This is a genomic window from Acidovorax sp. GW821-FHT10E03, assembly GCF_059415205.1.
This window is the reverse complement of sequence record NZ_JBWKMU010000014.1, coordinates 1-56,511: the sequence shown is the minus strand read 5'-3', so window position 1 is coordinate 56,511 and position 56,511 is coordinate 1. Positions and strand designations below refer to the sequence as shown.

At 68.6% G+C, this 56,511-nt stretch carries 47 protein-coding genes and 1 tRNA gene; 29 read left to right on the top strand and 19 right to left on the bottom strand.

Features of this window, described 5'->3' with window-relative positions; genetic code table 11:
- Window positions 1-15: 15 nt before the first annotated feature.
- The 3 genes from AC07OD_RS22960 to AC07OD_RS22950 all read right to left on the bottom strand — a co-directional run bounded on the left by AC07OD_RS22960 (window position 16) and on the right by AC07OD_RS22950 (window position 2,700).
- A complete protein-coding gene (locus tag AC07OD_RS22960) occupies window positions 16-855 on the bottom strand; it encodes a DUF2189 domain-containing protein (protein ID WP_494598128.1) in 840 nt (279 codons plus the stop codon).
- Window positions 856-928: 73 nt separating this feature from the next.
- Entirely contained in the window at window positions 929-2,167 is a 1,239-nt protein-coding gene (locus AC07OD_RS22955; RefSeq protein ID WP_494598127.1) for a PLP-dependent transferase, read from the bottom strand.
- Between the two features lie 74 nt (window positions 2,168-2,241).
- Window positions 2,242-2,700 (bottom strand): BON domain-containing protein, encoded by a 459-nt coding sequence (locus AC07OD_RS22950; protein ID WP_218295153.1) that lies wholly within the window; start codon window positions 2,698-2,700, stop codon window positions 2,242-2,244.
- A gap of 152 nt (window positions 2,701-2,852) precedes the next feature.
- Between AC07OD_RS22950 and AC07OD_RS22945 the strand changes: the two genes are divergently transcribed.
- From AC07OD_RS22945 to AC07OD_RS22930, 4 genes are all read left to right on the top strand, one after another.
- Window positions 2,853-4,565, top strand: coding sequence for a SulP family inorganic anion transporter (locus tag AC07OD_RS22945; RefSeq protein ID WP_218295154.1), 1,713 nt, complete (start codon window positions 2,853-2,855; stop codon window positions 4,563-4,565).
- 84 nt (window positions 4,566-4,649) lie between these two features.
- The gene (locus tag AC07OD_RS22940; protein ID WP_218295155.1) at window positions 4,650-5,417 is read left to right on the top strand and encodes a GGDEF domain-containing protein; all 768 of its coding nucleotides are present in this window, start codon (window positions 4,650-4,652) and stop codon (window positions 5,415-5,417) included.
- 10 nt (window positions 5,418-5,427) lie between these two features.
- On the top strand, window positions 5,428-6,285 hold the full coding sequence (locus tag AC07OD_RS22935; RefSeq protein WP_218295156.1) for a MinD/ParA family protein: 858 nt from the start codon (window positions 5,428-5,430) through the stop codon (window positions 6,283-6,285).
- A 98-nt stretch (window positions 6,286-6,383) separates the two neighbouring features.
- Complete coding sequence (locus tag AC07OD_RS22930) at window positions 6,384-7,130, top strand: sulfurtransferase (protein WP_494598126.1); 747 nt, start codon at window positions 6,384-6,386, stop codon at window positions 7,128-7,130.
- Window positions 7,131-7,247: 117 nt separating this feature from the next.
- On the opposite strand, the gene AC07OD_RS22925 is transcribed toward AC07OD_RS22930, so the two are convergent.
- The 5 genes from AC07OD_RS22925 to AC07OD_RS22905 all read right to left on the bottom strand — a co-directional run bounded on the left by AC07OD_RS22925 (window position 7,248) and on the right by AC07OD_RS22905 (window position 10,448).
- Window positions 7,248-8,138, bottom strand: a complete 891-nt coding sequence (locus AC07OD_RS22925; protein ID WP_494598125.1) for a pirin family protein — start codon at window positions 8,136-8,138, stop codon at window positions 7,248-7,250.
- Window positions 8,135-8,542 carry an OsmC family protein gene (locus AC07OD_RS22920; RefSeq protein ID WP_369642375.1) on the bottom strand — a complete coding sequence of 136 codons (408 nt, stop codon included), beginning with the start codon at window positions 8,540-8,542 and terminating at the stop codon, window positions 8,135-8,137. The genes AC07OD_RS22925 and AC07OD_RS22920 overlap by 4 nt, the downstream gene beginning before the upstream one ends.
- 51 nt (window positions 8,543-8,593) lie before the next feature.
- Entirely contained in the window at window positions 8,594-9,148 is a 555-nt protein-coding gene (locus AC07OD_RS22915) for a flavodoxin family protein (protein WP_218295160.1), read from the bottom strand.
- A 138-nt stretch (window positions 9,149-9,286) separates the two neighbouring features.
- Window positions 9,287-9,700, bottom strand: coding sequence for a DoxX family protein (locus tag AC07OD_RS22910; RefSeq protein ID WP_218295161.1), 414 nt, complete (start codon window positions 9,698-9,700; stop codon window positions 9,287-9,289).
- Between the two features lie 46 nt (window positions 9,701-9,746).
- Window positions 9,747-10,448 carry a pirin family protein gene (locus AC07OD_RS22905; RefSeq protein ID WP_218338685.1) on the bottom strand — a complete coding sequence of 234 codons (702 nt, stop codon included), beginning with the start codon at window positions 10,446-10,448 and terminating at the stop codon, window positions 9,747-9,749.
- Between the two features lie 105 nt (window positions 10,449-10,553).
- Here AC07OD_RS22905 and AC07OD_RS22900 point away from each other — a divergent pair, with 105 nt between their 5' ends.
- The 5 genes from AC07OD_RS22900 to AC07OD_RS22880 all read left to right on the top strand — a co-directional run bounded on the left by AC07OD_RS22900 (window position 10,554) and on the right by AC07OD_RS22880 (window position 15,584).
- Window positions 10,554-11,492, top strand: a complete 939-nt coding sequence (locus AC07OD_RS22900; protein WP_218295163.1) for a LysR family transcriptional regulator — start codon at window positions 10,554-10,556, stop codon at window positions 11,490-11,492.
- Window positions 11,493-11,610: 118 nt separating this feature from the next.
- Window positions 11,611-12,759 (top strand): NAD(P)/FAD-dependent oxidoreductase, encoded by a 1,149-nt coding sequence (locus AC07OD_RS22895; RefSeq protein WP_255590813.1) that lies wholly within the window; start codon window positions 11,611-11,613, stop codon window positions 12,757-12,759.
- Window positions 12,756-13,733, top strand: coding sequence for a tRNA glutamyl-Q(34) synthetase GluQRS (gene gluQRS / locus AC07OD_RS22890; protein ID WP_494598124.1), 978 nt, complete (start codon window positions 12,756-12,758; stop codon window positions 13,731-13,733). The genes AC07OD_RS22895 and gluQRS overlap by 4 nt, the downstream gene beginning before the upstream one ends.
- The gene (trmB, locus tag AC07OD_RS22885) at window positions 13,730-14,497 is read left to right on the top strand and encodes a tRNA (guanosine(46)-N7)-methyltransferase TrmB (RefSeq protein WP_494598123.1); all 768 of its coding nucleotides are present in this window, start codon (window positions 13,730-13,732) and stop codon (window positions 14,495-14,497) included. Before gluQRS ends, trmB begins: the two co-directional genes overlap by 4 nt.
- Window positions 14,498-14,531: 34 nt before the next feature.
- Entirely contained in the window at window positions 14,532-15,584 is a 1,053-nt protein-coding gene (locus AC07OD_RS22880) for a GGDEF domain-containing protein (RefSeq protein WP_218295166.1), read from the top strand.
- A gap of 93 nt (window positions 15,585-15,677) precedes the next feature.
- Here the strand turns inward: AC07OD_RS22880 and AC07OD_RS22875 are convergent, their stop codons facing one another.
- Together AC07OD_RS22875 and alaS are read right to left on the bottom strand one after the other, a co-directional pair.
- A complete protein-coding gene (locus tag AC07OD_RS22875) occupies window positions 15,678-18,656 on the bottom strand; it encodes an HD domain-containing phosphohydrolase (protein WP_494598122.1) in 2,979 nt (992 codons plus the stop codon).
- A 98-nt stretch (window positions 18,657-18,754) separates the two neighbouring features.
- Window positions 18,755-21,388 (bottom strand): alanine--tRNA ligase, encoded by a 2,634-nt coding sequence (gene alaS / locus AC07OD_RS22870; RefSeq protein WP_218338689.1) that lies wholly within the window; start codon window positions 21,386-21,388, stop codon window positions 18,755-18,757.
- A 475-nt stretch (window positions 21,389-21,863) separates the two neighbouring features.
- Between alaS and AC07OD_RS22865 the strand changes: the two genes are divergently transcribed.
- From AC07OD_RS22865 to AC07OD_RS22815, 11 genes are all read left to right on the top strand, one after another.
- Window positions 21,864-22,778 carry a dihydrodipicolinate synthase family protein gene (locus AC07OD_RS22865; RefSeq protein WP_218338690.1) on the top strand — a complete coding sequence of 305 codons (915 nt, stop codon included), beginning with the start codon at window positions 21,864-21,866 and terminating at the stop codon, window positions 22,776-22,778.
- 83 nt (window positions 22,779-22,861) lie between these two features.
- Entirely contained in the window at window positions 22,862-24,004 is a 1,143-nt protein-coding gene (locus AC07OD_RS22860) for a branched-chain amino acid ABC transporter substrate-binding protein (protein ID WP_492245320.1), read from the top strand.
- 85 nt (window positions 24,005-24,089) lie between these two features.
- Window positions 24,090-25,028, top strand: a complete 939-nt coding sequence (locus AC07OD_RS22855; protein ID WP_494598203.1) for a 4-hydroxyproline epimerase — start codon at window positions 24,090-24,092, stop codon at window positions 25,026-25,028.
- A 36-nt stretch (window positions 25,029-25,064) separates the two neighbouring features.
- Window positions 25,065-26,186 carry an NAD(P)/FAD-dependent oxidoreductase gene (locus tag AC07OD_RS22850; protein ID WP_494598121.1) on the top strand — a complete coding sequence of 374 codons (1,122 nt, stop codon included), beginning with the start codon at window positions 25,065-25,067 and terminating at the stop codon, window positions 26,184-26,186.
- Entirely contained in the window at window positions 26,183-26,458 is a 276-nt protein-coding gene (locus tag AC07OD_RS22845; RefSeq protein WP_492245322.1) for a 2Fe-2S iron-sulfur cluster-binding protein, read from the top strand. Before AC07OD_RS22850 ends, AC07OD_RS22845 begins: the two co-directional genes overlap by 4 nt.
- On the top strand, window positions 26,455-27,756 hold the full coding sequence (locus AC07OD_RS22840; protein ID WP_494598120.1) for an FAD-dependent oxidoreductase: 1,302 nt from the start codon (window positions 26,455-26,457) through the stop codon (window positions 27,754-27,756). The genes AC07OD_RS22845 and AC07OD_RS22840 overlap by 4 nt, the downstream gene beginning before the upstream one ends.
- Window positions 27,753-28,799 carry an Ldh family oxidoreductase gene (locus AC07OD_RS22835; protein ID WP_492255302.1) on the top strand — a complete coding sequence of 349 codons (1,047 nt, stop codon included), beginning with the start codon at window positions 27,753-27,755 and terminating at the stop codon, window positions 28,797-28,799. Before AC07OD_RS22840 ends, AC07OD_RS22835 begins: the two co-directional genes overlap by 4 nt.
- A gap of 128 nt (window positions 28,800-28,927) precedes the next feature.
- Window positions 28,928-29,566 (top strand): TRAP transporter small permease, encoded by a 639-nt coding sequence (locus tag AC07OD_RS22830; RefSeq protein WP_492805335.1) that lies wholly within the window; start codon window positions 28,928-28,930, stop codon window positions 29,564-29,566.
- 16 nt (window positions 29,567-29,582) lie between these two features.
- Window positions 29,583-30,848: a TRAP transporter large permease gene (locus tag AC07OD_RS22825; protein WP_218295176.1), complete on the top strand. Its 1,266-nt coding sequence runs from the start codon at window positions 29,583-29,585 to the stop codon at window positions 30,846-30,848.
- Between the two features lie 57 nt (window positions 30,849-30,905).
- Complete coding sequence (locus AC07OD_RS22820; RefSeq protein ID WP_494598119.1) at window positions 30,906-31,907, top strand: TRAP transporter substrate-binding protein; 1,002 nt, start codon at window positions 30,906-30,908, stop codon at window positions 31,905-31,907.
- Window positions 31,908-32,011: 104 nt separating this feature from the next.
- Window positions 32,012-32,686 carry a GntR family transcriptional regulator gene (locus tag AC07OD_RS22815; protein ID WP_494598118.1) on the top strand — a complete coding sequence of 225 codons (675 nt, stop codon included), beginning with the start codon at window positions 32,012-32,014 and terminating at the stop codon, window positions 32,684-32,686.
- A gap of 105 nt (window positions 32,687-32,791) precedes the next feature.
- On the opposite strand, the gene AC07OD_RS22810 is transcribed toward AC07OD_RS22815, so the two are convergent.
- Window positions 32,792-34,210: an aminotransferase-like domain-containing protein gene (locus tag AC07OD_RS22810; RefSeq protein WP_494598117.1), complete on the bottom strand. Its 1,419-nt coding sequence runs from the start codon at window positions 34,208-34,210 to the stop codon at window positions 32,792-32,794.
- A gap of 188 nt (window positions 34,211-34,398) precedes the next feature.
- Between AC07OD_RS22810 and gabT the strand changes: the two genes are divergently transcribed.
- The 6 genes from gabT (at window position 34,399) to AC07OD_RS22780 (ending at window position 41,763) form a co-directional block, all read left to right on the top strand.
- A complete protein-coding gene (gabT, locus tag AC07OD_RS22805) occupies window positions 34,399-35,691 on the top strand; it encodes a 4-aminobutyrate--2-oxoglutarate transaminase (RefSeq protein WP_494598116.1) in 1,293 nt (430 codons plus the stop codon).
- A 43-nt stretch (window positions 35,692-35,734) separates the two neighbouring features.
- Complete coding sequence (locus AC07OD_RS22800) at window positions 35,735-36,835, top strand: ABC transporter ATP-binding protein (protein ID WP_494598115.1); 1,101 nt, start codon at window positions 35,735-35,737, stop codon at window positions 36,833-36,835.
- A 79-nt stretch (window positions 36,836-36,914) separates the two neighbouring features.
- The gene (locus AC07OD_RS22795) at window positions 36,915-37,946 is read left to right on the top strand and encodes an ABC transporter substrate-binding protein (RefSeq protein ID WP_218295182.1); all 1,032 of its coding nucleotides are present in this window, start codon (window positions 36,915-36,917) and stop codon (window positions 37,944-37,946) included.
- Window positions 37,947-37,980: 34 nt separating this feature from the next.
- Complete coding sequence (locus AC07OD_RS22790) at window positions 37,981-39,246, top strand: ABC transporter permease (RefSeq protein WP_218295183.1); 1,266 nt, start codon at window positions 37,981-37,983, stop codon at window positions 39,244-39,246.
- 21 nt (window positions 39,247-39,267) lie between these two features.
- Window positions 39,268-40,089, top strand: a complete 822-nt coding sequence (locus AC07OD_RS22785; RefSeq protein WP_218338699.1) for an ABC transporter permease — start codon at window positions 39,268-39,270, stop codon at window positions 40,087-40,089.
- A gap of 183 nt (window positions 40,090-40,272) precedes the next feature.
- A complete protein-coding gene (locus tag AC07OD_RS22780; RefSeq protein ID WP_304505114.1) occupies window positions 40,273-41,763 on the top strand; it encodes an NAD-dependent succinate-semialdehyde dehydrogenase in 1,491 nt (496 codons plus the stop codon).
- Window positions 41,764-41,846: 83 nt separating this feature from the next.
- Here AC07OD_RS22780 and AC07OD_RS22775 read toward each other — a convergent pair whose 3' ends face one another.
- Both AC07OD_RS22775 and AC07OD_RS22770 read right to left on the bottom strand, forming a co-directional pair.
- Entirely contained in the window at window positions 41,847-43,073 is a 1,227-nt protein-coding gene (locus AC07OD_RS22775) for a YeeE/YedE family protein (RefSeq protein WP_492805346.1), read from the bottom strand.
- A 173-nt stretch (window positions 43,074-43,246) separates the two neighbouring features.
- A complete protein-coding gene (locus tag AC07OD_RS22770) occupies window positions 43,247-44,212 on the bottom strand; it encodes a sulfurtransferase (protein WP_494598114.1) in 966 nt (321 codons plus the stop codon).
- A gap of 166 nt (window positions 44,213-44,378) precedes the next feature.
- Here AC07OD_RS22770 and AC07OD_RS22765 point away from each other — a divergent pair.
- Window positions 44,379-44,452: transfer RNA gene (locus tag AC07OD_RS22765), tRNA-Gly, on the top strand.
- Window positions 44,453-44,553: 101 nt separating this feature from the next.
- On the opposite strand, the gene AC07OD_RS22760 is transcribed toward AC07OD_RS22765, so the two are convergent.
- On the bottom strand, window positions 44,554-45,468 hold the full coding sequence (locus tag AC07OD_RS22760; RefSeq protein WP_218295187.1) for a pseudouridine synthase: 915 nt from the start codon (window positions 45,466-45,468) through the stop codon (window positions 44,554-44,556).
- A 334-nt stretch (window positions 45,469-45,802) separates the two neighbouring features.
- Here AC07OD_RS22760 and AC07OD_RS22755 point away from each other — a divergent pair, with 334 nt between their 5' ends.
- Window positions 45,803-48,175, top strand: coding sequence for an AsmA family protein (locus AC07OD_RS22755; RefSeq protein ID WP_494598113.1), 2,373 nt, complete (start codon window positions 45,803-45,805; stop codon window positions 48,173-48,175).
- A gap of 53 nt (window positions 48,176-48,228) precedes the next feature.
- On the opposite strand, the gene AC07OD_RS22750 is transcribed toward AC07OD_RS22755, so the two are convergent.
- The 3 genes from AC07OD_RS22750 to imuA are packed head-to-tail and all read right to left on the bottom strand — an operon-like array spanning window position 48,229 to window position 53,913.
- Window positions 48,229-51,528: an error-prone DNA polymerase gene (locus AC07OD_RS22750; RefSeq protein WP_494598112.1), complete on the bottom strand. Its 3,300-nt coding sequence runs from the start codon at window positions 51,526-51,528 to the stop codon at window positions 48,229-48,231.
- Between the two features lie 20 nt (window positions 51,529-51,548).
- Window positions 51,549-53,072, bottom strand: coding sequence for a DNA polymerase Y subunit UmuC family protein (locus tag AC07OD_RS22745; protein ID WP_494598111.1), 1,524 nt, complete (start codon window positions 53,070-53,072; stop codon window positions 51,549-51,551).
- On the bottom strand, window positions 53,035-53,913 hold the full coding sequence (gene imuA, locus AC07OD_RS22740; protein ID WP_492245923.1) for a translesion DNA synthesis-associated protein ImuA: 879 nt from the start codon (window positions 53,911-53,913) through the stop codon (window positions 53,035-53,037). The genes AC07OD_RS22745 and imuA overlap by 38 nt, the downstream gene beginning before the upstream one ends.
- Before the next feature lie 167 nt (window positions 53,914-54,080).
- Between imuA and AC07OD_RS22735 the strand changes: the two genes are divergently transcribed.
- Window positions 54,081-54,701 (top strand): IPTL-CTERM sorting domain-containing protein, encoded by a 621-nt coding sequence (locus AC07OD_RS22735; protein WP_494598110.1) that lies wholly within the window; start codon window positions 54,081-54,083, stop codon window positions 54,699-54,701.
- A gap of 66 nt (window positions 54,702-54,767) precedes the next feature.
- Here AC07OD_RS22735 and AC07OD_RS22730 read toward each other — a convergent pair whose 3' ends face one another.
- Together AC07OD_RS22730 and AC07OD_RS22725 are read right to left on the bottom strand one after the other, a co-directional pair.
- Window positions 54,768-56,078: an HD-GYP domain-containing protein gene (locus AC07OD_RS22730; RefSeq protein WP_218295190.1), complete on the bottom strand. Its 1,311-nt coding sequence runs from the start codon at window positions 56,076-56,078 to the stop codon at window positions 54,768-54,770.
- 216 nt (window positions 56,079-56,294) lie between these two features.
- Window positions 56,295-56,511, bottom strand: a 217-nt coding sequence (locus AC07OD_RS22725; RefSeq protein WP_494598109.1) for a hypothetical protein, incomplete at its 5' end; no start/stop codon positions are given.

Below are 56,511 nucleotides of genomic sequence, written 5' to 3'. Positions count from 1 at the left end.
CAGCATGGTCTTTTTTCAGGCACATGCCGCAGCGGGCCGCAGTGGGGTTACTGATGCACGGTACGCATGCCAGCTGGCATGGCCCAGGACAGGGCCCGCCAGAAGCAGCCCAATGCCCCAGAACCAGAGCGAAACGGCCACCGCGGCGGTAATGATCGCCCCCCAGAGCAGCATCACGGCAGTGTTTTCCACCACCACGCGCATGCTCGTGATGCCGGCCGTGAGGGCGTCGGTGTCGCGGTCGAGGATCATGGGGATGGACACGACGGATGTGGAGAACACCAGTGCCGCGAACACGCCCCCGACCACGGCATAGACCGCGACGAAGCTCCAGTTCTGCGGGTTGAAGACCGCCTGCAGCACGCCCGTGGTCGATGGCATGCCGGTGTTGAAGAACACGGCGAACACCACCAGCGAGGCACGGCCCCACAGCAGCTCGAGCACCACGAGGACCAGCACCAGCATGCCCATGCTGCCCATGTGGCTGTCCCAGCAGGTGAGCGACTCGCTCAATGCCGGCGCCAGCCCCGCCTCGCGCCGCCGGCTGGTGTCATACAGCCCCATGGCCAGGAAAGGGCCCAGCAGCAGGCAGCCGCTGGCCAGGGACATCGTGTACTCCGGCCGGGTGCGAAAGACCCAGCCCAGCACCAGCGCCATGGCCCAGAAGCACGTGCCGTAGAACACGGCGATGCCGGGCGCGGCGCGCACGTCCCGCAGGCCCCTGGCGAGCCAGCGCAACGGGTCGGCCAGGCGAAGGCGCTGCAGGGTGACCTGCTGCGCGGCGCCGGTTTCGGCGGCCGTGGAGCCGGCGGGGCCTGCCGCGTCGGGGGCGGGCTTGGAAGAGGTGGCAGTCATGCCGCCACACTAAGCCCCCCGGCACCTGCACGCCACTGCGGAAACTACCACCCCCTGGCCCGTCCGGCGGGGGTCAGGCCCCCGGGAAGGCCCGCTCCAGGGCCTGCTGCAGGTCCTGCCGAAGATCCTCCTCCGCTTCCAGCCCGATGGAAAACCGCACGAGCGTGCCGGGCTGGAGATGCGCCGTGGGACGGCTGCGCATGCTGGCAAGGTGGTAAGGCACCACCAGGCTCATCGGCCCGCCCCAGCTGTAGCCGAGCTTGAACAGGCGGAGGCTGTCGCAGAACACGTCCACCTGCTGCTGGGTGTGGCGCGCGTGGATCATCACGCTGAACAACCCGGCGGCCGTGCCCTCGCCGCCGTCGGCCGCACCACACAGCGCCTTCCAGTGGCCGTGGCCAGGCGCCCCCGCCAGCGCCGGGTGCAGGACCTGGGCCACGGCAGGCTGCTGCTGCATCCACTGCGCCAGGCCGCGGGCCGCCCTGTCATGGGCGCGGTAGCGCAAGCCAATGCTGGGCAAGGCACGCAGCACGGCCTCGGCATCGTTGCCGCCCACTCCCAGGCCCAGCCGCATGTGGGTCAGCTTGATCTTCATGTGCAGGCCCGGGTCGCGCGTGATCACGCTGCCCATGAGCACGTCACCGCCGCCACTGGGGTATTTGGTGAGGGCATGGGCCGAGATGTCCACACCCAGGCCGCCGTCTCCGCTGAGATCGAAGGGCGCAAACGCCAGGCCCGCCCCCCAGGTGTTGTCCAGGGCGGTGATCACGCCACGGGCACGGCAGATGCGCACCTGCTCGCAGAGATCCGGAAACTCCATGGTGACCGAGCCCGGGGCCTCCAGCCAGACCAGCCGCGTGGCCGGCGTGATGCGGGCCGCCAGGTCGGCGGGGTCCAGCGGGTCGTACAGCCCATGGGAAACGCCGAAACGCGCGAGTTCGCCGTGGGCGAAATCCTTGCCGGGACCGTAGGCGTTGTCGGGTATCAGCACCTCATCGCCCGGTTTGAGCAAGGCCAGCCCCACGTTGGCGATGGCCGCCAGGCCGCTGGGCACCAGCACGCACTGCAGGCCCCCTTCCAGCGTGCACAGGCGCTCTTCGAGGATGAAGGTGGTGGGCGTGCCGTGCAGGCCGTAGGTATAGCCGCTCTTGTCCTTCCACTCGCGCGAGCGCATGGCCGCCACGTTGGGAAAAATGACGGTGGAGGCCTTGTAGACCCCCGGCTGCGGGGCCGCGAACCCGCTGGGTGGCACGTAGCCGTGGTGGACGATGCGGGTGGCGGGATCGGTGTCGTGCTCTTTCATGCCAGCCATGGTAGCGCGCCGCCAGGGATACCCCTGGCGGCGCGTATGGCGTGCGGCGCGGCTACGGCGCGCTGGCAGGCGAATCAGCTGGCGGTCACGACCAGCTGGTTGTTGACCTCCGTGACGCCCGTAACGCCCTTGGCAATCGTTTCAGCACGGTCGCGGGCGACGGTGGAAGGTGCGGGGCCGTTCAAAGTCACCTTACCGTTCACCGTATCTACATTGATTTTCACCGCGCTCAAATCAGGGTCCTTGGCCAAGCTTGCGTTGACTTGGGCAGTGATAGTGGCGTCATCGATCGCGCCCGCAGCCGAATTGGTAGCCTTCTTGGCAGAAGATTCCGCATTTTGCATGGCGCTTTCAGCTTTCATGCGGGCATCCGCGGCAGCCTGTTCAGTCTTCTCGACCGCGGAGTCCAAGCGTTGGCCCACGGTAGGCTCGTCCTTCTTGCCGCATGCCGACAGGCCCAAGGCCAGGGCGCTCACAGCCAGGATACTGGCAATACGGTGTGCGGGACGCTGGGAAATCATCTGGGTATTCATGCGAAAACTCCTTGCGGTTGAAACATGGGCTCGACTCTAGGCAACCTTGCGCTGGCCCCGGGTCGGACGCCACCGAAGCGACTGTAGGACGGTGCCGCCAGGCGGCCGCGCAGATGCCAGGGCCACCTCAGGACAGGGGCGACAATGTATGCATGCTTGCTTTCCCCTCCTCGCTGACCCGCTGGCTTCCCTTTCTCTCCTGGCCCCGGCCCGACCGCGCCCTGCTCAAGGGGGAGTTCTGGGCCGGCATGACGGTGGGCCTGATGCTGGTGCCGCAGGGGGTCGCCTATGCGGCCCTGGCCGGCATGCCGCTCGTGACGGGCATCTATGCCTCGCTGATTCCCGCCCTGGTGGCGGTGCTGTTCAGTGCGTCCACCCGTCTGGGCGTGGGTCCCACGGCGCTCACCAGCCTGCTGATCGGCGCTTCGCTCACGGGCCTGGCCGAGCCGGGCAGCGCGCAATGGGTGGCCATGGCGGCATGGATCGCCCTGATGTCCGGACTGCTGCAGCTGGTGATGGGCATCGCGCGTTTTGGCTGGCTTCTGAACCTGGTGACATCCCCCGTGCTCAGTGGCTTCACGCAGGCGGCGGCCCTGTTGATCCTGGGCTCTCAGCTCGCGGCGCTCACGGGCCTGCGGTCGGACTGGGGCGCGCTGCTGTCCACGCCCTCGCCCGGCCTGTTTGACCTCGCCGCGGCCGCTTTTGGCCTGGGAAGCCTGGCATTGCTGACCCTCGCACGCCGCTGGCGGCCCAATTTCCCCGCCGCCATCGTCGTCGTGGGCGCTGCGGGCGCGCTGAGCTGGGCGCTGGGCTATGCGGACGCTGGTGGCGCCGTGGTGGGGGCGCTGCCTTCGGGGCTGCCCGCCCCCTACTGGCCCGGCGCCCTCCCCTGGTCGGGATTCGCCGCCCTGGTGATGCCGGTGCTGGTGGTCACGCTGGTGAGCTTTCTCGAAACCGCGTCCAGCGCCAAGGTGGAAAGCCAGCGCTCGGGCGAGCGCTGGAACGAAAACCAGGATCTGATTGGCCAGGGCCTGGCCAAGATCAGCAGCGGGCTGTGCGGCAGCTTTGCCACCAGCGCCTCGTTCTCGCGGTCGGCCATCAACCTGTACGCGGGCGCAAAAAGCGGCTGGGCCACCGTTTTTGCGATCGCGCTGGTGCTGGTGGTGCTGCTCTGGCTCACGCCGGCGCTCTACCACGTGCCGCAATCGGTGCTCGCGGCCGTGGTGGTGACCGCGGTGACCAGCCTCATCAAGCCTGGCACGCTGCTGCGGCTGTGGCGGGTATCGCGGGTGGAGGCGGTGATCGGCGGCGTCACCTTCGCACTGACGCTCGCCACGGCACCCAGGATGTACTGGGGAGTGCTGGTGGGATTGCTGATGAACCTGAGCCACTTCCTGTACCAGCGGCTGCATCCCCGCATCATCGAGGTGGGCCTGCACCCTGACGGCAGCCTGCGCGACCGGCACTTGTGGCATCTTCCCGCGCTCGCCCCCCGGCTGCTGGCGCTGCGCATGGATGCGGAACTCGATTTCGCCTCCGCCAGCGCGCTGGAGCGCCGCGTCACCGAACACCTGGCAGCCCACCCGGAGGTGGTGCACCTGTGCCTGCTGGCCCAGCCCATCAACCGCATCGACGTGACGGGCGTGGAGACCTTCGCCCACCTGCTGGCCTTGCTGCGGTCCCGCGGCGGCACGCTGCACCTGAGCGGCCTCAAGCTGCCCGTGGAGCGGGTGCTGCGCCAGGCGGGCCTGCTGGACGCCGGCGCCGGCCTGGCGATGTACCGCACCGATGCCGACGCCTTGATGGCGCTGCAGCTGCTGCCACCCTCGCCATTGCCCCCTTCTACGGCCCCCGCCCAGGGATAGCTTTGCGGGTTTCACCTAGACACAGGGCTGGCCCTCTTTTTGCTGACGCACTGGTACACTTCATAAACTCTCTTTGCTCCATTTGTGTCTGACTCTGCGGCCTCTTACCTTGTAGATCTGCGCGACCTTCGCCTGGATACTGCACACGCGCTGGTGGCTCAGGCCAGCGGCAGCGAAGCTGCATTGCACCGCGAGGTGCCTTCGCGCTACCTGCAGGGCCTGATCGACGGCCTGTGCGAGCTGTCCCTCAAGGACCCGCTCACCGGCCTGGCCAATCGCCGGCATTTCCGGGCGGTGCTCGAGCGCGAAATCGACCGCGTCACGCGCTCCGGCGAGGCCGCGCTGCTGCTCATGCTCGATATCGACCACTTCAAGAAAGTGAACGACACGCATGGCCATCTGGCCGGCGACATCGTGCTGCAGTCGGTGGCCCGCACGCTCAATGCCTGTGTGCGCCCCATGGACACGCTGGCACGCTATGGCGGCGAAGAGTTCGCGGTGGTGCTGCCCGCATGCCAGGCAGGGTTTGGCCGCGTGGTGGCCGAGCGCATCCGGCGCGCAGTGGCCAACACGCCCATCCGGGTTTCCAGCACGGTGGAGCTCAACGTGTCGGTGAGCATAGGCGGCGCCTTCGCCATGCAGTGGATCCGTTCGACCACGCTGCTGTGGACGGACCGTGCCGACCACCAGCTCTACCAGGCCAAGGCCGAAGGCCGCAACCGCGTCAGCATCGAGGAGCAGCCCGACAGCACGGTCAGTGCCGAAGAGAAAAGCCTGTTGTTCGGACCGCTCTACACCCCCTCGGGCTGGGGCGATCTGCCCCCGCTGGACCCAACAGGCAGCGCCTACTGAAAGTTAGAAGATGAGCGACGCGCTGTCCCCCTCCCCACCCACATCGCCAGCAGTTCCTGCCGGCCCGGCCACGCCCCACGCTCCCGCCCCCGGGGGCGCCCGCATCATTGCGGTCACGAGCGGCAAGGGCGGGGTGGGCAAGACCTTTGTTTCTGCCAACCTGGCCGCCGCCCTGACCCGCCGCGGCCAGCGTGTGCTGGTGCTCGATGCCGACCTGGGTCTGGCCAACCTCGACGTGGTGCTGAACCTGCACCCGAAAATCACGCTGCACGATGTCTTCACCGGCAAGGCCACGCTGGACGAAGCCGTGATCCAGGCGCCCGGCGGCTTCAACGTTCTGCTGGCGGGATCGGGGATGGTCGAGTATTCGCGCCTGACGCCCGAGGTGCGCAACCAGTTCCTGAGCGTAATCCAGGCGCTCACGCCCCAGTACGACGTGGTGCTGCTCGACACCGGCGCCGGGATCTCCGACGTGGTGCTGTTCTCCATTTCGCTCGCCTCCGAGGTGCTGATCGTGGCAACGCCCGAACCCACCTCGCTGACCGACGCCTATGCGGCCATCAAGGTGCTGGCCATGCAGCAAAAGCGCCAGCACGTGCGCATGGTCATCAACCAGGCCGCGCGCCCGGGCGATGGCCGTGCCATCACCAGCCAGCTGCAACAGGTGCTGGACCGCTTTGTGAGCACCGAGTCGGGCCGCCCTATGCGCCTCATCCACATGGGCGACATCCCGGCCGACCCTTCCGTGCGCGACGCCGTGATGCGCCGCCAGCTGCTGTTGCTGCAGACCCCGGGTTGCCCCGCGGCCCTGGCCATTGCCCAGCTGGCCAACAAGATCGAAACCACGCTGCTGACGCCCGCCCCCTGAGCAGCCCGCGGGCTGCTGCGGGCCCCGGGCTGCACGGCGGCGGCCCGCGCGGAAGGCGAAGCGCAGCGGCCCCATTGCGCTGCCTTGCCGTGAATCCCATGGACAACATCCTCAATATCTCCTGCTACAAGTTCGTGCCCCTGCCCGACGCGGCGGCGCTGCGCGACCTGCTGCAAGCGCGCGCCACCGCGGCGGACCTCAAGGGCACCATCCTGCTGGCAGGCGAAGGCATCAACTTCTTCCTGGCGGGACCCGCGGACGCGGTGCGCGGGTTCGTGGATGCGCTGCGCACCGATGCGCGCTTCGCCGACCTCGACCCCAAGGAAAGCTGGTCGGCCACGGTGCCGTTTCGCAAGATGCTGGTGAAGGTCAAGCGCGAGATCATCCGCATGGACCATCCCGCCATCCAGCCCGCGGAGGGTCGCGCGCCCTCCGTGGCCCCGGCCACGCTGCGCCGCTGGCTGGAGCAGGGACACGACGACGAGGGCCGCGAAGTGGTCACGCTCGACACGCGCAATGCCTTCGAGGTGGACCACGGCACCTTCGACAACGCGATTGACTGGCGCATCGGCAAGTTCACCGAATTCCCCCCCGCCCTGCGCGCGCACAAGGATGCGCTGCAGGACAAGACCGTGGTGAGCTTCTGCACGGGCGGCATCCGCTGCGAGAAGGCAGCCATCCTCATGCGCGAGGAAGGCCTCTCCCATGTCTATCAGCTCGAAGGCGGCATCCTCAAGTATTTCGAGTTGACCGATGGCGCCCACTACCGCGGTGGCTGCTTTGTGTTCGACGAACGCGCGGTGCTGGCCAGCGACCTATCGGCGGCCGAAGAATTAAAAAAGTGAGCAACCAGCGCTTGCTGGACAAGCGCTGGCACCTTGTTTGGCTTGAAAATTCAGCAAGCAGCCATGCGGGGCCACCGCCTCGCATGAACGGGCAGGGGCCTTCGCCAAGGTGGCTGCCTACTTGGTGAAGCGGCGCTCGGGCAGCGGTATCCACTCCACCTCGCCGGGCACCTGGCCCAGGGCCTGCGCATCCCAGTCGTCCGCCGCCTGCACGATGCGCTCCTTGCGGCTGGAGACGAAGTTCCACCACATGTGGCGCGGCGCATCGAGGGCATCGCCGCCGATCACCATGAGGCGCGCAGCGGCCTCGCCGGGCACGGACAGGCGCATGCCCTGGCCCGGCTCCACCACGGCGAGCAGTTGCGCACCCAGGGCTTCGCCATCGAGCTGCACGGGGTTGTCCACCGTGTACACCGCCATCTCCTGGGCCAGCGCCGGGATTTCCAGCGTGGCGCCCCCGGGCAGCTGCACGTCGAGATACAGCGTGGGGGAATAGGTCGCCACCGGGGAGGTCTGCCCAAACGCGGTGCCGATGAGCACGCGCACCGTCGCGTCCCCCACGCGCACCTCGGGGATGGTGGCCGCCGGCGTGTGCACGAACGACGGCTCCGCCTCCTCGTGCGCCGTGGGCAGGGCCGCCCACAGCTGGATGCCGTGGTTCACGTAGGCCGTGTCCGCCAGGCTTTCCGGGCGCCGCTCGGAATGCACGATGCCCCGGCCGGCCGTCATCCAGTTGATGGCGCCAGGCTCGATCTGCTGCACGTATCCCAGGCTGTCGCGGTGCATGATGGCGCCGGAAAACAGATAGGTCACGGTGGCCAGCCCGATGTGCGGATGGGGACGCACGTCGTGGCTGTCTCCCGGCACCACGGTCACGGGGCCGAAGTGGTCGAAGAACAGGAACGGCCCGACCGCCTGGCGCTGCACGGCGGGCAGCAGGCGGCGCACGGTGAAGCCGCCGCCCAGGTCCTTGGCGTGGCCCTTGAGTTGCAGGATCGGCCCGCTCATGGCATGCGCTCCGCCGAGGTGCTGATCTCCGTCGTCACGGTGGTCATGAGCTTGTGCACCGGGCATTTCTGCGCAACGGTTTCCAGCTCGCTGATCTGTGCGTCGGTCAGGTCGCCGCTGATCTGCAGCCGTGCCGAAAGGCGGTAGGTGCCGGCACGCTCGGCCGAGGCGTCGCGTTCGATCACGGTGTGCACGTCCTGCACGGGCAAGCCCTTGCGGCGCGCGTACCACAGCACGGTGAGCGCCTTGCAGGCGCCCAGCGCCGCGTCGTACAGGTCATGCGGGTTCGGGCCGCTGTCGGCGCCGCCCTCCTGCACGGTGCCGTCGGCCACGAATTCGTGGCCGCGGATGTGCACGGCCTGGGCCATCGGCGCACCGGGGATGCGCCGCAGTTCGATGGTCATGGGAGCTTCTCCTTTGTTCTCGTGCGGGCCACTGTAGCGTGAAGCGCGTGCTCAGCGGGCCCAGCGCAGGGCCGCGGCCGCCACGCGTTCGCCGAACTGGCGGCCGGTCGCCAGGTCGCCCGGGAACATCTCGGCGGCCGAGGCGTCCGATGGCGACTGCGCCATGGCGCCGCTGAAGGAGCCGATCCAGTTCACGTCCTGGCGCGTGGCGGCCTTGGAGTTGGCAGGCATCATGCCGTTGCCCACCCAAAGGCCCCCATGCTGCATGGCCAGGTGGAACAGGTAGTCCAGCGTGACCTGCTTGTCGCCGTTGGTGCTGGCGCTGTTGGTGAAGCCGGCGAAGAGCTTGTCCTTCCACGCCTGGCTGAACCAGGGCTTGGACGAGGCATCGGCGAATTTCTTGAACTGCCAGCTCGGCCCCGCCATGTAGGTGGGCGACCCGAAAATGATGGCGCTGGCGCCAGCCAGCGTGTCCCAGCCTCCCTCGGGCAGGTTGCCGTCCGCATCGATCGCGACAAGCTCGGCGCCCGCGCCTTCGGCCACGGCCTGGGCCAGGCGCTGGGTGTGGCCGTAGCCCGAATGGTAAACAACGGCGATGTGTGCCATGAAGAAACTCCTGATGGGGAAGCAAGCAGTGAATGAAAACAGGTGGAAGTCAGAAAAGCAGGCGCGGCGCAAGGGCGTGCATGGGCTGCGCTGCCCGCGCACGCCGCCGCCGTAGCGGCCCGGCCCCGTCAGCGCAGTTCAGCGCGCACCGCGCCGGGCGTCCAGGCTCCAGCCGCCCGCGCCAAACGCGACGAGGGCCAGCAGGCCGCCGCTGATGGCGACGTTCTTGAAGAACATGAGCTGCTGCATCATCTGCTTGTCGGCGGGCAGGCTCCAGTACGCGTGGAAGAAAAAGCTGGCCACCAGCGTGAAGAGCGCCAGCGCGAGGGCCGCAAAGCGCGTGCCAAGGCCGAAGATGAGCGCCAGGCTGCCCAGCACCTCGACGGCCGCGGCCACGGCGGCAGCGACGGTCGGCATGGGCAGCCCCACCGAACCGATGTAGCCCACGGTACCGGCAAAGCCGGTGATCTTGCCGATGCCCGCGGGCAGGAACAGGGCCGCCAGCAGCAGGCGGGACGCCAGGGCCAGGGGATTTTGCAGGGATGTGAACATGGTGAACTCCTGGAGAAGTGGTTGCGAAAAGAACGTCAGGTAACTATCAGGCGGCCAGATCAAACACCAGCACCTCGGCATCGTGGCCATGGGTCAACGACAAGGCGGTTTCGTTCTCGATCAGCGCGGCGTCGCCGCCCGACAGAGCATTTCCATTCACCGTGAGCCCGCCACGCACAAGGTGCACGTAGGCCTTGCGCGCCGGGTTCAGGGCCAGTGTGACGGCCTCGCCGGCATTGAGCAAGCCGGCGTACAGGGACGCGTCGGCGTGGATCGTGACCGAGCCGTGCGCGCCGTCGGGCGAGGCCACCAGGCACAGCGCGCCCCGCTTGCTCGCCTCGGCAAAGGTCTTTTGCTCATAGCTTGGCGGGATGCCGCGCACGTTCGGCTCGATCCATATCTGCAGGAAGTGCGTCGTCTGTCCCGGCGCATGGTTGAACTCGCTGTGCATCACGCCCGAACCCGCGCTCATGCGCTGCACGTCGCCCGGCGGAATGCCCAGGATGTTGCCCATGCTGTCCTTGTGGGCCAGTTCGCCCGACAGCACGTAGCTGATGATTTCCATGTCCCGGTGGCCGTGCGTGCCGAACCCCGTGCCCGGCGCAATGCGGTCTTCGTTGATGACACGCAGGTTGCCAAAACCCATGTGGGCCGGATCGTAGTAGCCGGCGAACGAGAAGCTGTGGAACGAATGGAGCCACCCATGGTCGGCATGGCCCCGGTCTTGTGATTTGCGAACAGTCAGCATGGCGCGTGCTCCTTTCAAGCCCCCACTGTAGAACCCGGGTCCAGCACGCAGGCGCTGCCAGATTGATGGAACCATTCAAATAATCTGAATTAACATGGCGCCACCATGCAAAATGCCCGTGATGTCCTGACCCCTGACGCATTGACCATGCTGCAGGTGATCGCCGAGGCGGGCAGTTTCGCCGCCGCCGCCCGGCAGCTCGGCCTGGTGCCCAGCGCCCTCACCTACCGCGTGCGCCAGATCGAGGACGCGCTGGATGTGCTGCTGTTCGACCGCAGCGCCCGGCAGGCCAAGCCCACAGAGGCGGGCGTCGAACTGCTGCGCGAAGGCGCGCGCCTGCTGCAGGACATCGATGCCGTGGCCCACCGGGTGCGCCGCGTGGCCACCGGCTGGGAGCCGCAGCTCACCATTTCGGTCGATGGCGCGATCTCGCCGCACACCATGCTGGAGCTGGTGGACGCGTTCTACGCCATGGCCCCGCCCACCCGGCTGAAACTGCGCGACGGCATCATGACCGGCACCCTGGAGGCCCTGACCTCGGGCCGGGCCGACCTGGCCATCGGCGTGTCGGTCGCCGGCGCCAACGTGGCCGGCCTACAGCAGGCGCCCCTGGGGGACCTGCTGTTCATCTACGTGGTGGCGCCGCACCACCCGCTGGCCTCCGCGCCCGAGCCCATCACCGACGCCATGCTGCTGCAGCACCGCGCCGTGGCGGTGGCCGATTCGGCCACGCGCGGCGGCGCCACCATGGGCCTGCTGGGCGGACAGGACGTGCTCACCGTGGACACCATGCAGGCCAAGGTGCGCGTGCAGCTGCGCGGCCTGGGCGGCGGCTTCCTGCCCGAACCCATGGTGCGCCCGTACCTCGAGGCCGGCAGGCTGGTGGCGCGCCGCGTGGCGCGCCCCGAACGCAACGTCCGCGTGCACTACGCCTGGGGCGGCCCGGGCTTCACGGCCCCCGGCCGCGCGCTGCAATGGTGGCTCCATCAGCTGCAAAGCCCCGCCACCCGCCGCGCTCTGCTGGAAAACCACCATCATTTCTGATCCGGCGCACACGCCCACGCGCCGCAGCGCGTGTAGAGTGGTTCCTGTTGCATGGCATTTGCGCTCACGCGCGCAGGGCCGTGTATTTCACCTGCCGACCGTCATCGAAAGGCCTTCCATGAGCAACCCCGTTCCACGCCCCGCCAAACGGCACCGACGCACCGCAGCCTCCGGGCCATCCGCCTCCGTGCCGGCCACGGACGCGGCGCCCACCACGTATTCGGGGGCCGCGCAGCGGCACTTCGCCATCATCGGCGCCGGCATGGCGGGCATTGCCTGCGCCCGCACGCTGGTGCAGGCAGGGCACCGCGTGACGGTGTTCGAGAAATCGGCGCAGGCCGGCGGCCGCACCGCCACCATCGACAGCCCGTTCGGCAACTTTGACGCGGGCGCGCAGTACTTCACCGTGCGCGATCCGCGCTTCGCGCGCGCCATCGATACGGTGCCCGGCATCTGCAAGCGCTGGAGCGCCAATTCCGTGCAGGTGCTCGACGCCACCGGCCGCGTGGCCGCCGCCGGCCTGCCCCATCGCGAGGCGCACTGGGTGGCCAGCCCGGGCATGCAGTCGCTAGTGGCCACCTGGGCCGAGCCGCTGCGCCAGGCAGGCCAGCTGGTCACCGGCACGCGCGTGGTCCGCATCGAACGCGACTCCGTGAATGCCCCCGGCTGGCAGCTTCGCACCGAAGGCCCGGGCGGCACCCAGCGCGTCTACGCGGGTTTTGACGCCGTGCTGCTCGCGCAGCCGTCGGTGCCCGCCCAGGCGCTCCTGGCCAGCTCGGCGCTGGACACGCCGCTCACCGAAGCGCTTTCCACCGTCGCCATCGCTCCCTGCTGGACGCTCATGCTGGCCTACCCCCAGGCCGTGCGCCCCGGGCTCACCACGCTGGGCCCGCAATGGAACGCAGCGCGCAGCACCCACCACCGGATTGCCTGGCTGGCGCGCGAATCGTCCAAGCCCGGCCGCAACGTGATCGAGCGCTGGACGGTCCAGGCCAGCCCGGCCTGGTCCGCCGAGCACCTGGAAGACGACGAAGGCCGCGTGCAGGCCAAGCTCATCAAGGCGTTCGCCGAGGTCACCGGCATCCGGGCCGAACCCGCCCATGCCGACACGCGCCGCTGGCGCTACGCGCAAACCACGCACCCGCTGGGCCGCAGCCACCTGTGGGACGCGGGCATGGGCCTGGGTGCCTGCGGCGACTGGTGCCTGGGCCACCGGGTGGAGGATGCCTTCGTGTCGGGCCTGGAGCTGGCACTCGCGGTGGCATGACGGCGGGCGTGGCCGCGGGGCCCCGCTACACCGGCCGGTTCGCGCCCTCTCCCACGGGCCCGCTGCACGCGGGCTCGCTGGTGGCCGCCCTGGCCAGCTGGCTCGACGCCCAGGCCCACCAGGGGCGCTGGCTGGTGCGCATCGAGGACGTGGACACGCCACGCTGCGTGGAAGGCGCCGGTGAGTTCATCCTGCGGCAGCTGGCCACCTGCGGCCTGGTGCCCGATGCGCCGCCGGTCTGGCAATCCACCCGCGGCGCGCTGTACCAGCGGGCGCTGGACCAGTTGATCGCGCAGCACCATGCCTACCCCTGCGCCTGCTCGCGCAAGGACGTCGAAGAAGCCCAGGCGGCCCTGGGCCATGCGCGCGAGCGGCATGCGGCACTCCCCTACCCCGGCACCTGCCGCCACGGCCTGCACGGGCGCACCGGCCGCTCCTGGCGCTTCAATGCCACAGAGTTTCAGCCAGATCAGGCCCTGGCGTATACGGATCAAGCGCAAGTAGCTACATATTCGATAGCATCCGGCATCCTCGACTGGCAGGACCGCCGCCTGGGCACACAGCGGCAGGACGTTGCCCATGCCGTGGGCGACTTCGTGCTGCGCCGGGCCGACGGGCTCTGGGCCTACCAGCTCGCGGTCGTCGTGGACGATGCGGACCAGGGCATGACCCATGTCGTGCGCGGCGAGGACCTGGCCGACAACACGCCCCGGCAGATCCTGCTGCAGCAGGCCCTGGGCGTGCCCACGCCCCGCTACCTGCACACGCCGCTGGTGTGCGGCGAGAACGGCGAAAAGCTGTCCAAGCAGAACGGGGCCCGGGCGCTGGAACTGGCCGTCCCCCTGCAGGCACTGGCCGGGGCCGCGCAGGTGCTGGGCCTGCCGCCGCTGACAGATCCGAACACCCGTTGCATCTCGGATGCGCTGACCCTCTGGGTGGCAGCGTGGCGACGAAACTACAATGTCGCACCGTGACCGAACTGACCCACAACGCCTCCACCCCCGCCGCCGCGCCAGCCGCGCCCTCTGCGGCCTCCCCGACAACTGGTGGAGCCCCCGCCGGCGTGAGCCATCCCAAGACCATCAAGAGCTTCGTGCGCCGCGCCGGCCGCACCACGACGGGCCAGGCCAAGGCCTTTGAAGACCTGGGGCCCCGCTTCATCCTGCCCTATGCGCCCGCGCCGCTGGATGCCCCCGCGGCCTTTGGTCGCACGGCCCCGCTGGTGCTGGAGATCGGATTCGGCATGGGCGAGGCCACGGCCCATATCGCCGGGGTCCGCCCGGACGACAACTTCCTGTGCTGCGAAGTGCACGAACCCGGCGTGGGCGCCCTGCTCAAGCGCATCGGCGAGCAGGGGCTGACCAACATCCGCATCCTGCAGCACGATGCCGTGGAGGTGATCGACCACATGCTGCCCGAAGGCAGCCTGGATGGCGTGCATATCTTCTTCCCCGACCCATGGCACAAGAAGAAACACAACAAGCGCCGCCTGATCCAGGCGCCCCTGGTGGCCAAGCTGGCCGCGCGGCTGAAGCCCGGCGGCTACCTGCATTGCGCCACGGACTGGCAGCCCTATGCCGAGCAGATGCTGCAGGTACTGGCCGCCGAGCCCCGGCTCCAGAACACCGCCACGGGCTTCGCCCCGCAACCCGGCTACCGGCCCCTCACCAAGTTCGAGAACCGCGGCCTGCGGCTGGGGCACGGTGTGTGGGATGTTGTGTTCGTGCGACGCCATTGACAACATGACCGCGCCGGCCCACCGTACACCACCCATGAAGCCCATTCTTCAGAACCTGGTTGAGATGACCGGCCACCGCGACCACCTGCGGCTGGAGGTGTCGGTGCTGTCCACGCTGCAAAAGCTCAGCGGCATCGTTGAAGTCAGGGCCCTGGAGCTGTTCACGCATGCCGGCGTGCCCCACGTGCGTCCACGCACCTGGGTGGAAGAGGGGCACCTGGTGTCCACCGACTCGGAAGCCGCCGCAGACCCCCGGCGGGAAACGCTGGACCAGTATCCCGCCCTGCGCGAATGCGTCGCGAGCCACGGCGACAGCGCGCTAGCCTCGCCGCGCAAGGGCCGCCATGTGCTCTGGCTGCCGGTGTGGATGCACGACAAGGTCAACACCTGCCTGGAAATCACGCACTCCCGACCGTTCTCCGCGCACAAGCTCGAAGTGCTCAAGGGCGTGTTCCAGGTCTACCAGAACTACCAGAGCCTGCTCGACTACAGCGAACGCGACGCGCTCACGGGCCTGTTCAACCGCAAGACCTTCGACGAACAGTTCTCGCGCCACGCCGTGAGCGGGCTGGCCAGCAGCCGTTCGGGGCCCCTGACCGAATCGTTCCCGCCTGAAGAAGGCTCATTGCCCGGCGAACCGGTGCAGCAGTGGCTGGCGGTGGTGGACATCGACCATTTCAAGCTGGTGAACGACCGCTTCGGCCACCTGTATGGCGACGAGGTGCTGATCCTCATTGCCAACATCCTGCGCAGTTCGTTCCGCAGCCATGACCGCATCTTCCGTTTTGGCGGCGAAGAGTTCGTGGTGCTGCTGCGCTCCACCACATTGAGCACGGCCCACCGGGTCTTCAACCGCTTTCGTCTGGCGGTGCAGGAGTACCCTTTTCCCCAGGTGGGCCAGGTCACCGTGAGCCTGGGCTTCGTGAGCACGGCCCGGGGCTCGCCGGTGGAAATACTGGGCCAGGCCGACCAGGCGCTTTACTACGCCAAGGAACATGGCCGCAACCAGGTCTGCTTCTACGATGAACTGGTGGCCACCGGCCATCTGTCCGCCAAGGTCGCCAACGACGACGTCGAGCTGTTCTAGCAAGCGGCCGGCTGTCTCGCGCGGCGTTCCCCGGCGGCAGCCATCGCGCCGCAGCCGCTCGAAGGAGGCAGCGCCCGTACCCGGCGCGCGCCGTCAGTCCAGCGACGCCACGAGGGCCGGCACATCCACCGCATCGCGCTGCGCGGCAGGCAGGAAGCGCTCGGCGTAGTCCAGCCACACCCCGCTGGACAGGAAGAAGCGGAACACCTCGGCATCGATATGGCGGTCACGCACCATGTGGGCCATGATCCGGAGCGACTCGGACAAGGTCTTGGGGGCCTTGTACGGACGGTCCGCCGCCGTCAGCGCCTCGAAGATGTCGGCCAGCGTCATCACGCGGTCCGCCAGTGTCAGCTGCGCCGCCTTGAGGCGCCGCGGGTACCCGGTGCCATCGAGCTTTTCATGGTGCGAGCCCGCGATGGACGGCACACGCGCCAGGTGCGGCGGAAACGGCAGGCCGCTGAGCATGACGATGGTCTGCACGATATGGTCGTTGATCTTGAAGCGGTCTTCCGCGGTCAGGGTTCCGCGCCGTATCGACAGATTGTGCAACTCGCCCAGATGCGCCTCCTGGGACGGCAGCGCCATGTCGAAGCCCCATTTGTTGGCCGGGTTGCCCGCCTCCACCGGCGGGCGCCGGGAACCCCAGGGCACGATGTGCTCGGCCCGGTCGGCCAGCAGGGGCTCGTTGGCTGGCAGGGGGCGCACCGGCACGTCCGCCAGGCGCCCCATCTCCGCCATCGACAGGCCCAGCCGGTCGTCGAAATGCCGCAGCCACACCTGGCGGGCAATCCCGGCGAGCCGCTGCACGTCCGCATCGGGCATGAATTCGCCCCCTACGTTGCATCGCGCCACGAAGGCGAACTCTTCCTGCAGCCGGTCGCGCCGCTGCAGCAGCTCGCGCTGCAGGCGCACCGGGTCCACGCCGGAGACATGCTGCTTCCAGTAGTCCAGCTCGGCATCGCGCCACAGCACCTCGAAGCGCATGCGCACCTCGTGGATGCGGTTGTACAGCGCCTCCAGCTTGGTGGCCTTGTCGATGATGTGCTCGGGGCTGGTGACCTTGCCGCAGTCGTGCAGCCAGGCGCCCAGACGGAACTCGTAGCGTTCGGCATCGGTCATCGCCACCTGCGCGAAAGGCCCCTCCTTCGCCTCGCACATGCGCTGCATGAGGGATTCGGCCAATTGCGGCACACGCTCGCAGTGGCCCCCCGTGTAGGGGCTTTTCGCATCGATGGCATCGGCCAGCAGGCGGATGACGGCGTCGAACAGCTTCTTTTGCCCCTCGATCAGGCCGCGCGTTTCAATCGCCACCGACAAGGTGCCGGACAGCTTCTCGACAAACGCCCGGAAATGGACATCCTCCTGCCGCGGGTCCGACAGGTAGCGCAGCACCAGCAGGCCCAGGGGTTGCCCATCGCGCGTGCGCAACTGCACGCGCAGCACGCGCTGGGGCATGGCGTCCCCATCGCCCTCCTCCTGGTCGCCGGGCTGCGGCTCGGCATGGTTGATGAAATGCACCATGGGCAGGTGGTCCGGGTACCGTGGCTGGTGCTCGGGGTCTTCGCAGTACCGCGCCGTGCGCAGCAGCCCCGCCCGCTGCTCCTCCACCAGGTACACCGCCCCGCCCGTGCAGCTGGTGGCACGCACCAGTTCGTAGAGCACGCTGGACAGCATGAGCTCCATGCGCGACTCGGCACTGATGTGGTGGGTGATGTGCAGAAACTCCTGGATGGTGTCCGACATGCGGTCCATCACCTGGCCCAGTTCGCGCACCTCGCGCACGGGCGACAGGCGGTGCGCTGGCCGCCGGAAATCGAACCGCGCCAGCGCCTGCGCCTGGGTGGCCAGCCCCGAAAGGCTGCGCCCCACGCGCCGCCCGGCCATCCATCCCACGGGCAGCATCAGCACGATGAGCCCCAGGGACAGCCATACCTGGCGCCACAGGTTCTGATTCACATCCGCCAGCAGTTCGGCGGTGGGGATCGCCATCAGGATGTGCAGCCCCTGCCAGCGCTGCGATTTCAGGGGAAGCACCGTGGCGAGCCACTCCTCGTCATCGGCCATGAAGCGGCGCGACGGCCCCTTCGCCGCCCCCCCGCCGCCCAGGGCCTGCAGGCTGGGCACACCCAGCTCCTTCAGCGTGCGCAGCTTGAGGCTGGTCTCCCCACCCTCGCGCAGCAGCACGCGCGACATGTCCGGATACGCCAGCACGCGCTGGGCCGGGTCCACCACGGCGATCTCGGTGCGGGGCATCAGCCGCAGGCTGCCAATCTCCCTCCCGAGGTCGGTGAGCGCCACGTCCAGGCCGATCACGGCGCGCCCGTCCTCGCTGGGCTGGCTCAGCGTGACCCCCACCTCCTGCGTGGTGAAGAACACATAGGGCGCGGTCAGTATCTGTGTGTTCTTGTCTGCCGCTTCGGCGTACCAGGGGCGCGAGCGGGGATCGTAGAGGTAGCCAGGGCGCACGGAGGATTCGAGCAGGCGCAGCTGCGCGTCGTAGTAGCTCCAGCGCCCCACCAGGCCTGTGGTGCCGCGCTCGCGGGCCATCGACTGGAGCAGGAACGCGGCCTGCGCCGGCGCGTCCAGCCGCGTGCGCAGCTGCGCATCGCGCAGCGGTCGCACCAGCAGGAACTGCCCGTCGGCATATCCGATGAAAACCGCCGACAGCAAGGGATTTTGCTCCAGCAGGCGCGCAAACACCGGCAGGCGGCGCAGCCGGGCCTGCAGGCTGGTCGCCGAGGCAATGGGATCGAACGCGAGCAGCCGGATCGTGGCATCGGCGGGGTCCACGATGTGGTGCACCCTTTCGCTGATCAGCTGGCTGATGTGCCGGGCGCTGTCGTCCGAGGCCGCGATGATCGCCTCCCGCGCGCTGGTACCCACCTGGTAGACCAGCACCACCGTGAGCAGCAGCATGGCGGACACCACCACCGAGGCGATCACCACCTCGAACGGAACGGTGATGCGCCGCCACCAGGGCAGTCCGTCAGCCCCCGGGGCTGAGGAGGGGCTGGAGCGGGCGCCATGGCCTGGCACGGGCTCTGGCGGGCTTTCGCGCAGGGTGTCCATGCGCACCAATGTAGGGGGAAAGGCGGTGGCCCGTCATCCCCTATTTCGCCGCTCGGCGGTGGCCGCCCGGACCACCGCTCCGCAGGGCGTCCAGGTCCTCAGATTTTCTGCGCCACCCAGCCGGCCACCGAGGCGAGCGCCGCGGGCAGGCTGGAGGCATCGGTGCCGCCCGCCATGGCCATGTCGGGCTTGCCGCCGCCCTTGCCGCCCACTTGCTGGGCCACGAAGTTGACCAGCTCGCCCGCCTTCAGGCGGCCCACGCTGTCGGCCGTGACGCCGGCGGCGATCTGCACCTTGTCGCCATCGACGGCGGCCAGCACGATCGCGGCGGTCTTGAGCTTGTCCTTGAGCTTGTCCATGGTGTCGCGCAGGGTCTTGGCGTCGGCGCCGGGCAAGGCAGCGGCCAGTACCTTGAGGCCCTTCACATCGACGGCCTGGTTCACCAGCTCGTCGCCTTGGTTGGACGCCAGCTTGCCCTTGAGCGCCGCCACTTCCTTCTCCAGCGCGCGCGCGTTGTCGAGTGCCTGGGCGATCCGGCCATTGAGTTCGCTCACGGGGGCCTTCAGCGTACCGGCGGCCTGGGTCACGGTGTCTTCAAGCTGCTGCAGGTAGGCGAGCGCGTTGGCGCCGGTCACGGCTTCGATACGGCGCACGCCCGCGGCCACGCCGCCTTCGGCGACCACCTTGAACAGGCCGATGTCGCCGGTGCGCTGCACGTGCGTGCCGCCGCACAGTTCGCGGCTGGTGCCGATGTCCAGCACGCGCACGGTTTCACCGTATTTCTCGCCGAACAGCATCACGGCACCGGTCTTCTGGGCCGACTCGATGTCCATCACGCGGGCCTGCGTGGGCTGGTTGGCCAGGATTTCCTCGTTCACGCGGCGCTCCACCTCGCGGATTTCCGCTGCGGTTACGGCGCCGTTGTGCGTGAAGTCGAAGCGGGTGCGGTCGGCATTGACCAGGCTGCCCTTTTGCTGCACGTGGCCGCCCAGCACTTCGCGCAGGGCCTTGTGCATGATGTGCGTCACCGAGTGGTTGCGCACCGTGGCCGCACGCACGGCCGTGTTCACCTGGGCCTGCACGGTGTCGCCCACGTTCAGGGTGCCCTCTTCGAGCGTGCCGTGGTGGCCATACACGTCGGCCTTGATCTTGAGCGTGTCGCCCACCGCGAAGCGGGCCGAGCCACTGGTGATGACGCCTTCGTCGCCCACCTGGCCGCCGCTTTCGGCATAGAACGGGGTCGTGTCGAGCACCACCACGCCGTTTTGACCACTCTTCAGGGCGGCAGCGCTTGTCCCGTCCACGTAGATAGCTACGATCTTTGCAGTTTCCGCCAGGTGTTCGTAGCCGGTGAACTGGTTGGCCGCGCCGGTGTACTCCAGCGCCTTGTCCATCTTGAACTTGCCAGCGGCGCGGGCCTGGGCCTTCTGTTTTTCCATGGCGACCTTGAAACCGGCCTCGTCCACCTCGACGTCGCGCTCGCGGCACACGTCGTTGGTCAGGTCCAGCGGGAAGCCGTAGGTGTCGTGCAGCTTGAAGGCCACGTCGCCGGGCAGCACCTTGGCGCCACCGCCCAGGGCTGCGTCCAGAATCTCCATGCCATTGGCCAGGGTCTCGAAGAAGCGCTCTTCCTCGGCCTTGAGCACGTCGGTGATGCGCTGCTCCTGCTCGCGCAGCTTGGGGTAGGCGTCGCCCATCAGGCGCACCAGCTCGCCCACCAGCTTGTGGAAAAACGGCGTCTTCTTGCCCAGCTTGTAGCCGTGGCGGATGGCGCGGCGCACGATGCGGCGCTGCACGTAGCCGCGGCCTTCGTTGCTGGGGATCACGCCGTCGCTCACCAGGAAGGCGGTGGCGCGGATGTGGTCGGCGATCACGCGCAGGCTCTTGTTGTTCAGGTCGGCCACGCCGGTCTCGCGGCCGGCGGCCTTGATCAGCGCGTCGAACAGGTCGATCTCGTAGTTGCTGTGCACGTGCTGCAGGATCGCGGCCAGGCGCTCCAGGCCCATGCCCGTGTCCACGCAGGGCGCGGGCAGCGGCGTGACCGAGCCGTCTTCGGCCATGTCGAACTGCATGAACACGTTGTTCCAGATCTCGATGAAGCGGTCGCCGTCTTCATCGGGGCTGCCGGGGGGGCCGCCGGGAATGTGGTCGCCGTGGTCGTAGAAGATCTCGCTGCAGGGGCCGCAGGGACCGGTGTCGGCCATCATCCAGAAGTTGTCGGACTTGTAGCGGCCGCCCTTGTTGTCGCCGATGCGGATCACGCGCTCTGGCGGCAGGCCGATTTCCTTGGTCCAGATGTCGTAGGCTTCGTCGTCCTCTTCGTACACGGTGGCCAGCAGGCGCTCGGGCGGCAGCTTGTACACGGTGGTGAGAAGTTCCCAGGCCCATTTCAGCGACTCGCGCTTGAAGTAGTCGCCAAAGCTCCAGTTGCCCAGCATCTCGAAGAAGGTGTGGTGGCGCGCGGTGTAGCCCACGTTCTCCAGGTCATTGTGCTTGCCGCCGGCGCGCAGGCAGGCCTGCACCGACACGGCGCGGTTGTAGGGGCGCTTGTCGGTGCCCAGGAACACGTCCTTGAACTGCACCATGCCGGAGTTGGTGAACATCAGCGTGGGGTCGTTGCCCGGCACCAGCGAGCTCGAGGCCACGATGGTGTGGCCCTTGGAGGCAAAGAAATCCAGGAAGGACTTGCGGATGTCGGCAACCGAGAACGAAGGCGTGGTGTTGTGGGTCATGTGCGAAAAGGGGCAACAGGCCTGGATCAGTGAGGGGCCTCGCGCACGCGGCGCGGCCACCCGGTTTATGGGGAGAACCACGGATTCTATCGAGACGGCGGCCTGAACCGGCCTCCGGCCCTGGAGGCCCCTTCATTCAATGCCGCCCGGGCACGGGCGGCCTGCCGATAGGTCAACCGGGCAACCGGGTGCGGGGACACCTCGGCCAGGCCCGGGCCCTGGGCGCACCTGCGCCGGGCATGCATCCACCCCGCGCACTGCGCTGGGGCCGCCCGCGCCCCGCTGCGGGGCATGCCGGCGCCCGGGACACCCGCTTTGGGACCATCCAAGCGCAAATCCGGCTGGCACGCAAGATGCTAAATACCCTGACAAGATATTTTAAATATCTTCTTAATATATTTACAGCAACGCTACTTCATCGTCACCACCCACCCCCGCCCTTTTCCCATCCTTATTTTTCCTCAGGAGTCCATCCATGAACCATCCCCGCTGGCAAGGCATCTTCCCCGCCATCACCACCAAGTTCCACGCCGACGAGAGCATCGATGCCGAAGGCACGGCGCGCCACATCGACTTCCAGATCCGCAACGGCATCCACGGCCTGGTGACCTGCGGCTCGCTGGGTGAAGCCAGCACCCTCTCGCTGGAAGAAAAGCTGCAGGTCGCCAAGATCGCACTGGAAGCCGCCGACGGCCGCATCCCCGTGCTGGCGAATGTCTCGGAGACCAGCACCCGGGAAGCCCTGCGCTACATCGACGGCGGCAACAAGCTCGGAGTGGCTGGCTACATGGTCATGCCCTCGGTGATCTACGTCGCCGACGCGCGCGAAGCCATGCTGAACGTGCGCACCATGGCCGAGGCCGCGCAGAAGCCGGTGATGGTCTACAACAACCCGGTGGCCTACCGCGTGGACCTCAAGCCCGAGCACTTCGCCGAGCTGGCGGACTGCAAGTGGATCGAAGCCATCAAGGAAAGCACCGACAACATCCGCCGCGTGACCGACCTGCGCATCGCGCTGGGCGACCGCTACCAGATCTTCCTGGGCGTGGACGACCTGGCCTACGAGGGCCTGGCGCTGGGCTGCGACGGCCTGCTGGCCGGCGTGGGCTGCGCCTTCCCGCGCGAGACCGTGGCGCTGTACGACCTGATGAAGGCCGGCCGCTTTGCCGAGGCACTCAAGCTCTACCAATGGATGACGCCCATGCTGCACCTCGACGTCTCCACCAAGCTCGTGCAGAACCTCAAGCTGATCGACCTGCTGGTGGGTGTGGGCACCGAGCACATGCGCCGCCCGCGCCTGCCCCTGATTGGCGAGGAGCGCGCCTTCATCGAGCGCATCGTCAGGAAGGCGCTGGACACACGCCCCGCCGAGTACCAGTCCGTGGCCTGAGACGGTACCGACCGACAGGCTGCCCCCCCGGGCCGCAGGAGACAACAGCGGCCCTTCCCCTTCGCACACACAAGAGGTTTCCCATGACACGTGCATCTTTCGGATTTCGGACCCTGACGCCCGCCGCCATCGCGGCGCTGATGCTGGCCACACATGCCGGCGCCCAGGAACAGCTGGTCAAGATCGGCCACAGCGGCCCGCTCTCCGGCCCCAATGCCTTCGCGGGCAAGGACAACGAGAACGGCGTGCGCCTGGCCGTCGAGGAGCTCAACGCGAAGAAGATCGTGGTGGGAGGCAAGACCCTGAAGTTCGACCTCGTGTCCGAGGACGACCAGTGCGACGCCCGCACCGGGGTGAGCGTGGCGCAGAAGCTGGTGGACAGCGGCGTGAAGTTCGTCATGGGGCCGTACTGCTCGGGCGTGGCCATTCCCGCCTCACGCGTCTACAGCGAAGGCGGGGCCATGGTCTCCACCGTGGGCACCAACCCCAAGGTCACCGAGAACGGCTACAAGAACCTGTTCCGCATCATCGCCAGCGACACCCAGATCGGCTCGAACATGGCCGTGTATGCCGCCCAGGTGCTCAAGGTCAAGCAGGTGGCGGTGATCGACGACCGCACCGCCTTCGGCCAGGGCGTGGCCGACCAGTTCACCAAGGAGGCGAAGAAGCAGGGCCTGACCGTGGTGGGCCAGGAGTTCACGACCGACAAGTCCACCGATTTCCTGTCCATCCTCACCAGCCTCAAGGGCAAGCAGCCGCAGGCCATCTTCTTTGGCGGCTACGCCCCGCAGGCCGCGCCCATGGCGCGGCAGATGAAGCAGCTGGGCCTCACGGCCAAGCTCTTGGGTGGCGACACGCTGTGCAGCCCCGAGGTCGGCAAGCTCGGTGGCGAAGCGGTGAACGACACCGTGTTCTGCGCCCAGGGCGGCACCATGCTCGACAAGGCCGCGAACGGCCCGGCCTTCAAGGCGAAATACAAGGCGCGCTTCAAGCTGGATGCCGATGCCTATGCGGCGTCCTACTACGACCAGGTGATGTTCATGGCCGATGCCATGCAGAAGGCCCAGTCCGTGGAACCCGCCAAGGTCGGCGCGCAGATGCTCCAGGGCAGCCACCAGGGCGTGGCGGGCACCTATGCCTACGACGACAAGGGCAACCTCAAGCAAGCTCCCATCACGGTGCTCACGTTCAAGAACGCCGCCCCCGTGCCGCTGGCCAGCTATTGAAACTCCGCCGCGAAATCGTGGCGGCCCGCCGCTACGATGCCTGCACCTTTCTGCCATGTGACCGACCATGACCCACGACACCCGCATGCAACGCATACAGATCCTCGACTCCCACACCGGGGGTGAACCCACGCGGCTCGTGGTGGGCGGCTTTCCCGACCTGGGCACCGGCAGCATGGCAGAGCGCCGCGCCCTGCTGGCCAGCCAGCACGATGCCTGGCGCGCGGCCACGGTGCTCGAGCCGCGCGGCAACGACGTGATCGTGGGCGCGCTGCTGTGCGCGCCGCAGGACCCGGCCAATGCGGCGGGCGTGATCTTCTTCAACAACACCGGCTACCTCGGCATGTGCGGCCACGGCACCATCGGCCTGGTGGCCTCGCTGGCCTACCTGGGCCGCATCGAGCCGGGCGAGCACGGCATCGAGACGCCCGTGGGCACGGTGACCACCACGCTGCACGAGGATGGCTCGGTCAGCGTGCGCAACGTGCCGGCCTACCGGCTGCACCAGGGCCTGTCGCTCCAGGTGCCGGGCATCGGCACCGTCACGGGCGACGTGGCCTGGGGCGGCAACTGGTTCTTCCTGATGAGCGGGCACGGCCAGCGCGTGGCCAGCGACAACCTGCAGGCGCTGACCGACTACACCAGCGCCATCCAGCAGGCCCTGAAGGACCAGGGCGTCCGCGGCGACAACGGCGGCGAGATCGACCACATCGAGCTCTTTGCCGACGACGACGTGGCCGACAGCCGTAACTTCGTGCTCTGCCCGGGCGGTGCCTACGACCGCTCGCCCTGCGGCACCGGCACCAGCGCCAAGCTGGCCTGCCTGGCGGCCGACGGCACGCTGCAGCCCGGCCAGGCGTGGCGCCAGGCCAGCATCATCGGCAGCAGCTTCGAGGCACGCTACGAACCCGACACCCAGGCCGGCAGGATCATCCCCACGCTGCGCGGCACGGCCCACATGAGCGCCGAGGCCACGCTGCTGATCGAGGCCAGCGACCCCTTCGGCTGGGGCATCCGGCTCTAAGCCCCCCTTTTCAGGCACACCCACCCGGCAGGCACCATGCAACACGCGGACGTCATCGTCATCGGAGCAGGCATCGTCGGCGCGGCCTGCGCCCATGTCCTCGCAGGCCGTGGCCTGCATGTGCTGGTGCTGGACGCCCGGCTGGGCGGCGCCACGGCGGCCGGCATGGGCCACTTGGTGGTGATGGACGACAACCCCGCCGAGCTGGCGCTGAGCCAGGCATCCCTGGCGCTCTGGCATGCGTGGGGACCACGGATGACGGCCGACCAGCCCGGCTGCGCCTACACCAACTGCGGCACGCTCTGGCTGGCCGCCAACGACGCCGAGATGGCCGGCGCCGAAGAAAAAGCCCAGCGCCTGCAGCGCCACGGCCTGTCCTGTGACCTGCTGGACGCCGCCACCCTGCGGCGCCTGGAACCCGCCCTGCGCCCCGGACTGCGGGGCGCACTGAAGGTGCCCGGCGACAGCGTGGTGTATGCCCCCAATGCCGCCCAGTGGCTGCTGCAGCAGGCACCGCGCCAGATCCGCTTCGAGCAGGCCGAGGCATACCGCATCGAGGGCGGCCGGGTGCAGCTGGTGGACGGCAGCTGGCGCGAAGCCCAGGCCGTGGTGCTGGCCGCCGGCATCCATGCCACGCGCTTGTGCCCCGAGCTCCCCATCCGCCCCAAGAAGGGCCACCTGCTCATCACCGACCGCTACCCCGGCGTGGTGCGGCACCAGCTGGTGGAGCTGGGCTACATCAGCAACGCCCACCAGACCGACGGCACCTCCGTGGCGTTCAACCTGCAGCCCCGGCCCACCGGGCAACTGCTGCTGGGCTCATCGCGCCAGTTCGACACCACCGACCCGGCCATCGACCAGGACGTGCTGGCCCGGATGCTGCGCCGCGCCTTGGACTACATGCCCGGCCTGGCCGGGCTGAACGCCATCCGCACCTGGACGGGATTTCGCGCCACCACGCCCGACAGCCTGCCCATCATCGGGCGCCACCCCACCCGCGACCAGCTCTGGCTGGCCGTGGGCCACGAAGGCCTGGGCGTGACCACCGCCCCCGCCACCGCCGAGTTGCTGGCGGCGCAGCTGACCGGTGGCCCCCTGCCCCTGGACCCCGCCCCCTTCGCGGCGCAGCGCTTCAGCCTGGAAGGCCTGGCGGCATGAGCACATCCACTCCCCTGGTACACGCCGTCATCGACGGCACCACCATCGAGCTGGCACCGGGCCACAGCGTCGCGGCGGCCCTGGCCCTGCTGCCTCCGGGCTGCGCCCGCACGTCGGTCACCGGCGAGCGCCGTGCGCCTTTCTGCGGCATGGGCATCTGCCACGAGTGCCGGGTGCTTGTGGACGGCCGCCAGCGCCTGGCCTGCCAGACCCTGTGCACCGACGGCATGGTGATCGACACACGCGGCCAGCCGCAGGCAGGTATGCCATGACCCCCCACCAGCGCTGCGATCTGCTGATCATCGGCGCCGGTCCCGCCGGCATGGCGGCCGCCCTGGCGGCGGCGCCCCGGGGCCTTGCCATCACCCTCGTGGACGACAACATCCATCCCGGCGGACAGATCTGGCGCGACGGCCCCGGCAGCACCCTGCCCCCGCTCGCTCGCCAGCACCGCGAGGCGCTGGAGCGCTACCCGAACATCCGCCTGCTGTGCGGCACGCGCGTGGTGGGGCTGGGTGGCCCCTCGGCGCCGCAAGATGCCCCCGCCTTGCTGCTGGAAGACGCCGAACAGGGCTGGATCCAGCACAGCCACCGCCTGGTGCTGTGCAACGGAGCACGGGAGCTGCTGCTGCCCTTTCCCGGCTGGACGCTACCCGGCGTGACCGGCGCCGGCGGACTGCAGGCGCTGATCAAGGCCGGCTTGCCGGTGCAGGGCCAGCGCATCGTGGTGGCCGGCACCGGTCCCCTGCTGCTGGCCTGCGCCGACACCGCCCGCAAGGCCGGCGCCCAGGTCATCCGCATTGCCGAACAGGCTTCCTGGCGGGCCCTGGCCGCCTTCGCGCTGCAGCTGCCGCGCTGGCCCGCCAAGGCGCTGCAGGCAACGACCCTGTTCAACCACCACTGGCGCGCCTCCAGCCACGTGCTGCATGCACAGGGCCAGGGCCGGCTGGAGGCCGTGCGGATCCAGCGCGGCACGCGCCAGGAAACCCTGGCCTGCGACCGGCTTGCCTGCGGCTTTGGGCTGGTGCCCAACACCCAGATGGGCCAACTGCTGGGCTGCGCGCTCAACGATCGCCAAGGCCTGCAGGTGGACAGCCTCATGGCCACCAGCGTGCCCCATGTGTATGCCGCAGGGGAATGCACCGGCTTTGGCGGCAGCGAACGCGCGCTGGCACAGGGCGCCATCGCGGGGCATGCCGCCGCGGGCGACACGGCCCGGGCCCAGGCCCACCAAGCCGCCCTGGCCCGCTGGCAAGGTTTCGCGGACCTGCTGCGCACCCAGTTCGAGCTCGGCGAGGCGGTGCGCCAGCTGGCCGCCCCGGACACCCTCGTCTGCCGCTGCGAAGACGTGCCCTTGCGCGAGCTGGCCTCCCGCAGCAGCTGGATCGACGCCAAGCTGCACACGCGCTGCGGCATGGGCGCCTGCCAGGGCCGCGTGTGTGGTGCCGCCACCCATGCGCTGTTCGGCTGGACGCCCGCCCCACCCCGCCATCTGCTGGCGCCCGCGCGCATCGGCACGCTGGCGCAATGCCCCACCCCGGTGGACGAATCCACCGGCATCCGCCCATGAACGACACCACTCCCCTTCCCGCCCCCGCCAGCTCCGCGATGGTGCACGTCCCCCTGGACGACCTGATGGCCCTGGCGCGTGCCGTGCTGCTGCGTCTGGGCCTGGGCGAAGCCCACGCGGGCGCCATGGCCCGCGTCATCGTGGCCGGGCAGCGTGATGCCTGCCAGTCGCACGGCGTCTACCGGCTCACCAGCTGTGCCCACACGGTGCGCACCGGCAAGGTGGAGCTGCAGGCCCTGCCAGTGCTGCAGGCGGGCGCCGGCCCGGTGGTGCGGGTGGACGCCCAGGGGGCGTTTTCACCCCTGGCTTTCGAACAAGGCCTGCCCGCGCTGGTGGAGGCCACCCGCCGCCACGGCATGGGTGCGCTGGTCATCAACCGCTGCGTGCACTTCTCGGCACTGTGGCCCGAGATCGAGGCCCTCACCGCCCACGGCCTGGCGGCCCTGGCGCTCACGCCCAGCCACGCCTGGGTGGCGCCGGCCGGCGGGCACCAGCCCGTCTTCGGCACCAACCCCATCGCCTTCGGCTGGCCACGCCCGGGTCCCCACCCCTATGTGTTCGACTTCGCCACCAGCGCCATCGCGCGCGGCGACCTGGAGCTGCACCGCCGCGCGGGCCAGCCCCTGCCCGAGGGCTGCGGGGTGGACGGCCAGGGCCGGCCTTCCACCGATCCGGTGGCCGTGGCGCGGGGCGCCATGCGCACCTTTGGCGGGCACAAGGGCTCGGCCCTGGCCACCATGGTCGAGCTCATGGCCGGCACGCTGATCGGCGACTGGACCAGCCGCGAATCCATCGCCCACGACGCGGGCGCCGGCGCCACGCCCCTGCATGGCGAACTGGTGCTGGCCTTCGACCCCGCCCAGTTTGCGGGCGGCGATGCGGCCCCCCACCAGGCGCGTGCCGAGGCGATGTTCGATGCCATCACCGGCCAGGGCGCCCGGCTGCCCTCGCAGCGCCGCTTCGCCGCCCGGGCGCGCAGCCTGGCCGAGGGCGCGGCGGTGCCGCGCGCCCTGTACGAAGAGATTCTCGCGATGGCAGGCTGAACCCGGCAGCGCGGGCGCGCCGACCGGTAAGCGCGCCACCCGCGGGCATTCATCTTGCTTCTACATATATCAAAAAGATATTTAAACCGGCGCCCCATTCCCGACACCCAGACCACGGAGTCCACCCCATGTCCACCGCCACCGCTTCTCCCACCCCACCCGGCGGGCCCGCGCCCGCAGCGCCGGCCCGCGCGGTCCTCGCCCTGTCCAGCCTGGTGCTGCGCGCGGAGCGCAACTGCCTCACCGGCCTGATGACCTTGCTGGTGGCGCTGATCCTGCTGAACGTGGCCACCCGCTACACCGGCTTTCCCATTTACTGGATCGACGAGGCGGCGGTCTACACCGTGGTCTGGCTGACCTTCGTGGGGGCCTCGGTGATGACACGGCTGCGCATGGACTTCGCGGTGGGCATGCTGACCGAGAAGCTCTCCGAGAAATGGGCCAAGGCGGCCAAGGTCATCGCCACCACGGGGGTGCTGCTGTTTGGCATCGCCATGCTGGTGATGTGCTGGCTGTGGATGGACCCGGTGGGCATCGCCCGCTACGGCTTCGACGCCAAGGAATTCGGTGCCGAGACCTTCAACTTCCTCTATACCGAGCGCACCCAGACCCTGAACTGGCCCACCTGGGTGCTGCAGCTGATCCTGCCGCTGTTTTCCCTCACCTTCACGCTGCACGCGCTGGCCAACCTCATCGAGGACATGGGCCTGGCACCGCGCCGCAGCCACCCTGGTTTCGACGTCGTCAGCGCCGACGCCGTGAACTGACCCCGGAGCCCGCCCCATGTTCACTTCCCTCTTCTTCTGCGCGGCCCTCATGGTGGGCGTGCCCATCGGCGTGTGCCTGTGCATCTCGGGCATCGCGTACATCTTCAGCACCGGCAACACCGTGCTGTTCCAGTCCTTTCCCATGCAGATGTTCGCGGGGGTGGACAGCTATGGGCTCATCGCCATTCCGCTGTTCATCCTGATCGGCGAGATCATGAACAGCGGCGGCATCACGCGCCGCCTGGTGGACATGTCGATGGCCTTCGTCGGCTCCGTCAAGGGGGGCCTGGCCTACGTGAACATCCTGGCCAACATGCTGGTCTCGTCCATCATCGGCTCGGCCACGGCCCAGGTGGCCATCATGTCCCAGGTGATGGTGCCCGAGATGGAAAAGCAGGGCTACGACAAGACCTTCGCCGCCGGCCTCACGGTCTACGGCGGCATGCTGGGGCCGATCATTCCACCTTCAGTGATGTTCGTGGTCTACAGCGTGCTGGCACAGGTGGCCGTGGGCGACATGCTCATCGCGGGCATCCTGCCGGGCATCCTGCTCACCATCCTGTTCTTCATCATCATCGCGCTGATGGGTTTCATCTACGACTACCCGCGCAGCGAAAGGCGCACGCTGGCGCAGCGGGCCCGCACCGTGGTGACATCCAGCCCCACCCTGCTGATCCCGATCGTGATCGTGGGCTCCATCCTGGGCGGCCTGGCCAATCCGACCGAAGCGGCCGCCGTGGGCGCCCTGGCCGCGGCGCTGGTGGGGCGGTATGTGACCAAGGAATTCCGGCTCGGCTCCATGCCCGCCATCCTGTTGCGCTCGGCCATCTACTCGGCCATCGTGCTGTTCCTGGTGGCCGCCGCCGCGGTGTTTTCCTGGCTGCTGATCTACGGCAAGGTGCCGCAGATGGTGGCGGCCTGGATCCAGACCGTGGCGCACGACCCGATCACCTTCCTGCTGCTGGTCAACGTCATCCTGCTGGTCATCGGCACCGTGATCGACGGCATCCCCGGGCTGATCATGACCGTGCCCATCCTGCTGCCCATCGCCACCGACATCTACCACATCGACCCGCGCCACTTCGGCGTGGTGGTGGTGATCAACCTGGTGCTGGGCCTGATGTCGCCGCCCGTAGGGCTGAGCTTCTTCGTCGCGGCCGCCGTCACCGGCGCCAAGCCCGGCAAGATGTTCATCGTCACCCTGCCCTTCTTCCTCATCAGCTGCGTGGCGCTGGTGATGCTCTCCCTGTTCCCCAGCCTGTCGCTTGCCCTGATCAAGTAAGCGGCTCCATCCCTTCGCCCTCTTCGCATTGCCTCGCACAACTTCCAGGAGTTCACCATGACCATTTCCCGCCGCCACTTCATCCAGTCCACCGCCGCGGCAGCCGCCGCAGCGGCCCCGCTGGGCTTTCCGTCCGTCGTGCTCGCCGCCGATGCCAAGGAATTCCGCCTGGGCCTGATCACCCCGGCGGGGCACTCATGGAACCGCGCCGCGCTGCAGTTCGGCGAAGCGCTGAAGAAAGAGACCGATGGCCGCCTGAGCGTGACCGTGTTCCACTCGGGCCAGCTGGGCAACGAGACGGCCATGATGCAGCAGCTGCAATCCGGCGCCCTGGACATGGGCTGGATCCAGGCCGCAGAGCTGGGCTCGCGGGTGGCGAGCGTGGCGGCCATCAACGCGCCCTACCTGGTGCGCTCGACCCCCGCGGTGGCCAAGCTGGTGCGCACCCCCGCCGCGCTGAAGCTGCTGGAGGTGCTGCCGCGCGAGACCGGCACCATCGGGCTGGGCTGGGGCATCACCGGCATGCGCGCGGTGTTCGCCACCAAGGACATCGCGGTGCCGACCGACCTCAAGGGCATGAAGCTGCGCATCAACCCCACCCCCGTGTACCGCGACTTCTACCAGTTGCTGGGCGCCGCCCCGACGCCCATTCCCACGCCCGCCGTGTTCGACGCCATGAGCAACGGCCAGGTGGATGGGCTGGAAGCCGACATCGAGTTCTCGTGGAACCAGCGCTTCGACAAGGTTTCCAAGACCCTGCTGCAGATGAACGCCCTCTTCATGCCCTTTGCCCCGCTGGTGTCGGGCCGCATCTGGCAGGGCCTGGATGCCAAGGACAAGGAGCTGATCCGCAAGCTGGTGGCCCAGACGCTGGACGCCCAGATCAACGACATCGTCACCACGGAAGCCGGCCTGATCGACAAGTTCAAGGGCTCGGGCATCGCGTTCAAGAGCGCCTCCAGCTACAACCCCGACGGCATCATCCAGGAGTTCGACAAGCTGTGGCTGCCCAAGGCTCCTCAGATCGCCGAGCTGCGCAAGGCGGGCGCGGGCCTGTAGGAAGGGTGCGGGCGGGAGCGCTCCCCGTGCCACGGACCGCCAACAGGTTCTAAGATGCGGCACCGCGCCCCCGCGGCCAGGACAACGAACGCCATTCCCCCAGCATGAAACCGAGCAGCGCATCCCTCCCGCGAGACCCCGCCCCCAAACGGCGCGCGGCCGACGTGGCCTACGACGCCATCGAAGCCATGATCTCCACGCTGCAGCTGCAGCCCGGCAGTCCGGTGGTCGAGGCCGAGATCGCCGAAAGCACCGGCCTGGGCCGCACCCCGGTGCGCGAGGCGCTGCTGCGCATGGTCTCCATCGGACTCATCGCGCAGCAGCCCCGGCGCGGGCTGCTGGTATCGCACATCGACCTGGCCGACCACCTGGACGTGATCCAGACACGCCGCGTGCTGGAACGCCTGGTTGCCTCGTGCGCGGCACGCCGCGCCACCGCGCCGCAGCGCCAGGCCATCGTGCGCTGCGCGGAAAAGATGGTGGACGCCGCCGCGCGCGGCCATCTGGACGACTACATGCTGGCCGACCACGAGCTGGATGTGGTGACGCACCAGGCCAGCCAGAACCACTCGGCCGTCAAATGCGTGTCGCCGCTCATCGTGCAGTGCCGCCGGTTCTGGTACGCCTACCAGCACGAGGGCGAGGTGTCCGAGGGCGCGCGCGCCCACATGCAACTGGCCCAGGGCATTGCCACGGGCGACGAAGCGAGGGCCGTGGCCGGTGCGGAGCAGCTCATGGACTACCTGGAGCGGTTCGCGCGGCGCATCATCGACCAGTAAGACAGGGCACAGAGCACCGATTTGCTATAAACAGGATAGCTTCCAGCGCTTTACCACTCTGCGCCCGGGGCCTGAAAGGCACTGAATCCAGCAGCCTGCCGCCAGCTACTCCGCCACCTGCTGCCCCAGCAGGATGCGCTGCTCCAGGAAGCGCCACATGCGCTCGTCCTGGCTGAACGACACGTTGAAGCGCAGCCAGCCCGTGGGGCGCGGCTCCACCAGGAACAGCTGGCCCGGGCCGAGCATGATGCCCGCGCCCGTGGCCTCCTTCGACAGCTCCGCACTGTCGGGCAGATCGGGGTGGCGCGCCCACAGGTACATGCCCGCCTCGGGCTCATGGAAGAGCTCGAAGCCCAGGTTCAGCAACCGCCGCCCCACCACGCCGTGCGCCTCGGCCAGGCGCTCGCGCAGGGACTTGAGGTGCTTGCGCCAGCGGCCATCCGTCACCACGCCGAAGGTGATGCGCTCGGTGATCTCGGACGATGTGAGCCCCGAGATCATCTTGAGCTGCACCAGCTCGTCCAGCAGGTCGCGCCGCGCCGCCACGAAGCCCGTGCGCAGGTTCGGCGAGATGGTCTTGGAGAAGCTGCCCAGGTAGATCACCCGGCGCAGCTGGTCCAGGCTGGCGAGCGAGGGGCGCACGCCGGTGTCCATATCGGCATAGATGTCGTTCTCGACCAGCATGAAACCATGCTGCTCGGCCAACTGCAGCAGGCGGTGCAGATGCGCCACCGAGGCCACCGAGCAGGTCGGGCTCTGCAGGCGCGGCTGCGTGAAGAACACCGTGGGCTTGTGCGCGGCCAGCAGGGCTTCCAGCGCGAGCAGGTCATAGCCCCCCGCCGTGCGCGGCACCCCTACCGGGTGCGCGCCCGCGAAGCGCAGCATGAACAGCAGGTTGGGATAGCCGGGGTCATCCACCAGCACCACATCGCCGGGTTTGACGAGGCGCCGCGCCACGAGGTCGAGCGCCTGGCTGGAGCCCTGCGTGAGCAGCACCTGGTCGGCGTCCACCGCCAGATGGTGCTCGGCCAGCGACTCGGCCACCACCATGCGCAGCGCCATGTGGCCATGCGGCAGGCCATAGCCGTCGAGCTCGGGGCCGTCGGAAGAGAGCTGGCGCATGCTGCGGCGCACGGCATCGCCGAACAGCCAGTCGTGCGGCAGCCAGCCGCAGCCCGGTTTCATGGGCAGGTTGCGGTTTTCAAAGATCTGCTTGAGGTACCAGCGTGCGTCAAAACGGGGCACCGGCCGCTCCTGAGGCCCGGCGCCGGGCACGGCGCCTTCTTCGCTGCGGCGCTTCACGAAGAAACCCGCATTGGCGCGCGACACCAGCCAGCCTTGCGCCACCAGGCGGTCGTAGGCCTCGACCACGGTGAACACGCTCACGCCATGGGCGGCGGCAAAGGCACGGATGGAGGGCAGTTTGCTGCCGGGCTTGAGCACCTGCCCGGCGATGAGACCCCGAAGACCATCGACGATCTGGCTGACCAGGGGAGTCTGGAGGTCCGGGCTGAGAGTGAGCATCAGGAGAGCCAAAAAGGGGGCGAATTGTGCACCGACTTGGCGCACACCAGATCAGGGATTGCCTGTACAGGATTCTAGACCTGCACAGTGCGCGCAAAACCGCACTCCGCTGTACATGGACGGTGCGCGGCGCGGCTTCCAGAATTCGCCCATTCTTTCATTCCGTGTTCACACCACCGCCCACCGCCATGCAGCAAGACCGCCACTTCACCAACGCCGCCCTCCTCGCCCGCCGCCATGCCGCCGTGGCCCGAGGCGTCGGCCAGGCCCACGACATCTTCGTCCAGAAGGCCCGCAACGCCGAACTGTGGGATGTGGAAGGCCGCCGCTTCATCGACTTCGCCGGCGGCATCGCCGTGCTCAACACCGGCCACCTGCACGCGGGTGTGATCGCCGCCGTGAAGGCGCAGCTCGACCTGTACACCCACACCTGCTTCCAGGTGGTGGCGTACGAGCCCTACGTGGAAGTGTGCGAGCGCCTGAACACCCTGGCCCCGGGTGCGTTTGCCAAGAAGAGCCTGCTGCTCACCACCGGCGCCGAGGCCGTGGAAAACGCCATCAAGATCGCCCGCGCCCACACCAAACGCCCCGGCGTGATCGCCTTCACGGGCGGCTACCACGGCCGCACCAACCTCACGCTGGGCCTGACCGGCAAAGTGGTGCCGTACAAGACGGGGTTTGGCCCCTTCCCCGGCGAGGTGTACCACGCCCTCTTCCCCAACGCACTGCATGGCATCAGCGTGGAGCAGGCGCTGCACTCGGTGGAGCTGATCTTCAAGAACGACATCGAGCCCGAGCGTGTGGCGGCCTTCATTCTTGAGCCCGTGCAGGGCGAAGGCGGCTTCTACGTGGCGCCACCCGAATTCATCACCGGACTCAAGGCCCTGGCAGACCGCCATGGCATCCTGCTGATCGCCGACGAAGTGCAGACCGGCGCAGGCCGCACCGGCACCTGGTTTGCGTGCGAGCAGTGGCCCGTGGCGCCGGACCTCATCACCACCGCGAAATCGCTGGCGGGCGGCTTTCCGCTGTCGGGGGTGGTGGGCCGCGCCGACGTCATCGACGCCCCGGCGGCCGGTGGCCTGGGCGGCACCTACGCGGGCAGCCCCGTCGCCTGCGCCGCAGCGCTGGCCGTGATCGAAGCCTTTGAGAAAGAAAACCTGCTGGCCCGCAGCCAGGACATGGGCGCGCTGCTGGTCAGGGCGCTGAAAGGCATGGCCGCCAAAGTACCCGCCATCGGCGACGTGCGCGGGCTGGGCGCGATGGTGGCCATCGAGCTGTTCGAGAACGGCGATGTCCACCGCCCCGACGCCGCGCTGACCAAGAAAGTCGTCGCCGAGGCCGCCCAGCGCGGGCTCATCCTGCTGTCGTGCGGAACCTACGGCAACGTGATCCGCATCCTGGTGCCGCTGACCGCCTCCAACGAGTTGCTCGACGAGGGCCTGGCCATCCTGGCCGACAGCTTTGCCGCGCTGGGCTGACATGCGGCCCGGCCTTCATTCTGCTTACAAGGTGCCCCCAACCATGAACCCATCGGCAGAGCCCCTGGTCCGCTTCAGCGGCGTGCAAAAGACGTACGACGGAGAACAACTGGTGGTGCGCGCGCTGGACCTGGACATCCAGCGCGGCGAGTTCCTGAGCCTGCTGGGGCCCTCGGGCTCGGGCAAGACCACCACGCTGATGATGCTGGCGGGGTTTGAGTCCCCCACCGCGGGCGACATCCTGCTCGATGGCAAGCAGATCACCGGCACGCCGCCCCACAAGCGCAACTTCGGCATGGTGTTCCAGAACTACGCGCTGTTCCCGCACCTCACCGTGGGGCAGAACGTGGCCTACCCGCTCACCGTGCGCAAGGTGCCCAGGGCCGAGCAGGTCGACCGCGTGAAGAAGGCCCTGGACATGGTGCGCCTGACCGGCATGGCCGACCGCCTGCCCGCGCGTCTGTCAGGGGGGCAGCAGCAACGCGTGGCCCTGGCCCGCGCCCTGGTGTTCAACCCCCAGCTCGTGCTGATGGATGAGCCGCTGGGCGCGCTGGACAAGCAGCTGCGCGAACACATGCAGATCGAGCTGAAGGAGCTGCACCGCCAGCTGGGCGTGACCTTCGTGTACGTGACCCACGACCAGGGCGAGGCGCTGACCATGAGCGACCGCGTGGCCGTGTTCAACGAAGGCATCATCCAGCAGCTGGCCGATGTGGAGACGTTGTATGAAGCTCCGTCTAACCGCTTCGTGGCCGGTTTCGTGGGCGACAGCACGGTGCTCACCGGCACCCTGCAGGGCGCGGGCGCCGAGACGGCCATCCAGCTGCCGGGCGGCCACCTGCTGCCCGGTGTCAACGTGAACCAGACCGCCCGGGGCGCCCCCGTGCAGGCCTGCGTGCGGCCCGAGCGCATCGTGCTGCACCCGCACTCGCACTACCCCAGGGGCTCGGCCGTCCCGGCGACCGTGGCGCGCACCATTTACTACGGCGACCACCAGCGCCTGATGTGCGACCTGGGCCACGGCCAGGAGCAGGCCGTGGTGAAGCTGCCCCTGACCCCCACCGGCACGGGCATGCATCCGCAGCCGGGTGATGCCGTGCTGCTGGAGTTTCCACCGGCCTCCACGCGCATCTATGCCGTTTGAGCACTGTCCCCGCCACACCCCGTTTCCGAGCCCTGTCCCCGAGTCCCCGTTCCTCCACAACCCAAGGAAAAACTGCACCATGAAAAAAAGCCTCATCGCCTGCGCCTCCCTGGCCGCCTGCCTGGCACTGCCCAGCTTCGCGCAGCAGCAACTCACCGTCGTGAACTTCGGTGGCGCCAACGCCAACGCGCAGAAGAAGGCGTTCTATGAGCCCTACGAAAAGCTGGGCCACAAGATCGTCGCCGTCGAATACAACGGCGAGCAGGCCAAGGTCAAAGCCATGGTCGAGGCCAGGAAGGTGACCTGGGACGTGGTGGAGCTCGAATCGCCCGACGCGGCGCGTGGCTGCGATGAAGGTCTGTACGAAAAGCTCGACTACAGCAAGATCGTGAGCAAGGCCGACCTGCTGCCCGCCGCCGTGTCCGACTGCGCCGTGGGCATCTTCGTGTGGTCCACCGTCATGGCCTACAACGGCGACAGGCTCAAGACCGCCCCCACCAGCTGGGCCGACTTCTGGGACACCAGGAAGATCCCCGGCAAGCGCGGCATGCGCAAGGGCGCGCGCTACAACCTCGAATTCGCGCTGATGGCCGATGGCGTGAAGCCCGCCGACGTGTACAAGGTGCTCGCCACCAAGGACGGCGCCGACCGCGCCTTCAAGAAGCTGACCGAACTCAAGCCCCACATCCAATGGTGGGAAGCCGGTGCCCAGGCACCGCAGTTCCTCGTGGCGGGCGACGTGGTGCTGACCACCGTGTTCAACGGCCGCATCGACGCGGCCAACCGCGAGGGCCGCAACCTCAAGATCTACTGGCCCGGCGGCATCTATGACCTGGATTACTGGGCCATCCCCAAGGGCACGCCGAACAAGGACGCTGCGGTCAAGTTCATTGCCCACACCCTGCAGACCACCAGCCAGGCCGCCTACGCGCAGAACATCGCCTACGGCCCGGCCAACACCACGGCCCTCGCCAAGCTGGACAGGAAGGTGCTGGACGACCTGCCCACATCGGCCGCCAACGCCAAGGAAGCCATCCAGTTCGGCGTGAGCTTCTGGGCCGACCAGGGCGAAGCGCTGGAGAAACGCTTCGCCGCCTGGGCCACCCAGTAAGTCAGTAACCCGCACCCTCGGAGCGCAAGACACCATGCAAGCCTCTTCTGCCATCGCCCCCGCCGCGCTTGCGCTGGACGCCCACGCACCCGGCGCACTGCGCAAGGCGCTGTCGCGTGCCGAAGCGCGGCGCAAATGGCGGGCCTTTGCCCTGACCCTGCCCTTGCTGGTGTTCTTGCTGCTCACGCTGCTCGTCCCCATTGCCGCGCTGCTGCAGCGTGGGGTGGAGAACCCCGAGGTGGCCAACACGCTGCCCGCCACCATCGAGGCCTTGCATGGCTGGGACCGCCATGAGGCACCGGGCCCCGCTGCCTACGCCGCGCTCATGAAGGACCTGGCCCGCCTGCCCGACAGCTCTGACGCTGGCGCGCTGGCGCGCAGGCTGAACTCGGAAGTGCCCGGCGCGCGCTCGATGGTGATGGGCGCCTTCCGCGCCCTGCCCATGCAGGGCACGCCTGAATCCATCCGCGACCAGCTGCTCGGCAAGGACGCGCGCTGGGGCGAAGCACCTTTCTGGCGCGCCATCGCCAAGAACGGCGCGCGCTGGACGCCCGACTACCTGCTCGCCTCGGTGGACCTGCAGCGCGATGCGCTGGGCCAGGTCGAGCGCATGCCCGAGGAGCAGCGCGCGTTTGGCGGCATTTTGCTGCGCACCTTTCACATCAGCTTTGTGGTGACGCTGTTCTGCCTGCTGCTGGGCTACCCGCTGGCCTGGTGGCTGGCCTCGCTGCCCGCGCGCCAGGCCAATGTGCTGATGATCCTGGTGCTGGTGCCGTTCTGGACCTCCATCCTGGTGCGGGTGGCCGCCTGGATCGTGCTGCTGCAGTCCGAAGGCCTGGTCAATCGCGGTTTGATGGGCCTGGGCCTCATCGAGCAGCCACTGGCGCTGCTGTTCAACCGCACGGGGGTGGTGATTGCGATGGTGCACATCCTGCTGCCGTTCATGGTGCTGCCGCTGTACAGCGTGATGAAAAGCGTGCCCCCCACCTACCTGCGCGCGGCGGTGTCGCTGGGCAGCTCGCCCATCGCCGCGTTCTTTCGCGTGTATGTGCCGCAAACCTACCCGGGTGTGGGCGCGGGTGCGCTGCTGGTGTTCATCCTGGCCATCGGCTACTACGTCACCCCCGCGCTGCTGGGCGGCGCCGACGACCAGATGCTGAGCTACTACATCGCCCGCTACACCAACGTGGAAGTGAACTGGGGCATGGCCTGTGCGCTGGGCGCCCTGCTGCTGGCCGCCACGCTGCTGCTGTACGGCGTGTACCGCCGCATTGGCAAGGCAGAGCTGAGCCTGGGCTAAACACTTCTGAAGACCCTCACCATGCGCCATTTGCTCCCCCAATTCCCCCTGTACGCCACCTGGGCCGACAAGCTCGGCTGGTGGGCCGTGCGCGCCCTGTGCGTGGCCGTGCTGGTGTTTCTGCTGGCCCCCATCCTGGTGATGGTGCCGTTGTCGTTCTCCGAGAGTTCGTTCCTGGCCTACCCCATCCACGGCTGGTCGCTCAAGTGGTACCGCCACCTGTTCGATTCGCCCGAGTGGGCCCGCGCCACGCGCAACAGCTTCATCGTGGCGCCCGCGGCCACGCTGATCGCCACGGCCCTGGGCACCCTGGCGGCGGTGGGGCTGTCACGGGCGGATTTCCGCTTCAAGGGCCTGCTCATGGGCATCCTGATCGCGCCCATGGTGGTGCCCATCATTGTGGTGGGCGTGGCCACCTACCTGTACTTCGCGCCGCTGGGCCTGGCGGACAGCTATGCCGGCCTGATCATCGTGCACGCGGCGCTGGGGGCGCCGTTCGTGCTGACCACCGTGCTGGCCACGCTCGCGGGCTTCAACCACAACCTGGTGCGCGCCTCGCTGAGCCTGGGGGAAACGCCTTTCAACACCTTCTTTCGCGTCACGCTGCCGGTGATCGCGCCGGGGGTGATCTCGGGGGCGCTGTTCGCGTTCGCCACGTCGTTCGACGAAGTGGTGGTCACGCTCTTTCTGGCCGGCGCCGACCAGTCCACGCTGCCACGCCAGATGTTCAACGGCATCCGCGAGAACATCTCGCCCACCATCGCCGCCGTGGCCACGCTGCTCATCCTCTTCACCACCAGCCTGCTCCTGGCGCTGGAGTGGCTGCGCACGCGCAGGGGCTGAGCCACGGTGAAAACGGCCTGAATCCCTGCCTTCCTGAAAAACTGAAACACTGGCGACAGTGGGCCATTTCACCCGTGATAGCCTGCCCGCTGCGCCAATTTCAGGCCCCGCCGCCCTGCCCGCCTTTGCCGGCGGCGAGCCCTTGCCTACCGCTCATCAACCCACTGCATCTGGAGAAACCTCATGGACATGAAGACCTCGCCCCTCGCCTTGCTCAACGACCCCAGCCTGCTCAAGACCGACGGCCTCATCAACGGCCGGTGGGTGGCGGGCGGCAGCCGCTTCGACGTGAACGACCCGGCCACCGGCCTCAAGCTGGCCGACGTGGCCAACCTGGGCCCCGCCGATGCCGAAGCCGCGATTGCCGCCGCCAATGCCGCCTGGGGCCCCTGGAAGATCAAGACCGCCAAGGAGCGCAGCATCATCCTGCGCAAGTGGTTCGACCTGCTGATGGCCAACCAGGACGACCTGGGCCGCATCATGACCGCCGAACAAGGCAAGCCGCTGGCCGAAGCCAAGGGCGAGGTCGCCTATGGCGCCAGCTTTGTGGAATGGTTCGCCGAAGAGGCCAAGCGCGTGAACGGCGAGGTGCTGCCGCAGTTCGACAACAGCCGCCGCCTGATGGTGCTCAAGCAGCCCATCGGCGTGTGCGCCGCGATCACGCCCTGGAACTTTCCGCTGGCCATGATCACGCGCAAGGTGGCGCCCGCCCTGGCCGCCGGCTGCCCCGTGGTCATCAAGCCCGCCGAGCTCACGCCGCTCACGGCCCTGGCCGCCGCCGAGCTGGCCCTGCGTGCGGGCATCCCGGCTGGCGTGTTCAACATCCTGCCCGCCGACAGCGACAACTCGATCGCCATCGGCAAGGTGCTGTGCGCGAGCGACGTGGTGCGCCACATCAGCTTCACCGGCAGCACCGAGGTGGGCCGCATCCTGATGGCGCAGTCGGCCCCCACGGTCAAGAAGATGTCGCTGGAACTGGGCGGCAACGCGCCCTTCCTGGTGTTCGACGATGCGGACATCGACAGCGCCGTGGAAGGCGCGTTCGCCAGCAAGTACCGCAACGCGGGCCAGACCTGCGTGTGCACCAACCGCTTCTACGTGCAGGAAGGCGTGTACGACGAGTTCGTGGCCAAGTTCGCCGCCAAGGTCAAGACAGCCAAGGTGGGCAACGGCTTCGAGGCCGGCGTGAACCAGGGCCCGCTGATCGAGGAAGCCGCGCTGGCCAAGGTGCAGCGCCACGTGGACGATGCCATTGCCAAGGGCGGCCAGGTGGTGGCCGGCGGCCAGCGCCTGACCAGCCTGGGCTCGGGCCAGTTCTTCGAGCCCACGGTGGTGGCCAACGCCACGGCCGACATGCTGTGCGCGCGCGAGGAAACCTTTGGCCCCTTTGCTCCGGTCTTCAAGTTCAAGACCGAGCAGGAGGCCATCGACGCGGCCAACCACACCGAGTTCGGCCTGGCCAGCTACTTCTACAGCCGCGACGTGGGCCGCATCTTCCGTGTGACCGAGGCGCTGGAATACGGCATGGTCGGCGCCAACGTGGGCATTCTGGCCACCGAGCACGTGCCCTTTGGCGGTGTCAAGCAGTCGGGCCTGGGCCGCGAAGGCTCGCACCACGGCATGGACGACTATGTGGAGATCAAGTACCTGTGCCTGGGCGATATCCAGAAGTGACCGGCCCCGGGCCGGGTACCTTTTTGATATGTTTTTGATAGCTGCCCGCGCTTTCTGGATAAGCGCTGGCGGCCAAAAATGCACTAATTCGCCCCCCATCCCTGGCGCCACGGGGCGGCCTTCGCGCGCAGGCCCGCCCATACCGCGAAGAACACCGCCGCCCCAAACACCCAGCCTGACAGCGCTCCGGCCATGCCGCCCGACAGCAGCGTGCCCATGGTGCAGCCCAGCCCCGTCATCGCGCCCCAGCCCAGCAACACGCCGCCCGACAGCCCCCGCGCGGCATCGCGCCAGGTGGGCCAGCGGGGGGCCAGCTGGCGGCTGGCCAGCGCCGCGACAAAGGACCCCGCCACCAGCCCTGCCAGCAGCAAGGCATTGGGCGTGAGCCAGGTGGCTTGCGGCAAGGTGGCGCAGCCCGCGAAGCCGTCGAGCCCATCGAGCCGATCGGGAATCCACCCCTGCCCTTGCGCCCACTGGCGCGCCGCGCTGCCCAGCGTGGCCGTCACGCCCAGGGGCCGCATGCGCACGATGGCAAACGTGCCGATCAGCCCCACGGCCAGGCCACCCACCCAGTAGTGCCAGCGCCCGGTCCACAGGTTGCGCCACACGGTGACCAGGCCGGGCACGGGCTTCACCACCCCGGGTGCATCGCCCGCCGCGCCCTCGTGCGCAAAGCCACGCCACAGCCAGGCGCCCACCAGCGCCAGAGCGCTCCATTGCACCAGCAGCGCGCCCCCATACCCCAGGTGCGCGGGCAGCCACACCACGGGCGCATCGGCCACGCTCCAGCTGTACAGCGCATTCCAGGTCCTGAAGCCCGCGATGAAACCCAGCGCGGAGCCCAGCAGAGCGAAGGGCGACACCGCCGAGCCCTCGGCGAGCCGGTACCAGTGCGCGCTGATGCAGGAGCCCGAGACCACCATCCCCGCGCCAAACGAAAGCCCCGCCGCCACCAGCACCCAGCTCACCGGGCCGATGTGCATGTCCGGCGGCAGCTTGCCCGGCTGCGGCACGGGCAGCCAGCCGCCCAGCACCACGGTATGGCCCAACACGCCCACGGCCAGCGCCAGCACGATGGCCAGCAGCCCGCGCGGGTTGCGGTCTTCGAACCAGTCGCGCGCGTGGCAGTAAAAACAAAAGCGCGAACGCTGCAGCACGACGCCAAGCACCGCGCCACAGGCCAGCGCAAACACCAGCGTGCGCCCGCCCGCCTGGCCCTGCAGCCACGGGACGGCCGCCAGCAGGGCGGCCAGCAGCGCCAGCGCGATATAGGAGGAAGTGGCTGGAACAGTGCGCAATGGAAGGCTCATGGGTCGTCGATGGTTCGCTGTGTGGCCCGCGCGGCCATCGCGGGCACCGAGAAAAAAAGCCCGCACGAAGCGGGCTGTAAAGGAGACCCCTACCAAAAAATCGTGGCCTTTCGCCGTCTCCCGATCGCCGCTTCATTCACCCCCTCAATCGCGGGCGCGGAACGGCCCGCGGCTCATTTGGCCGCCCAGACGGTGCCCGCCGGATTCGTGATGGGAACGCCCACCGAGTTGCCATATTCCGTCCAGGAGCCGTCGTAGTTCTTCACGCTGTAGCCGAGGATTCTGGACAGCGCGAACCAGGTGTGGCTGGAGCGCTCGCCGATGCGGCAGTAGGTGATGATGGGCCGGCTGCCGTCCACGCCCGCGCTGGCATAGAGCTTCCTGAGCTCGTCGGCGGACTTGAAGGTACCGTCCTCCCTCACCGCCTGCCCCCATGGCACGTTGGCCGCGCCTGGAATGTGGCCCGCGCGGATGCTGAGCTCCGGCACACCGGCAGGCGCGAAGATCTTGCCGGTGTATTCATCCGCCGAGCGGATATCCACCAGCTTCGCATTGCTCTTGCCCTCGGCGGCGGCCAGCGCGTCCGCCAGGCGTGCGCGCAGCTGGGTATTGACCTGGCCCACCCTGTAGCTGCTGGCGGCGAACTCGGGCACGCGGTTGTTCAGGGGCAGGTTCTCGGCCTCCCACTTCTTGCGCCCGCCGTCGAGCAGCTTGACGTTCTTCACGCCGTAGATGTCGAACACCCAGGCCCCCCAGGCCGCAAACCAGTTGTTGGTGTCGCCATACAGCACCACGGTGGTCTCGGGCGACACGCCAGCCCTGGACAGCAGCGCCTCGAAGCCTTCCTTGCCCACGATGTCGCGCCGCACGCGGTCGTTGAGGTCCTGATGCCACGAGAAATTGACCGCCCCAGGCACATGGCCCCGCTCGTACAGGCCCGGGTTCACGCTCACCTCGACGATGCGCACCTGCTGGTTGTCGAGGTTCTGCGCGAGCCATTCGGTGGTCACCAGGGGGCCAGCGGGAATGGGAGTGGCGGCCCACAGCGCTTTGCAAAAGAGCACCGTGCTTCCTGCCACGCAGGCGCGAAGCCAAGCACGCCAGCCTGGTGGCATTGAGGAATTGCGTTGCATTGTCATTCGCGTCCTTTCGGTGAAGAGCCTGCGCCGCGCTGCAGGTGAAAGGAATTTAGAGCCCGCAGTGCATCAGACCAACCAACAAGATCGGCTATGCATATGCGTTTTGCGCGTTTGCACCAGGCGCCCGTCGGGGACCGGGCGGATGCTGCCTATAATTGCAGGCTTCGCGGGTGTAGTTCAATGGTAGAACGGCAGCTTCCCAAGCTTCATACGAGGGTTCGATTCCCTTCACCCGCTCCAGATTCTGAAACCTGCCCTGCATTGCTGCATGGCAGGTTTTTTTATTTGCGTCACCCGCAAGCCCTGCTGTACCTTGGCGGCGTCTCTTTAAAACCCAGCCCTCAGGGCAGGCCCAGCCGCTGCCCGCTCTCGAACACCCGCCGCGCACCCGACAGCGGGTCCACGAACTCCAGCGAGCGCGCCAGAAGCTGCAGCGGCCGTGAATAGTCGCCCTCGGGCGGATCGTTGACGACCGGGTAGAACGGGTCGTTGCGCAGCGGCAGCCCCAGGGCCGCCATGTGCACCCGCAGCTGGTGGCGCTTGCCAGTGACCGGCGACAGGCGGTAGCGCGCCCACCCGCTCGCGCCTGCCACGTCCAGCACCTCGATGCGCGTGTGGCTGTTGGGCTCGCCAGGGACTTCCTGCATGCGAAAGAACTGCGGGCTTTCCTCCAGCCGGCTGATGTGCTCCCGCGGAAAGGCGATATCCGCGCGCCAGGGGGCGATCGCGTCGTAGTGCTTGGTGATCTGGCGGTCGCGGAACAGCGCCTGGTAGGCCCCGCGCGTGCGCTGGTGCACCGACAGCAGCACCAGGCCCGCGGTGTCCCGGTCGATGCGGTGCAGGGGCGAAAGCTCCGGCAGGCCCAGCTGGCGCTTGAGCCGCACGAGCAGCGTGTTGTGAAGGTAGCGGCCGGACGGTGTCACGGGCATGAAATGCGGCTTGTCGGCCACCACCAGGTGCTCGTCCTGGTAAAGCACCGTTTCCGTGAAGGGCAGCGCGGGCTCCGCGGGCAGGCTGCGGTAGTAGTACAGCCTGAGGCCGCCTTCAAACGGGCGAGCGGGCGCCACGGGGTCGCCGCGCTCATCCACCACGTCGCCCGCCTGCATGCGCCGCAGCCACTCCTCACGGGCCACCGCCGGGAGCCGCCGCGCCAGGAAATCGAGCATGCTGCCCTGCCCCTGGCTGGGCAGCACCACGCAGCTGGGCCCCACGCCATCGCGCACGGCAGGGGCATGGGTATGGCGGGGGTTGTGCATGGTGAGCACATTTTATGAACCCTCTCCTTCGATGCCGCACAACCCGTCTGCGCCCGGGCGCGGCGTGGGCACCAGCAGGGCCCGGACACGCGAGAAGGCAGCCCCTTGACCTTGCGCGCAACCCGCCGGGCCCACGGGCATGCGGGGTTCTTGCCCCTGTAGGACAAGGGCGGCAGTTGCGCCCGTGCTGCTGCGATACGCGCCGATGCGGGCTAGCATGAACGCCAAAAGGCCCCGTGGACGCGCACACCGCTCCCCTGGGCCGGATGCGCTTACCGCTGAAAACACGCCCAACAGCCCCACTCCACCCCCACGCTGCCCGCCGACTGCCTTCATGCCATCCACACCTGCCGCGCCTTCCACCGACATGCCTAGCCCCGCCGTGGCCCAGGCCCGCCAGCGGCCTGCATCCGGCATCGGGAGGCGTCTTGTGGTGTGGACCTTGTGGGCCGTCGGGCTGGTGGCGATGGTGCTGGTGCTGCTGGGGGTCCTGCTCGCCTGGATCGACTGGAACCGCGCGAAGCCCTGGGTCAATGAAAAAGTGAGCGAAGTCACGGGCCGGCACTTTGCGATCGAAGGTGACTTGTCCGCGCAATGGCGCTGGCCCCAGCCCCTGGAAGAAGGGTGGCAGCGCTGGGTGCCGGGCGTCACGGTGAAGGCCGAACGCCTGGTGATGGACAACCCCTCCGGATTCACGCCCCCCTTCCAGCGTGCCAATGGCAAAGCGGTTTCAAAAGGCGCAGCCGGCCCGGCCGAGACGGCCGGCAAGACCGACGGCAGCCCAGCCACCATGGCCCGCATCGGCAGCGCGACCGCCACCGTGCGCCTGCTGCCCCTGCTGGGGCGGCATCTTTCCATCGACACCGTGGCGCTCACCGGCCCCCAGGTGGCGCTGGCCCGCACGGCCAGCGGTGCGAGCAACTGGACCTTCGAGCGCAAGGACGGGCCCAGGAGCGGATGGAGCTTCGACGTGGACCGGCTGGTGGTCCACCAGGGCGTCCTGGCCTATGCCGACGGCATGAAGGACCTGGACCTGCAGGCCCGCATTGACACCACCGAGCCGGTGCTCCCCGGCGGGCCGGCGGCCACGCCATCCGGCACCTCCGCCGCCGCATCGGCCCCGGCGCAGCCCGCGCTGGCGCGGGCGTCCTCATCCGCGAGCGCCGCTGCCTCCGGGGCAGCGCCCGCTGCGCGGGCGGCGTCCGAAACGCCCCGTGCGGCGGCAGGGCCGGTGCCCTATGGTCTGCGCTTCGAACTGCAGGGCCGGTATGCCAAGGCCCAGGTCAGGGGCCAGGGGCGAGCAGGCCAGGTCATCAGCCTGCGCAACAAGGTGGTGAACTACCCCCTTCAGATCGACGCCAGCGCCGGCAGCGTGTCGCTGTCGGCGCAAGGAATTCTGGCCAACCCGGGCGCATTGTCCGGCCTGGACTTCCAGGTCCGGCTCAAGGGCGGCAGCATGGCCGACCTGTACGACCTGACCGGGCTGGTGCTGCCCAACACCCCGCCCTTCGAGACCACCGGCCGGCTGACCGGGAGCCTGGAGCCCGAACGGGCGGTCTGGGAATACAACGGCTTCCGAGGCAAGGTGGGCCAGAGCGATCTTCAGGGGTCGCTCAAGTACACGTCGGGCAAGCCGCGCCCACGGCTCACCGGGACGATGGCGTCCAACCAGCTGCGCCTGGCGGACCTGGGGCCGACCATCGGAACCACCAAGCCCGACAACACGCACCGTGGCCGCGACCAGCGTGGCAAGGTGCTGCCGGACTCCAAGTTCGCGGCCGAGCGCTGGAATGCCATGGACATGGACATCGTGTTCAAGGGCCGCCACATCATCCGCCCCGAGAGCCTGCCGCTGGAAGACCTGAGCGTGCGGGCGGTGATGGAAAACGCGCAGCTCAAGCTCGCGCCCCTCACGTTTGGCGTGGCGCAGGGCAAGATCGAATCGCAGGTGAGCATCGACGGGCGCGCCGCGCCCTTGAAGGCGCAGATACGCGGCACCGTGCAGGGCTTGCAGCTTTCGGCGCTGTTCCCCAAGGTACAGCTCATGCAGAAGAGTTTTGGCCACATGGACGGCGCCATCGCACTGGAGAGCCGCGGCAACAGCCTGGCCGGACTGCTGGGCCAGGGCACGGGCGAGATGCGCCTGTACGTGCGGGACGGCACGCTGAGCAAGCAGATGCTGGACCTGGCCGCGCTGAACGTGGGCAGCATCATCGTGGGCAAGCTCTTTGGTGAAAACAAGGAAGTGCACCTGCGCTGCGCGGTGGCCGATTTCACGGTGGTGGACGGCCTGGCGACCACGCGCGTGGTGAAGATGAGCACCGAAGACGCGATCGTCGAGGCCACCGGCACCATCGACCTGGGCACCGAGGAGATGAACCTGCGCATCAAGCCCGAGTCGCTGCAATGGAAGTTCTTCTCGCTGCGCTCGCCCTTGTACGTGAAAGGCACGTTCGGCGACCCGAAGGTCGGCGTGGAAGCCGGCCCGCTGCTGCTGCGCGCGGGCGCGGCGGTGGTGGCAGCGGCCGTGGCTCCCGCCGCGTTGGCGCTGGTGCCCATCACCGTGCCCGCGGCCGACGACGACACGCATTGCAAGCCCCTGCTGGATCTCGCCAGGGAACCCGTCAGGCCCGGCGCCCAGGGGGCCGCCGGCACCGCCTCGCAACCCGCGCGGCAGGCCGCCAGCAAAGCATCGCCCGCGCGCTGACCTGACCGGACGGCGCCCGGTCAATTGCGGGTCAGGGGGGCCACCCTCCTTCATCAATGGAAATCGCGGCTCCCCTGCAGCGCATGGGCCATGCGGCCGAGCAGCGGGGTCAGGTCCTTGAAACGCTGGGCCACCAGGTGGCGCACCACCGTGGGTGCCGGCGCCTGCGGGGACGATGGCGGAATGGAACCCGGGGCGGGCGCGCCGTCGCCTTCCGGCACGCTGCACTGCCACATGCCTTCCACCGCCAGCAACTGCGAGCGCAGCAGCGCATTGCGCCAGGTGTCCACCAGCGCGGGCCACACGATCACATTCACGGGGCCGGTCTCGTCTTCGAGCGTGACGAACATCGTGCCCTTGGCCGTGCCGGGGCGCTGGCGCACGGTGACGATGCCACAGGCGCGCACCTTGCGGCCATGGGGCACGGCATTCAATTGCAGCGCGCTCAGCAGGCGCCAGCGGTCCAGGCGCGGGCGCAGCAGGGCCAGCGGGTGGCGGCGCAGGGTGAGGCCGGTGGCGGCGTAGTCGAACAGGATTTCCTCCCCTTCGGGCGCGGCTGGCAAGGCAAGCGGCGCTTCGTGCACGGGCACATCGCGCAGCAACGCGGGTGCGGGGTGCTGCGCGGCAGCGTCCCACATCTGCTGGCGCCGGTGGCCCGAAAGACTGGCCAGGGCATCGGCAGCGGCCAGGGCCTGCAGGTCCTGCGGGCTCAGGCGGGCCCGCAGGGCCAGGTCTTCGGTATTGGCAAAGGCAGGGCCCGTGACGCGGACTTGCACCAGGCGTTTGGCAGCCTCTTCCTGCAGGCTGCCCACCAGCCGCAGGCCGAGGCGCACAGCAGGCTGCGGTAGCAGTGGCGCGGGCAGCCCCTTGGCAGGCCGCAAGTATTCGGCCGGACCTTCCAGCGTGCAATCGTGGTGGCTGAGGGTCACGTCGACGGGCAGCACGCGCACGCCGTGGCGGCGCGCGTCCTGCACCAGTTGTGAGGCGGTGTAAAAGCCCATGGGCAGCGAGTTGAGCAGCGCGGCCAGAAAACACGCGGGCTCGTGGCATTTGAGCCAGCTGCTGGCATAGGCCAGCAAGGCAAAGCTGTGGGCGTGGCTTTCGGGAAAGCCGTATTCGCCAAAGCCCAGCATCTGCTGGAAGATGCGGTCGGCGAATTCGGCGGCATAACCACGGGCGACCATGCCGTCTTTCAACGGCTTTTCAAACCGGTGCACGCCCCCTTTGCGCTTCCAGGCCGCCATTGATCGGCGCAGGTCGTCGGCTTGGCCCGGCGTGAAACCGGCGGCATCGATGGAGATCTGCATCACCTGTTCCTGGAAGATGGGCACACCCAGCGTGCGTTCGAGCGCGTTGCGCAGCTCCGGGTACTCCAACGGAAAAGGCTCCGTGCTGCCCGCACTGCGCATCTGCCGCTCGACCTCTCGCGCCTTCAGATACGGATGCACCATGCCACCCTGGATGGGCCCGGGCCGCACGATGGCCACCTCCACCACCAGGTCGTAGAACTTGCGCGGCCGCAGGCGCGGCAGCATGCTCATCTGCGCGCGGCTTTCGATCTGGAACACGCCCACGGTGTCGGCGGCGCAGATCATGTCGTAGGTGGCAGGGTCTTCGCGCGGAATGCCCTTGAGATCCCAGCGCTCACCCCGCAAGGCATCGCGCAAATCCAGGCAGCGGCGCAAGGCACTGAGCATGCCCAGGGCCAGCACATCGACCTTGAGCAAGCCCATGGTGTCCAGGTCGTCCTTGTCCCACTGGATGACGGAACGATTCTCCATGCTCGCCGGCTCCACCGGCACCAGGCGCGTGAGCTTGCCCTGCGTGAGCACAAAACCGCCCACATGCTGGCTCAGGTGGCGCGGAAAGCCTTTCAGGTCCGCCGCCAGTTCCAGCCACAGCTGGGCCGTGTGCCGGTGCAGCGGTGCGCCCAGGCTTTCAGCCAGTTCCTGCAGCCGGTCGGTGGCGAACTGTTCGTCAAACCAGTGGTGGTCCTTGGCGAAGGCATCGACCAAGGCCGGCGCCACGCCCAGTGCCTTGCCCACATCGCGCAGGGCACTGCGCGTGCGGTAGGTGGTGACCACGGCAGCGATGGCGGCGCGCTCGCGGCCGTATTTTTCGTAGATGTACTGGATGACCTCCTCGCGCCGGTCGTGCTCGAAGTCCACGTCGATGTCGGGCGGCTCCTTGCGCTCCTTGCTGATGAAGCGCTCGAACAGCAGGTTGGTGTTCTCGGGCGGGACGGCCGTGATGCCCAGCATGTAGCAGACCACCGAGTTCGCCGCCGAACCGCGCCCCTGGCACAGGATCCCCTGGCTGCGCGCGTAGCGCACGATGTCATGCACCGTGAGGAAGTACATCTCGTACTGGCAGTGCGCGATCAGATCCAGCTCCTTGCGGATCTGCACCCACACCTTCTCTGGCGCGCCTTGCGGGTATTCACCTCGCACGCCCGCATCCACCAGCCAGGCCAGGGCCTGTGCGGGCGTCATGCCGGCGGGCACGGTCTCCAGCGGGTACTGGTACTTGATTTCATCCAGGCGGAAAGTGCAGCGCCCCGCCACCGTGAGCGTGGCGTCCAGCAACTCGGGCGGGTAGATGCCCGCCAGCCGCACGCGCCGGCGCAGGTGGCGCTCGGCATTGGGCTGCAGCGCAAAACCACATTCACCCACGCTGCAGCCCAGGCGCACGGCGGTGATCACGTCCTGCAGCGGCTTGCGCGAACGGGCGTGCATGTGCACATCGCCCGCTGCCACCAGTGGCAAGCCCAGCGCCGCGCCCGCACGCTGCAGCGTGGCCAGCCACAGGCTGTCGTCCGGGGCCAGGTGCAGCTCGACCGCCAGCCAGAGATGGCCGTCAAAATATGAGCCAAATTGGCCTTTGGCGCTGGATAGGCAAGCGCTGACAGCTATCAAATCAGAAGCATCAAAGCCATGCCGGCAGGGGAACAGCAACAATTCGCACCCCTTCAAAGCCGCCCATGGGCTGGCCGCGCCCACGTGGTACTGCCCCTTGGGCGCGGCCGCGCGGGCGGCGGTGATGAACTCGCACAGGTTGCCCCAGCCCTCGGCATCCCGCGCCAGCACCACCACCCGCAGATCACCCCACACAAACTCGCTGCCCACGATGAGGTGCAAGCCGCATTCCAGGGCCGCCTCCCAGGCCCGCACCACGCCCGCGACGGAGCATTCGTCGGTCAGTGCCAGCGCCCGGTAGCCCAGCTCCAGCGCACGCGCCACGAGTTCCTGCGGGTGCGATGCCCCGCGCTGAAAGCTGAAGTTGGACAGGCAATGCAGCTCGGCGTAGTCCGGCAACCCGGCCACAGCGGCATTCCCTGGCATGGGCGAAGACATGGTGAAACTCCCTGGCGCCATCATCCGAAGATTCCATGCAGGAACCAGCGGTGGGGGCGCGCCGCGGCCCGCGCGCCCTCCGGCACGGATGCCAGGCGCTCGCGAAACACCCACACCAGCCCCGCCACATCGTTGTGCGCGACGAAGTAGTCGCGCAAGGCCAGGCCGGCGCAGGGATGGGCCGGGTCTGCATCGTCGCTGCCGGCCCCGGACCACCAGCCCGCCTCGAAGCGGTGGGGACCGGCCAGCAGGCGCAGCAGGCCGTGGTGGCACGGGCGGTTGCCCTGCACGGCCAGGCGCCGTGGCGGGTTCAGCAGCCAGGTGGGCTGCAGCAGCCCGCCGGGCGTGGCGTCCAGGGCCGCGTCGGAAGCGCTGGCGGATGCACCCCGGGCCGCGGGGCGGGGGGGCGCCGCCACGCGCAGCACCTCGGCCGCCGGGCGCCACTGCTGCATGCGCTCGGGGCGGTGGTCGGCCTGCAGCACCGGCGCCTGCACATGCTCGGCCCCCAGCCGGGCGGACAGGCGCTCGAGCAGCTGGTGCAAGGCCTCGCCTTGCACGCCACCCGGCAGGCCCGGGTCGCTGCCCCCACGGCCATCCGGCGGCAGGAGGCTGGCGCTGCGGTGCGCCAGCGGGGCCGCATCCAGCAGGCGCAGCGTGATCTGGTTCGCTGGCGCGGCCAGCGTGGTCCGCGCCAGGTTTTCCGCCAGGAGCCGCCGCAGATGCGCCATGTCCTGCGTGGCCTGCGCCGTGCGCACCTGCAGCGCCTGCACGGGCGCGATCACCACGCCGTCGATGCGCCGCAGGTCGTGGCGCCACGCCAGCTCCAGCCCCAGCACACCTTGCTGGCGTGCCTGCAGCCAGCCATGCAGGGCCGCGATGCCACGGTGGGCGCTCCAGAGCAGCGCATCGGCCGACGCCGCCAGCGCGGGCAGCTCCAGGGTCAGCGCGAACTGTTCGGGCAGTTCCAGCCACGCATGCGCTTCGGGGGCATCGCCAAAGGCCTGGTCCAGGGCCCGCAGCACCCCCGCGCCAAAGCGCCGCGAGACCCCCGGACGCGGCAGCGCACGCAGCGCCCCCCAGGTGCGGCAGCCCATGCGCTCCAGGCTGGCCACATGCGGGCGCAAGGCGGTCAGCGCATGCAAGGGCAGCCCTGGCGGCCCCTGCGCAGGCGGCGCCCGGCCCGCCAGGGCCAGTCTCAGAAAGCCGTGCGCCACCAGCGCCGTGGGGCCGCAGCCCCACGGCGGCTGCGCACAGGGCCTGCTTCCTTCAGAAAAAACAGGCTCTCCTTGCCCGCCCGAGGTGGAAGCCGCCACAGCCCAGGCCTGCAGCACCTGCGCCAGCAAGACATCGCGCCCGCCCCAAAGCCGTTCGGTGGAGGACACTTCCAGCAGCACGGCCTCATCGTCCACCAGCGCCACGCGCGGTGTAAAACGCAGCGCCCACCAGCCCGCCGACGGCTCCATCGCCACGGCGGCTCCTGCCGGCGCCGCGGAACCGCCCTCCCCCTCATCCGGCCGTGGCCATGGCAGCGCGATCCAGTGCATGCCCCCTCCCCCCTGGCGATGCGGGCGCGGGCGCCCGACGCGGCACGGCGCCCCCGGCGGGGAGTGCAACGGCCAATGCGCCCCGGCCTTCCTCCATCATGCCCACCGCCGCGGCCTGGGCAGCACGCCGCCGTTCGGCCTGCGCCGCCAGCACCTGCGCCAGCAGAAGGTGGCATCCGGGCAATGGCAGCCCCTGCGCCAGGGGCGGCCCCCGGCGCTTGAGAATGTGCACCTGCATCCCGGGGAACACGGGCGTGCCCGCGGGCATGGGCATGCCCTGGACTTGCAGCCGCAGCAAGGCTGGCGACGCCTGGGGGGCCGCGCTGACGGGCCGAAACACCCACAGCAGCTGCTGTTGCTGGGCCGCGGCCAGCTGCAGCCGGCGCAAGGCCGCCGGCTGTGCCTGCGGCAGCCAGGCCATGACGGCCAGCACATCCCGGCACCGCAGCGCCTGCTCGGCGGCCCACAGCGCCGACATGGCCGTATCCGCCCGCACCAGGCCCAGCCGCCCGGGGGGCAGCCCCTGGGCCTGGAGCGCCGGGCCAAAAGGCTCGCACGGGGGCGCCACCACGACCACGGCCCCATGCCGCGCGGCCGTGGCCTGGGCCAGGGCGGGCAGCACCAGCTGCCATTCATGCAGGCCCGCCAAGGGCTGCAACACCTCGCTCAGCGCCCCGACAGGCCACCCTCCACCCGGTAGCTGCGCATCCAGCAGCGCATACCCCGTGGGTTGCGCCTGGTGCTGGCCCGTGCCCACCAGCCCGTCCGCGTGCCAGACGCCAGGCACGGCAAATGGCAGATCGGAGGCGACAACCCGCAGGGAGTGGCGTTGCGCAGGCATGGTGGGAAGAGAGGGTCCGAAAACACGAATACTGTAAATATAACCAGTATTTTGCCAGCAGCATGAAAACCTCGGAAAGGCCCGGGAAGGCCCTGCCATTCAGAGCTGGGCGGCACACGCCGCGCTCCCTACAATGGGTCGCAAAAGGAAACAGAGGGAGTCGTTCAATGAAGGCAATCCAGTCGGCAGCAGTCGCCCTGCTGCTTCTCCTATCGGGCAACACGTTCGCCGCCTATGCGGTCTACGTTTTCGAAAGTGGCGGCAATGTGGTCGCCAGCGGCAGCGGCCGCATGAACATGGCAGCCCTCACCCCGGCCGGCAACGGGCCTCTTTTCTCCGTGGTCATCCCCTCGGCTGCGCTGATTTTCACCGGCACGGCCGGGACGGTGGAGGCCTACATGGGCGTCTCCGGGCCTCCCATGCTGGGGGCGGGAGGCCCTGTCCTCGCCGATACATCATCGGGCGACATGGCGGGACTGGACGGCATGATGGCACCGGGGTTTGTCTTCGCCCCCCTGGGCTACGTCTCCGGATCGGCGCTCGCTTCCTCGGCCACGTGGACGGGGACCTCGCTGGCCAGCCTGGGGCTCACGCCAGGCTCCTACACCTGGACCTGGGGCGCGGGCCCCACCGCCGATTCGTTCACGGTCCACGTGGGCATCGCGCCACCCGCCGCCCCGGCCTCCATTCCAACGCTGTCCGAATGGGGCCTGGCGATCCTCTCGGCCCTCATGGCGGGATGGGCGATGCGCCATCGCCTCCCGCGGCGCCGCAACAAGGCGGCCTGAAAACACGTTGACTCACGGGCCCCGGCAAGGCGCTTGCGCGCCCCCGAAAAGATCCTGAGCAGGTTCTCAGAGCTTTCGGAGGGCCCAATCACACCAATCCGCCACCGCCCCATCTGCGGGCGTGGCGCGCTGCGCCAGTTGCGGCCAACGGCGGTGGCTGGCATTCAGGATGCTCTGGAGCTGCCACAGCGCCTCGCGCCCCACCAGGGCCACTTCGGCCATGCCCATGGTGTCGCCCCGCAGCTGCGCCATGAACTCGCCCTGCTGCTGGGGGTGCGAACCGGCTTCCGTCAGGGCTTTCTGAAGGGCCAGCAGGCGGGCATCGACAAATGCGAGAGCGCTCCCCGGCAGCGTCTTCGCGCTGGTTCCGGGGGGCAATGCGGCCTTGAGCTGGTCCCAGCAGGCAAAGGCCTCGGCGAGAAGGTCCATCTGGCGTGGGGCATCGTTGCCCAGGGGCATGAGCGCGGAGTCGCGGGCGACCTCCTCCTGCAGCAGGGGCAGGAGATGCGCCACCAGCGCCGATGGGAACTTGCGATGGTTCAGCCGCAGCACCAGTGACAGGCGCTGCGCGGGCATGTCGTCGTATTTCTCGTAGAACGCAGCCACCACTTCGGCCAGCAGCAGGATGCGGCCCAGCACCGAGATATCCGCACCCGCCAGCCCGCGCGGATAGCCGCTGCCGTCCATGCGCTCGTGGTGTTCCAGCACCGCCACCTCCACCGGCCGGGGGTAGGCCTGGGTGTCGCGGATCATGAGCATGGCGGTGATGGGGTGCGCCACCAGGTGCTTGCGCTGCACGCCAACGACCTTGTGGTCGGGATCGCTCCAGGCCGGGTCCATGTGCAGCACGCCCAGGTCGTGCAGCAAGGCTGCGGCGGCGAGGTTGGCGCAGTCGCGCTCGCCCAGCTCGCTCTTGATGGCCAGAAACACGGCCACGGTCATCATCTGCAGGCTGTGCTGGAAAAGTTCAGGCCGCTGCTCACGCATCACGGTGAGTTTGCAGGCCATGGAGGGAGGCAAGGGCAGCGAGCGCAGCGGCGCCAGCAGCCGGGCAGCCGAACCCAGCGTTTCGGCCAGCAGCCGGGGCAGCACCTCCCGCTCCACCAAGGCCTGGCCCGCAGCCAGCAAGGCAGGCACATCCACGGGATTGTCGATGGACAGGTGCCGGTCAATCGGCTCGCGCAGCTTGTGCTGCACCAGGCGGTCGTACAGGCGGCCATCGATGCGGGCCCCCTTCTCGACCAGCTTGATGCCGTTGTCGGTGTAGATGGCAGCGTCAGCGACCACCATGCGCCGATCGGCCATGTCGGTCAACGCGCGCAGGTAGTGGGGGCTGTCCGCGGTGTCGATGCCCGCAGGTACAAGAGAGTCTGTCATGCAAGAACACAAAGGGTTACCTTGGACTATATGACGTTCCCTCCCTGTGTATCGCCCCGGCCGCCTTGGGCATGCGGTACCTTGACGCAGATCAAGCGCCTGGCGGCAGTACGCGGATGCCGGGCGCAATCCTGGGGGCGCGACGTGGGCGGAACTCGCACCAGCCGTCCTTGGCATGGGCATTGCCCCGGTTTCCCATCGTTCCTGAAAAACGCCCTACTCACCAGGATTCGAGGCGCCAAAACCCCATTGCTGCCACAAAAATGTGGGTAAACCCTGCCTACCCACACCCTCATTGTTTCCAATACCGGAACAGTTAGTTTGCGACCCGGTGGTTTTTCTTCGCGCCCCATCCACGTACAGTTCATCCCATCGATGAGCCGAACCCGCAAGGCGACTCACCGAACCCGGTTCAGAAATGGTTTTTGTCCCG

Coding starts and splice junctions, on each gene's coding strand:
- AC07OD_RS22825 (WP_218295176.1), top strand. CDS start 29,583: ATGTTCACTTCCCTCTTCTTCTGCGCGGCCCTCATGGTGGGCGTGCCC.
- imuA (WP_492245923.1), bottom strand. CDS start 53,913: ATGCCTGCGCAACGCCACTCCCTGCGGGTTGTCGCCTCCGATCTGCCA.
- AC07OD_RS22950 (WP_218295153.1), bottom strand. CDS start 2,700: ATGAATACCCAGATGATTTCCCAGCGTCCCGCACACCGTATTGCCAGT.
- AC07OD_RS22795 (WP_218295182.1), top strand. CDS start 36,915: ATGAAAAAAAGCCTCATCGCCTGCGCCTCCCTGGCCGCCTGCCTGGCA.
- AC07OD_RS22860 (WP_492245320.1), top strand. CDS start 22,862: ATGACACGTGCATCTTTCGGATTTCGGACCCTGACGCCCGCCGCCATC.
- AC07OD_RS22750 (WP_494598112.1), bottom strand. CDS start 51,528: ATGTCTTCGCCCATGCCAGGGAATGCCGCTGTGGCCGGGTTGCCGGAC.
- AC07OD_RS22955 (WP_494598127.1), bottom strand. CDS start 2,167: ATGGCTGGCATGAAAGAGCACGACACCGATCCCGCCACCCGCATCGTC.
- AC07OD_RS22855 (WP_494598203.1), top strand. CDS start 24,090: ATGCAACGCATACAGATCCTCGACTCCCACACCGGGGGTGAACCCACG.
- AC07OD_RS22915 (WP_218295160.1), bottom strand. CDS start 9,148: ATGGCACACATCGCCGTTGTTTACCATTCGGGCTACGGCCACACCCAG.
- AC07OD_RS22835 (WP_492255302.1), top strand. CDS start 27,753: ATGAACGACACCACTCCCCTTCCCGCCCCCGCCAGCTCCGCGATGGTG.
- AC07OD_RS22905 (WP_218338685.1), bottom strand. CDS start 10,448: ATGCTGACTGTTCGCAAATCACAAGACCGGGGCCATGCCGACCATGGG.
- AC07OD_RS22920 (WP_369642375.1), bottom strand. CDS start 8,542: ATGACCATCGAACTGCGGCGCATCCCCGGTGCGCCGATGGCCCAGGCC.
- AC07OD_RS22745 (WP_494598111.1), bottom strand. CDS start 53,072: ATGCACTGGATCGCGCTGCCATGGCCACGGCCGGATGAGGGGGAGGGC.
- AC07OD_RS22760 (WP_218295187.1), bottom strand. CDS start 45,468: ATGCACAACCCCCGCCATACCCATGCCCCTGCCGTGCGCGATGGCGTG.
- AC07OD_RS22820 (WP_494598119.1), top strand. CDS start 30,906: ATGACCATTTCCCGCCGCCACTTCATCCAGTCCACCGCCGCGGCAGCC.
- alaS (WP_218338689.1), bottom strand. CDS start 21,388: ATGACCCACAACACCACGCCTTCGTTCTCGGTTGCCGACATCCGCAAG.
- gluQRS (WP_494598124.1), top strand. CDS start 12,756: ATGACGGCGGGCGTGGCCGCGGGGCCCCGCTACACCGGCCGGTTCGCG.
- AC07OD_RS22875 (WP_494598122.1), bottom strand. CDS start 18,656: ATGGACACCCTGCGCGAAAGCCCGCCAGAGCCCGTGCCAGGCCATGGC.
- AC07OD_RS22800 (WP_494598115.1), top strand. CDS start 35,735: ATGAACCCATCGGCAGAGCCCCTGGTCCGCTTCAGCGGCGTGCAAAAG.
- AC07OD_RS22755 (WP_494598113.1), top strand. CDS start 45,803: ATGCCATCCACACCTGCCGCGCCTTCCACCGACATGCCTAGCCCCGCC.
- AC07OD_RS22910 (WP_218295161.1), bottom strand. CDS start 9,700: ATGTTCACATCCCTGCAAAATCCCCTGGCCCTGGCGTCCCGCCTGCTG.
- gabT (WP_494598116.1), top strand. CDS start 34,399: ATGCAGCAAGACCGCCACTTCACCAACGCCGCCCTCCTCGCCCGCCGC.
- AC07OD_RS22790 (WP_218295183.1), top strand. CDS start 37,981: ATGCAAGCCTCTTCTGCCATCGCCCCCGCCGCGCTTGCGCTGGACGCC.
- AC07OD_RS22850 (WP_494598121.1), top strand. CDS start 25,065: ATGCAACACGCGGACGTCATCGTCATCGGAGCAGGCATCGTCGGCGCG.
- AC07OD_RS22895 (WP_255590813.1), top strand. CDS start 11,611: ATGAGCAACCCCGTTCCACGCCCCGCCAAACGGCACCGACGCACCGCA.
- AC07OD_RS22770 (WP_494598114.1), bottom strand. CDS start 44,212: ATGACAATGCAACGCAATTCCTCAATGCCACCAGGCTGGCGTGCTTGG.
- AC07OD_RS22900 (WP_218295163.1), top strand. CDS start 10,554: ATGCAAAATGCCCGTGATGTCCTGACCCCTGACGCATTGACCATGCTG.
- AC07OD_RS22730 (WP_218295190.1), bottom strand. CDS start 56,078: ATGACAGACTCTCTTGTACCTGCGGGCATCGACACCGCGGACAGCCCC.
- AC07OD_RS22775 (WP_492805346.1), bottom strand. CDS start 43,073: ATGAGCCTTCCATTGCGCACTGTTCCAGCCACTTCCTCCTATATCGCG.
- AC07OD_RS22930 (WP_494598126.1), top strand. CDS start 6,384: ATGGACAACATCCTCAATATCTCCTGCTACAAGTTCGTGCCCCTGCCC.
- AC07OD_RS22780 (WP_304505114.1), top strand. CDS start 40,273: ATGGACATGAAGACCTCGCCCCTCGCCTTGCTCAACGACCCCAGCCTG.
- AC07OD_RS22815 (WP_494598118.1), top strand. CDS start 32,012: ATGAAACCGAGCAGCGCATCCCTCCCGCGAGACCCCGCCCCCAAACGG.
- AC07OD_RS22945 (WP_218295154.1), top strand. CDS start 2,853: ATGCTTGCTTTCCCCTCCTCGCTGACCCGCTGGCTTCCCTTTCTCTCC.
- AC07OD_RS22880 (WP_218295166.1), top strand. CDS start 14,532: ATGAAGCCCATTCTTCAGAACCTGGTTGAGATGACCGGCCACCGCGAC.
- AC07OD_RS22785 (WP_218338699.1), top strand. CDS start 39,268: ATGCGCCATTTGCTCCCCCAATTCCCCCTGTACGCCACCTGGGCCGAC.
- AC07OD_RS22845 (WP_492245322.1), top strand. CDS start 26,183: ATGAGCACATCCACTCCCCTGGTACACGCCGTCATCGACGGCACCACC.
- AC07OD_RS22840 (WP_494598120.1), top strand. CDS start 26,455: ATGACCCCCCACCAGCGCTGCGATCTGCTGATCATCGGCGCCGGTCCC.
- AC07OD_RS22925 (WP_494598125.1), bottom strand. CDS start 8,138: ATGAGCGGGCCGATCCTGCAACTCAAGGGCCACGCCAAGGACCTGGGC.
- AC07OD_RS22810 (WP_494598117.1), bottom strand. CDS start 34,210: ATGCTCACTCTCAGCCCGGACCTCCAGACTCCCCTGGTCAGCCAGATC.
- AC07OD_RS22830 (WP_492805335.1), top strand. CDS start 28,928: ATGTCCACCGCCACCGCTTCTCCCACCCCACCCGGCGGGCCCGCGCCC.
- AC07OD_RS22865 (WP_218338690.1), top strand. CDS start 21,864: ATGAACCATCCCCGCTGGCAAGGCATCTTCCCCGCCATCACCACCAAG.
- AC07OD_RS22960 (WP_494598128.1), bottom strand. CDS start 855: ATGACTGCCACCTCTTCCAAGCCCGCCCCCGACGCGGCAGGCCCCGCC.
- AC07OD_RS22735 (WP_494598110.1), top strand. CDS start 54,081: ATGAAGGCAATCCAGTCGGCAGCAGTCGCCCTGCTGCTTCTCCTATCG.
- AC07OD_RS22935 (WP_218295156.1), top strand. CDS start 5,428: ATGAGCGACGCGCTGTCCCCCTCCCCACCCACATCGCCAGCAGTTCCT.